This is a genomic window from Sinorhizobium sp. NFACC03 (assembly GCF_900103435.1).
Taxonomy (GTDB): Bacteria; Pseudomonadota; Alphaproteobacteria; order Rhizobiales; family Rhizobiaceae; genus Ensifer.
Map to the genome: position 1 here is coordinate 1 of NZ_FMXF01000045.1, position 42,308 is coordinate 42,308.

The window sequence follows — 42,308 nt, forward strand, 5'->3', positions numbered from 1 at the left end:
TCGCCGATCTCGACCTTGGAGGCAAAGGTGCCCTGGGCCCAGCCGAGCAGAGCCGACAGCATCTGGCCGGTCTGGTTCGAATCGTCGTCGATCGCCTGCTTGCCGACGATGATCAGGCCCGGCTGTTCGGCTTCGGCGACGCCCTTGACGATCTTGGCCACAGTGAGCGGCTCGACCTGGTCTTCGGTCTCAACCAGGATGGCGCGGTCAGCGCCCATGGCAAGGGCCGTGCGCAGCGTCTCTTCGGCCTTGGCCGGACCAACGGAAACGACGACGACTTCCTCCGCCTTGCCGGCTTCCTTCAGCCGCAGCGCTTCTTCGACCGAGATTTCGTCGAAGGGGTTCATCGACATCTTCACGTTGGCGAGCTCGACGCCCGAACCGTCTGCCTTCACGCGGATCTTGACGTTGTAGTCAACGACCCGCTTCACCGTCACAAGTATTTTCATGGATTCTTCCCTCCAAGAGCTTTCGCAGGAAAATGCGCCTTAACGGAGCCGCCTGATTGTCGGTTGGCGACATCGATACGCGTTTTTTCTCCAATTACAATCGCTGTGCATGGCGCTAAATCGATATAATCCCGAGAATTGGAATGACGTTTACGTACACGTAAGATAAGCAGATGGCAAGCGGGTTCCGAGGCCAGTCTTCTACAGGTCGTCAATGCGGGGCCGGGGGCAGGCAAGTCCTTGAAAAACCGCCAGATCCGCGTTCATTGGGCGGAAAAGGCCAGGCTCCGCTCAGGTCTGGCGCCCCCAGGGCATCGGCGGTTTTGTCGCATCCGGAGCCGGCTGCTGCCCGGCCGTGACCGGTTCCGCCTTGTGGCGGACGGCGCGCGGCGTGACGATGGTGCGGTCGAAAAGCGGTACGTCGCGGCGTCGCAAAATGACCACCAGGATGAGGCCGGCGACGATGCCGCCGACATGGGCGCTCCAGGAAACGCCGCTGCCAGGATCGACGACCAGCATGAAGAATTGCTGGCCAATCCAGAGGGCCAGCGGAATGGCCGCGGGAAGCGGCAGCGGGATGCGGAAGAACACCAGAACCCAGACGCGCACCTTCGGATGCAGCAGGAAGTAGGCGGCAACGACGCCGGAGATCGCGCCGGATGCGCCGATCAGCGGTGCCTCTGAGGCCGGATCGAGAAGCCCATGTGCAAGCGCCCCCGCGGCGGCGCAGAGCAGATAGAAGGCGAGGTAGCGGAAGTGCCCGAGCGCGTCTTCGACATTGTCGCCGAACACCCAGAGGAACAGCATGTTCATCGCCAGATGCATGAAGTCGCCATGCAGGAAGGAATAGGTGATGAAGGTGAAGCCGTCGGGAACGATGATCAGTGACGGATCGAGTTGGGCATAGTCGAAGATGAGCGCCGGGATATAGCCGAAGCCGAGGATTGCGGCATTGGCGAACTCTTCCGAGGCGATCGGCCCGGTGATCAGCCAGACGACGATGTTGACGACGATCAGGCTGATCGTGACGTACTGGACCTTGATGTGCTTCAGGGTGTTCGTATCGTGAAGCGGTATGAACATGCTCTCTCCCGAAGCGTCGTTCCATGCCACGGTTCCTCAATCCGAATCCGGCTTGGGAACGATGCGGAAGCGGACGTTATCTGTTTTTTCCGGGAATCCAAAGGACGTCGGCTTGACCTTTGTCATTTGCCGAACGCGCCGCGACAAACAGGAAATCGGAGAGCCGGTTGATATAGGCGATCGCCTCTTTGCTGACGATCTCTCCTTCGACATTGGCGAGCGCTACCATCTGCCGCTCGGCCCGCCGCGCGACGGTGCGGGCGACATGCAACATCGCTGAGGCAGGACTGCCGGCTGGAAGCACGAAGGAGCGCAAGGGTTCGAGCTCGGCATTCAGCCGGTCGATTTCGGTCTCCAGCCAGGTTACCTGCGCTGTGACGATCCGGAGCGGTTCGTATTGCGGCGGTTCGCCGGTGTCGGGCGTCGCGAGATCGGCGCCAAGATCGAAGAGATCGTTCTGGATCCGCATCAGCGCGTCATCGAGCGCCGGGATGTCGGCCGTGTGCTGCCGCGCCATGCCGACGAAGGCGTTGGTTTCATCCACCGCGCCATAGGCATCGACCCGAAGGTCGCTCTTGAGGCGGCGCGGACCTGCAACAAGCCCGGTGGTGCCGTTGTCACCCGTCCGGGTGTAGATCTTGTTGAGCTTCACCATCTGTCGTCACGGTCCTCCAGAGCAATTCCAGGAAAGGTGTGGAACGGCTTTCCGTCCGGAATTGCGTCATCTAGGTCGGGCGGCCGCCGCCGGTGACCCACAGCGTTACCATGATCAGGACGATCGCGATCGCTTGCAGCAGCACGCGGGCCTGCATCAGCTTGTTGGATTTGCTGGCGCTGCCGCCCCTCATCATGTTCAAGAGGCCGCGGAGCAAAACTATGGCGACCAAGCCCATGACGAACAGGGTCAGGCCGGTGAAGAAACTAGACATCGTATTCTTCCTTGCATTTTTACTCAGCCAAGTCGGCCGATGATGCGATAAAACAACGCTGCCGGCAGGAGCTTTTTCAGAAGCGCGCCCTGCCTGGCGGGCCTTGTTACAATATAGTGCGGTTTTGGTTTCTTTGCTGTCAGCGCGTGCTTCAAAACCGCATAAACCGCATCCGGGCCGAGCTTGCCGGGCGCGGGTTTGCCTTCGCCTCTCAAACGTCGCATCTGCCGTTCATATTCGACACGGTGCACCGAATTCTTGAGATCGATGAAACGCTCGATATAGGCAACGGCATTGGTCGTGAACTTGGACGTGATCGGTCCGGGCTCAATGAGGCTCACCTCGATGCCGCTGCCGGCAAGCTCCATCTTGAGCGTGAGCGACAGGCCCTCGATCGCAAACTTGGAGGCGTTGTAGGCGCCGCGCCAGCGATAGGGAACGATGCCGAGGATGGAGGAGCACTGCACGATGCGGCCGCTGCCACGCGCCCGCATCGACGGAATCACCCGCCGCGTCAGGTCATGCCAGCCGATGACGTTGGTCTCGAGCTGAAGCCTAAGCGCTTCGGTCGGAAGGTCCTCGACGGCACCTGCCTGGCCATAGGCGCCGTTGTTGAAAAGCGCGTCGATGCGTCCGCCGGAAAGCGCCAGCACCGTGTCTGCCAAAGCGGCGATGGTCTCCGGCTTGGTATAGTCCATCAGGAAGGTCTCGATGCCCTCAGCTTCAAGGGACTGGCGGTCTTCTTCCCGGCGCACGGTGGCAAAGACGCGCCAGCCGTCGGCATGGAGCGCGCGCGCACAATAGGCGCCGATCCCGGACGAACATCCGGTGACAATGATTGTGGGGCGATCAGTCATCCGATCGATTCCTGTAGAAATCCTGCCTCCGTTTCCCATATTCATCGGCGGGATACAATTGAATTGCGCAAGCCGGAACCCGCCAGCGTTGTCGCCGTTGGGATCGTGTGAAGCCAAGGAAACGGCACCGGGACGACAGCGCGGGAGTACGCGGTCGTGGAGCCCTGTAGGATTGGAATGGAATGCCAGCATTCATACGCATCACCTGGAAAGTCGTATTCGATGCGCTCTGGCATTTCAGCCTCGATGACGGTTGGGCGATGGCGAGCCATGTGGCTCTGTCGTCGCTGCTTGCCGTCTTTCCCTTTCTGATCTTCGGTACGGCACTCGGCAGCTTTCTCGGCGCTGATCAATTTGCCGAAACGGCCGTACACCTGATCTTCGACGCCTGGCCCGAATCGATCGCCAAGCCTGTCGCCGACGAGATCGTGCGTGTGCTGACGATCCCGCGCGGCGGGCTTTTGACCATTTCCGTTCTTGCCGCGGCCTATTTTGCCTCCAACGGCGTAGAGGCGCTGCGCGTCTCGCTGAACCGCGCCTATCGCGTCAGCGAGAGCCGTTACTGGTACATGACCCGGTTAGCGAGCCTCGGCTTCGTGCTCGCCGGCGTGCTGATCCTTGCGGCGCTCAGCATCCTGCTGGTCGCGGTGCCGCTGGCGGTGCGTTACACCGGCGAATGGTGGCCGTGGCTCGGCGGGGTGCTGGCGACAGTCGACAACTGGAGTCTGCCGCTCGCCCTGATCATGTTGACCGGTGGGCTGCTCGTGTCGCATCTCTGGCTGCCGGACGGTCACCGCAAGGTGGTCGACGTGCTCCCCGGCATCGTGCTGACGCTCGTCTGCTGGACGATCGGCGCCTATGCCTTCGCCTCCTATCTCGCGACCTTCGCCACCTATGTCTCGACCTATGCGGGCCTGGCTTCGATCATGATCGTGCTCGTGTTCCTCTACATGATCGCGGCGATCTTCATCATCGGCGCAGAGATCAACGCGGCGATCCTGAAATATCGAGTCAAACGCATGGTGCGGCGCAGCTTTCAGTTCCGCAACGGCACCGATGCGGGCCGCGAAGACGAGGACCTAAACGACTAGGGCCCGGACCTCTTCCGGGGTGCGGCCGGCGGCGCGGAATGCCGCAATGCCGGTATCCTGATTGCTCTTGGAGAGCTTGCGGCCATCCGGCCCAAGGATCAGCCGGTGGTGATGATAGAGCGGCTCCGGCAGGTCGAGAAGCCACTGCAGCAGCCGGTGCACGGAGGTTGCGTGATAGAGATCGCGGCCGCGCACCACATGGGTGATGGCCTGCAGCGCATCATCAATGACGACGGACAGATGGTAGCTCGACGGTGCATCGGAGCGCGACAGGATGACGTCGCCCCAAGCACCTGGGTTGGCAGCAATGATGCCGGCTTCGCCCGCCGGCCCGGCACCGCTCTCGCTCCAGGTGAGGCGGGCGTTGCCGAAGAGGCTGATCGCTTTCTGCATGTCGAGCCGCAAGGCATAGGCTCTGCCACTCTCAAGCATGGCCGTTCGCTCACCGGTCGAATAGGTGCGCTCGCGTCCGGGATAGAGCGGACTGCCATCCGGATCGCGCGGCCAGGTCCGGCCGCCGGCTTCGGCTTCTGCGACGGCGGCCTTGATCTCGCCGCGGGTCATGATCGAGGGGTAGACCACGCCGAGTTCATTCAACCGTTCAAGCGCCGACGCATAGGCGCCGAAATGGTCCGACTGGCGGCGCACGGGGCGCTCCCAGTCCAAGCCGAGCCAGGCGAGATCCCTGGAGATCGCTGCCTCGAATTCCGGGCGGCAACGGGTCTGGTCGATATCCTCGATGCGCAGCAGGAAACGGCCGTTCGCGGCCTTCGCCATGTCGTGGTTCAGCACCGCGGAAAGCGCATGGCCGAGGTGAAGCAGGCCGTTCGGGCTGGGGGCAAAGCGGAAAACGGGTGGCGTGTCTGGCATCCTTTCCCTTTGCCATGGAAGGCGTATAAAAATCATCCGCTTTGTGGAGGCGTCATGCGGATCATCCGGACACATGAGGATATCGAAGCCGGGCTTTCCGGTCTGGTGATGCTCGATGCGCGTCTGGAGTACGTGGTCGCCAGGGCCGGGCCCGTGCCGCTCCGCCGAACCAATCCCGGTTACCGAGGCCTCGCCAGCATCATCGTCTCGCAGATGGTCTCGAAGGCAAGCGCTGCGGCGATCTGGCGGCGGATGGAAGAGAGGCTCGGCGAGGTGACGGCATCAGGGGTGATTTCGCTCAGCGATGAGGACTGCCGCGTCATCGGCCTCTCCCGCGCCAAGGCGGATGCGTTGCGTCGCGTCGCCGATGTGGTGGTGGGCGGCGAGATCGATCTCGATGCGATCTGCGACGCCGAAGCGACCGAGGCGATCCGGGACCTGACGGCGGTCAAGGGCGTGGGACGCTGGACGGCGGAGGTCTATCTGCTGTTTTGCGCCGGCCACCCGGATGTCTTCCCCTCTGGCGACGTCGCCTTGCAGAACGCGATCGGCCACGGGCTGGGCCTCGAATTGCGCCCGACCGCACGCGAAATTGATTCGCTTGCCGCCTCCTGGTCGCCCTGGCGCAGTGTCGCTGCGCGGCTCTTCTGGGCCTATTATGCACAGGAAATGCGCCGAGATGCTGTTCCTGTGACACCTTGAAGGAAAAAGCGAATCCAGCGCATGCATTTTTGTTTCCGGCTTCACAATCCTGTTGCAACGGGCCTAATATAGAAGGTGCAGATGCCGAATCGATCAGGAGAATACGCTTGACGATTGCAGTCTCACCTCAGGCCTTACCAGCGCTCGTCTTGAACGCTGACTATCGGCCGCTTAGTTACTACCCCTTGTCGCTTTGGTCCTGGCAGGACGCGATCAAGGCCGTCTTCCTTGACCGTGTAAACATCCTTGCCGAGTACGAACATTCGGTGTCGTCTCCGAGTTTCTCGATGCGACTGCCGAGCGTCGTTTGCCTCAAGAGCTACGTGCAGCCCTCGCGCCACCCGGCCTTCACCCGGTTCAACGTGTTCCTGCGCGATAAATTCGAATGCCAGTATTGCGGTTCGCCCGACGATCTCACCTTCGATCACGTGGTGCCCCGCGCTCACGGCGGCCAGACGACCTGGGACAACGTCGTCGCAGCCTGCTCCCCCTGCAATCTGCGCAAGGGCAGCAAGCTGCCGAAGCAGGCCGGCATGTTCCCGCACCAGAGGCCCTTCCAGCCGACGGTACAGGACCTGCACAACAACGGCCGGCTCTTTCCGCCGAACCATCTGCATGAAAGCTGGATGGACTATCTCTACTGGGACGTCGAACTGCAGCCCTGACGCTGTTCGTGCCTTCTTGCCGGATCAAGCCCCAGAGCGGGATCAGGACAGGTGCGTGCCTTCGCCAACCCGTGTCGGGTGGTTACGGCGCGAAAGTGTCCGCATTCCTGAGTCCGCCCAGGGAGATCAGCGCGCCTTTGCAGCGCCGCGCAGGGCGATCGCTGCGAGGATGAGGCTGGCGATCACGTTCCACCCGGCGAAGGAAAGGCCGAGCACCCGCAATGCGGCCTCCGTGCAGGACGGAGCGTGCTTCGAATCGAGATCGCCGAGCAGATCGCCGACATTCGACGACACGCCCTGTGCCGTCGTCGCGCAGGTGGAGGGGCCTTCCCAGAAGTGCCATTCGGCGCCCGAGTGATAGACGCCCATGCCGGCGCCGACGAGCATCAGAATTCCGACGATGGCGAGCAGCGTGCGGGTCAGCCACACCGGCAGCTTCAGCGCACTGGTGATGATGGCGAGAATGCCGACCGGAATGCCCCAGTAGTAGGGATCGCGCTGCAAAAGGCAGAGCGCGCAGGGGATGTAGCCACCGATATGCTCGAAGCCGAGCGCCCCGCCGACAGTTGCCGCCATGCCAAGTGTCACGACAATGGCGATCAGCAGGTGCTGGCGGGATTGGGTGGCGGCGTCGATCATCTATACCTCGCGGGCGGCAGCTCGGAACCGACACATGCCGCAGTGCAAACTGGATGGCGCCTTCTTAGGCAGGATCGCGCGCCCTGTAAATCGCGGTAGCCGCGACAGGTCCGCACGCTTTCGTGATTGTCATCGGGGCATGCTGAAAATGATGGTTGACCGCAGTGAAAACCTTCGTGTAAATCCGAGCCGCTGATATCGCACTTCCCTGAGCCCCATTGGCGGAATTGGTAGACGCGCTCGACTCAAAATCGAGTTCCGAAAGGAGTGCTGGTTCGACCCCGGCATGGGGCACCACCACACCACCCGAATTCACAGACATCATCCCCGACCGATGTTTCCGGCTTGGACGCGCCTTGGCCAGTGCTTGCCGCGCCGGTCATTGAACTGTCGCTTGCGAAGGTGTTAGGTGCGCTGCAGCAGAAATCTGTCATGGCAGTGTCATGTTACCGAGAATCGAGACTTACGACGAACTCTACCGCGCCTTCCAATGGCAGATCCCGGAGAGGTTCAATATTGGCGTTGCCGTCAGCGACGCCTGGGCGGCGCGTGAGCCGGAGCGCGTCTGTCTCCAGCACTTCGATTCCGATGGCGCGCATCGGGCGCTGACCTATGGCGAATTTGCCCGACAATCCTCTGCCTTCGCGCAAGGGCTCGTGGGCGAGGGCATTGCGCCGGGCGAACGTGTCGCAATTCTCCTGCCGCAGGGCTTCGAAACGGCGATTGCCCATGCGGCGATCTACAAGCACGGCGCGATCGCCTTGCCGCTTGCATTGCTCTTCGGCGTCGAAGCGCTCGAGTACCGGCTGCGTGACGCCGGCGTCGCGGCGGTTGTTACCAACGGTTTCGGCTTCGAGCGCATCGCCGCGATTCGGGACCGGCTGCCGGAACTGCGCCTCGTCGTGCTGGCGGAAGATCAGCCGCAGCCGGGGACGATCGCCTTTTCATCACTCGCATCCGGCGACCCCGAAGGCTTTGTGCCGGTGGATACGGGCCCGGACGATCCGGCGCTGATGATCTACACCTCGGGCACCACGGGGCCGCCGAAGGGGGCGCTGCACGGGCACCGGGTGCTGCTCGGCCATCTGCCGGGCTTCGAGTTTCATCATCATTTCCTGCCGCAATCCGGCGACCGCATGTGGACGCCGGCGGACTGGGCCTGGGCGGGAGGGCTGCTCAACGCGCTCTTGCCGTCGCTGCTTAACGGTGTGCCTGTCGTATCATCGCCGGCGCAGAAGTTCGATCCGCATACCGCCTTTCGCATCCTGGAGGAGATGGACGTTCGCAACGCCTTCATTCCGCCAACGGCGCTCCGGCTGATGAAGGCGGTTGAGAAGCCGCGCGAGCGCTATCGCCTCAACCTCCGGACCATCGGTTCTGCCGGGGAATCTCTCGGTCGCGAGACCTATGAATGGGCAAAGGCGGCGCTCGGCCTCGAAGTGAGTGAGTTCTACGGCCAGACCGAGTGCAACATCGTCATCTCCTCGGCCGCCGATCTCGGCGTCGTCAAGCCTGGATCGATGGGCAAGGCGGCACCGGGCCACCGGGTGGCGATCATCGACGCCGAAGGTCATGAACTGCCGGCCGGAAGCGTCGGCCAGGTGGCGGTCAAGCGCCCGGATCCGGTGATGTTCCTCGGCTATTGGGGCAACGAGGCGGCGACGGAGAAGAAGTTCATCGGTGACTGGATGACGACGGGCGACCAGGGCGTGATGGACGAGGAGGGCTATTTCACCTTCTTCGGCCGGGACGATGACGTCATCACCTCGTCGGGTTACCGCATCGGCCCCGGCGAGATCGAGGATTGCCTTGCCGGTCATCCGGATGTGCAACTCGCCGCTGCCGTCGGCAAGCCGGATCCCGTCCGCACCGAGATCGTCAAGGCCTATGTCGTCCTGCGGCCCGGCGTGGTTGGTGACGAGCGTGTCGCCACGTCCGTTCGCGAGTGGGTGAAGACGCGGCTGTCGATGCACGAATATCCGCGCGAGATCGCCTTCGTCGATAGCCTGCCGCTGACGACTTCGGGCAAGGTTATCAGACGGTTCCTGCGCGAACAGGCAATAGCGGAGGCGCGCGGCAAGTGATGTCGCGAACGTCCCGCGGTGCCCAAGCGGACCTCTCTAGCGCCCGGCCAGCGCCTTGATCTTGTCACGCAGGATCCGCGCCATGTTGCGGGTGTTGCGGTAGAGGTGGAGCTGGGCTGCGACCTGGCGCACTTCGCGGTCGCGGGTTTGCTGCAGGCCGATCACCAGCGTGCCCATTTCCTCGCGCTCCTGCCAGAACCGGCTCATGACCGGGTGATCCGGCACGGCGCAGGAATCGGAGCGGGCGATGTTGGCATCGTCGAGGTGCCATTCCGTCAGTTCCGCCAGCAGCAGCTTGCCCGGGGAGAACTTGGCATAGCGCTCGTCGTACGCGGTCTTCCAGGTGTAGGCCTCGCCCGACATCAGGAACACCACCATGGATGCGATCGCCCTTCCGTCGAGGTCGAGCGTGTGGATGCGCACACTGTCGCCGTCGGCAAGATTGGTGATCGCCTCGCGGGCAAAGGCCGCACGGAAGCGATCGAGCACCATGGCGCTGCGGCCCTTTCCCTTCCATCCCGATGCTTCGAGCGCCAGGAATTCCTCCATGCGCAAGCGGACTTCGGCGGGTTGGCGGGCGACCGAATAGGTGAGCGCGCCTTCTTTTGCGAGGTTGTTCCACTGCCGCCGCAGCTCGCGGAAATGCGCTGGGCTGATGGCGTTGCGCAGATAGGTCGGACCGTCGAGCAGGCTTTCGAGCATGGGGCGGCTGAAGGTGTCGGTCACCGTCAGTGGCAGGTTGCGGCCGATGGCGACGGCGCGGGTGAGGCGGGCCACCTTGCCGTTGAGGCGCATGTCGGGAAGGACGAGCACTGAGGGCAGGCCGGTCGAGGGCGCGGTAAAGGCTTCGAACAGGTTGTCGATGGTTTCTGCCGCGTCTTCAGCGTCAAGCAGCGGGACGCCGAGCGGACCGAAGGGGTTCGACCAGGCGCGGATGATCGGCGCACCGATTGAGAAGCCGGGCTTTTCGATCGAGAACGGCATCAGGAACCGCAAGCGGCTGCGACGCTCGTCGTTGTCGCGCATGATGGCGAGCCGGATCACCCGTTCTTCGAGGCGGGGCATCGCCGGTGCAAGGAAGCGGCCGGTGAAGAAGACGTTCGGCTCCAGTGCCCTGTTCGACAGGTAGTCGAGCTCACGCTGCAACTCGTAGCCGGCCTTCGCCGGGTAGATGGCGAGATGGCGTCCAGGGCGGCCGACCTCGATCAAATGCTCCGCGGTCGGGCCCGCATCGCCAGGCTGTGCCAGCCCGCCAAGGACCCGGGCGGCCCGACTGTTTGCATCGCTCGGAAGATTGGTATTGCCGATCATGGATGGACAGCCCCGTTGTTATCATTGCCGGCCCGCACGCTCGCGAAGGCGAAGAGCGCGAAGCCGAAGGTACGCCGGACGGCGATATGCAGCAACATCGCCTCGACGAACATTGCACCTGCGGTTGCAAGAGCAGCGCCGGTCAGTCCGAGGAGGGGGATGAGGCTCAGGTTGAGTGCGATGTTGGCCACCAGCGCGCCGGCGTAGAGGATCACGCAGAGCGTCTGCTGGCCCGCCATCGTCAGAAGCGTTTCCGCCGGACCGACGAAGGCCTTGGCGAGAATGCCGCCAAAGAGGATCATCATCAAGGGCATACCGGTGACGAAGGCCGGCCCGAAGAGCGAAAGCAGGAAGGGGCCCGCCAGCAGCACCAGCGCGCCAACCAAGAGCGACGGCCAGAAGGCCCAACGCGCGCTTTCGATCGCGATGCCCGCGAGCTGCCTGCGGTCACGGGCCATGGCGTTCGAAACGCGTGGGCCCGCTGCCGCCTTGACGGCGAACATTACGAAGTGCACCAGCGCGATGGTCTTGGCGGCTGCGAAATAGATTGCGACGTCCTCGGGATCGAGATAGAGGCCGACGATCACGACGTCGGAATTGGTCAGCAGGAAGCCGAAGCCATCGACCAGGAAGATGGGGATCGAGACCCGGAGCCAGCGGCCAAGCTCGATCCGCCGCGGCCCTTCCACGTAGCGCGAGCGGAGACGATAGGTCAGCACGAGGAACTGCGAGACGGTTGTGACATAGGCGGCCGCCATGGCCGCGACCATGGCGGTTTGCGCCGTATGGGGCGCGCCTGCCGTGACCGCCAGCACCATGAAAGCGAGCACCAGCAAGGGGCGGATGATGAAAGTGGGGCTCAGGGCGGAGAGCGCCCAGCCATGGGCTCGCGAGGTTCCGTCCATGACGTCGCCAAGCGCGATCATCGGCAGGGTGAAGAGGCCGAGATAGAGCGGCACGAGGTAATAGGCCTCGATGTGCGCGGAAAAGAGCCAGAGGCCGAGCAGGCCGACGACGGCGACCGCGGTGGCGGAGGCAAGCGCGAAAACGCGCACCGTCGTCGTTACGCCACGGATCTCGTCGAGCGCCGCAGTCGCCTGATACTCCGGCAGGAAACGGATCACGACGGAATGGAAGCCGACGCAGGAGAGACTGCCGAAGAGGATCACCAGCACCCAGACGAAGACGAAGATGCCGTATTCGAACTCGCCCATCATCCGGGCCAGGATGATCTGCGACAGAAAGGCGATGGCGGCGCTGAAAATGCGAACCGTGAAGGCGACGAGCGCCATCCGGCGGGCCGTGTTCTTCATGTCGGTGCCGGTCAGAATAGCGGCAACTGCGCCGATCAGCGCGGACAGGCGGTGTCTCAGCGCCGACGGCAGCATTCGTCCGGCCGTTTGACATACCGCCATGAACACGAGAACACCCTGAGGTTACGCAATACAGGGCTTCAGTACTGCCAGAACAGCGTTAACAAACGGTTCAGCGCGGTTGTATTGGCGGGACGAGGCAATGCCGAAAAGCGACAGTGAGCGAGAACGGATGATGCGGGCGAAATCCATCGGCTGGCGCATGGTCGGCTGTCTCGAGGAGACCGGCATTGAACGGCTCGCTGATCTGAAGGCGGCGAATGCGGAAGACATCGCCTTCCGCATCGACACCACGCTCGGCCGCCGCCACATCAACAACACGGGCATTCGCGCGCTCGAAAACCTGATCACCTACGCCAAGTCGTTCGATCGCTAGAGCATCCCGCGCGCTCCAGGAAGCGCGCTACCGGAAACGAAAATGCCGCCCGAAGGCGGCATTTCCTGTAAGGAACCCGGGAGCGGAGAAACCCGCACTTTTATCCTGCGTCTCTTATGCCTCGTAGATGCCGTGGCAGTGCTTGTACTTCTTGCCGGAGCCGCAGGGGCAGAGTTCGTTGCGCGAGACCTTGCCCCAGCTCGACGGATCGCTCGCATCGCGCTGCACGGGGGCCGTGGCCAGAAGCGTTCCACCGTCGCCACCAAAGTCGTCTTCGCCCGTCAACGGGTCGATATGGTGGCCGTGCATGACCGGCGGTGCCGGCTGCGGCGCTTCGGCTGCTTCGCGCACCAGTTCGACGCGCATGAGTTGTGCGGTTACCGCCTGGCGCAGGTTGCCGAGCAGGGCCTGGAACAGTTCGAAAGCCTCGGACTTGTATTCCTGCAGCGGGTCACGCTGTGCGTAGCCGCGGAAGCCGATGACCGAGCGCAGGTGATCGAGGTTGACGATATGCTCGCGCCAGAGATGGTCGAGCGTCTGCAGCACGACGGAGCGCTCGACATACTGCATGATCTCCGGACCGAAACGTTCCGCGCGATCTGCGGCTTCCTTCTCGGCGGCGGTGGTGACGCGTTCGAGGATATCGGCCTCGTCGATGCCTTCTTCGGCCGCCCATTCGACGACCGGCAGATCGAGATTGAGGTATTGCTGCACGTCGGCCCTGAGGCCCTCGACGTCCCACTGCTCGGCATAGGCCTTCGCTGGAATGCGCTTGCCGACCATGTCCTCGATGACCTCGGTGCGCATGTCGGTCACGGTTTCGGTGACGCTTTCGGCATCCATCAGCTCGATACGCTGCTCGAAGATCACCTTGCGCTGGTCGTTGAGCACGTCGTCGTATTTCAGGAGGTTCTTACGGATGTCAAAGTTGCGCGCTTCGACCTTCTTCTGTGCGCGCTCGAGCGCCTTGTTGATCCAGGGATGGACGATCGCTTCGCCTTCCTTGAGACCCAGCTTCTGCAGCATGCTGTCCATGCGGTCAGAGCCGAAGATGCGCATCAGGTCGTCCTGAAGCGACAGGTAGAACTTGGAGCGGCCCGGGTCGCCCTGACGGCCGGAACGGCCGCGCAGCTGGTTGTCGATGCGGCGGCTTTCGTGACGTTCGGTCGCGAGAACGTAGAGGCCGCCGGCAGCGAGTGCCTGCTCTTTCAGCTTCTGCACTTCGGCGCGGATCGCCTCGATGCGCTGGTCGCGCTCCGGGCCGGGCTCGATTTCCGAGAGCTCCTGCTGGATGCGCATGTCGATGTTGCCGCCGAGCTGGATGTCGGTACCGCGGCCGGCCATGTTGGTGGCGATCGTGACCGCGCCCGGCACGCCGGCCTGGGCGACGATGAAGGCTTCCTGCTCGTGATAACGGGCGTTCAGCACCTGGAAGTTCGCAAAGCCGGACTTTTTCAGGAGGTCGGCAAGCTGTTCGGACTTTTCGATCGAGGTCGTTCCGACCAGCATCGGCTGGCCGCGCTCGTGCGCCGACTTGATCTCGTCGATGATCGCCTTCAGCTTTTCGCCTTGCGTACGATAGACCTCGTCGTCCTCGTCGATACGCTTGATCGGCAGGTTGGTCGGCACTTCGATCACTTCGAGGCCGTAGATGTTGCCGAACTCTTCCGCTTCGGTGGAGGCCGTACCGGTCATACCGCCGAGCTTGGAATACATGCGGAAGTAGTTCTGGAAGGTGATCGAGGCGAGCGTCTGGTTCTCAGGCTGGATCTGCACCTTTTCCTTGGCTTCGAGCGCCTGGTGCTGGCCTTCGGAATAGCGCCGTCCCGGCATCATGCGGCCGGTGAACTCGTCGATGATGACGATCTCGCCGTTGCGAACGATATAGTCCTTGTCGCGCTGGAACAGCTTGTGGGCCTTGAGCGCGTTGTTGACGTGGTGGACGATCGCGACGTTTTCGATGTCGTAGAGCGATTCACCCTTGAGAAGACCCGCCTCGCGCAGAAGGTTTTCGAGCTTCTCCGTGCCGTCTTCCGAAAAGTTGGCCGAGCGCTGCTTCTCGTCGATTTCGTAATCCTCGGCCGAAAGCAGCGGAATGAACTCGTTGATCGTGTTGTAGAGATCCGAGCGGTCGTCGAGCGGGCCGGAGATGATCAGCGGCGTGCGCGCTTCGTCGACGAGGATCGAGTCCACTTCGTCGACGATCGCGAAGAAGTGGCCGCGCTGGACCATCTGGCCGCGCTCGTACTTCATGTTGTCGCGCAGGTAGTCGAAGCCGAGTTCGTTGTTGGTCGCGTAGGTGATGTCGCAGGCGTAGGCGTCGCGGCGCTGCTCGTCGGTGAGACCGTGGACGATGACGCCCGTCGTCATGCCGAGGAAGCTGTAGACGCGGCCCATGGTGCCGGCGTCGCGCTGGGCGAGGTAGTCGTTGACGGTAACGACATGTACGCCTTTGCTGGCGAGTGCATTCAGATAGACCGGAAGCGTCGCGACGAGGGTTTTGCCTTCACCGGTTTTCATTTCGGCGATCGCGCGCTCGTGCAGGATCATGCCGCCGATGAGCTGAACGTCGAAGGGACGCAGGCCGAGCACGCGGCGGGCGGCTTCGCGAGCAACAGCAAAAGCCGGTACCAGCAGGTCATCGAGCGTCTTGCCGTCGGCGAATTGCTGGCGGAATTCCACGGTCTTGGCGGCGAGTGCCTCATCCGACAAAGCCTTCGTTTCGGCTTCAAGTGCGTTGATGGCGTCCACCCGAGCCTTGTAGCCGCGCACGCGACGTTCATTGGCGGAACCAAACAACTTGCGGGCTAGGCCGCCGAGACTGACCATACGAATGGTCCTTTCTTTTTTGTTGCCTTAGGTCTCATGGCCGCGCCGCGAAAACCGCGCAATGCCGTGAAACGCCCGGAAACTGTTCTGGACGCGAGGTTGCGTGACAGATAAGAGGGGGGTCGAATTATGTCAACGCACTTGCACTGCCGGACGGCTACAGAACCGCCACATTCTGGTGGTGTGCAGCCGCTACAAGTCGCAGGTAATTGCGCCGAAGGCTAATGTGAAAGGTTAGTGAGCATGTCCAAGTTGAAAACCCTGGCCGCCGCGGCACTGGTTGCGGCGATGGCCGTTCATGGTGGCGCGCGCGCGGAAGACGCCGATCCGGTGATCGCCAAGGTTGGCGGCGAGGAAGTGCGCCAGTCCGAGCTCACGCTGGCGCTGGGCGGTCTCGACCCGCAGCTGCAGCAGATGCCGGAGGAGCAGAAGCGCGCCGCCGCCCTCTCGGCGATCATCGACGTCAAGCTCCTTTCGAACACTGCCGAAAAGGAAGGCCTGCAGGATGATGCGGCCTTCAAGCAGCGCGTCGCCTACCTGACCGAGCGCGAACTGCACAATGCCTACTTCAAGAAGCATGTCGTCGACGCCATCACCAAGGAAGAGGTGAAGGCGCGCTACGACAAGGAGATCGCCGCGATCCCGGTGCAGGAAGAGGTGAAGGCACGCCACATCCTGGTCAAGACCGAGGATGAGGCCAAGGAAATCATCAAGGAACTCGACGCCGGCAAGAGCTTCGTCGATCTCGCCAAGGCGAAGTCGACCGATCCGAACAAGGACGACGGCGGCGACCTCGGCTACTTCACCAAGGGCCGCATGGTGCCGGAATTCGATACAGCTGTCTTCGCACTCGACAAGGGTGCCTACACCAAGACTCCGGTCAAGACCCAGTTCGGCTTCCACGTGATCCTGGTCGAAGACAAGCGCCCGCAGGCCCCGCCGCCGCTGGAGCAGGTCGAGCCGCAGGTTCGTCAGCTTGTCATGCGTGACAAATACGTTGAGCTGCTTGCTGCCGCCAAAAAGGACGCAGGCGTCGAGATTTCCGATCCCGCTTTGAAGAAGGCCTATGACGAGGCCAACAAGGCGCAGGAAGCCAAGTAATTTCGATTGGCAGGCCCTGCCGCTCGCGGGACCTGCCATCACCGCTTTTTGTCGATGCCCGGCGGTGAAAACCGTTCGGGCATTTGTCGCAAGATAGATCTGGAGCAGCTTCGGTTGTAAACCGCTCCAGGTCTTTGTTCTTACGCATTTCCTGACGGAAAACCGCTACGCACTTTTCCTGGAAATGCTTTGGCCCCAACACGTCACAGCAGGTTTCCCATGTCCGGCTCCGTTTCTCCGCTTGCTCCGAAAACCTTCGCCGAAATGCCTTCCGTCCGCGGTGTCCGCATGGCGACCGCTGCCGCCGGCATCAAGTACAAGAACCGTACCGACGTGCTGATGATGGTGTTCGACAAGCCGGCCGCTGCAGCCGGTGTTTTCACCCGCTCCAAGTGCCCGTCTGCTCCTGTTGATTTCTGCCGCCAGAACCTTGCCGGCGGCATCGCGCGCGCTGTCGTCGTCAACTCCGGCAACGCCAATGCCTTCACCGGCAAGAAGGGACGCGAAGCCACGGAATTGACTGCAAAGTCTGCGGCGAAGGCAGTCGGTTGTGCGGAGAGCGAAGTGTTCCTCGCTTCGACCGGCGTCATCGGCGAACCGCTGGATGCGACCAAGTTTGCGGGCGTGCTCGACGATCTGGCCGTTGCCGGCAAGGAAGATTTCTGGTTCGAAGCCGCCAAGGCGATCATGACGACGGATACCTATCCGAAGGTTGCGACCCGCATGGCCGAAATCGGTGGCGTCAAGGTCACGATCAACGGTATTGCCAAGGGCGCCGGCATGATCGCGCCCGACATGGCAACGATGCTCTCCTTCGTGGTCACCGATGCAGACATCGCGCCGGCCGCACTGCAGGCTCTGCTTTCCGCGGGCGTCGGCCCGACCTTCAATTCGGTCACGGTCGACAGCGACACGTCGACCTCCGACACGCTGATGCTTTTTGCAACGGGTGCGGCGGCAGCCGACGGGCAGCCGGCAATCTCCGACGCGGCCGATGCGCGCCTCGACGCCTTCCGCGTCGCGCTCAACGACCTGCTGCGCGATCTGGCGCTCCAGGTGGTGCGCGATGGTGAAGGCGCGCGCAAGATGGTCGAAGTCACCGTCGAAGGTGCTGAAAACGACGCAGCCGCCAAGCGCATAGCGCTCTCGATCGCCAATTCGCCGCTGGTGAAGACGGCGGTTGCCGGCGAAGACGCCAATTGGGGCCGCGTGGTCATGGCCGTCGGCAAATCAGGCGAGATGGCGGAACGCGATCGGTTGGCGATCTGGTTCGGCGATGTGCGGGTGGCCGTCGAAGGCGAGCGCGATCCGACCTATTCGGAAGCGGCTGCCACTGCCGTCATGAAGGCCGAGGACATCACCATCCGCGTCGATATCGGCCTCGGCTCCGGTCGCGCCACGGTCTATACCTGCGACCTGACGAAGGAATATGTCGAGATCAACGGCGATTACCGCAGCTGAGGCTCCGGTCGAGCGATCGTAAGCAGTCTGGTATCCCGGATTGGCGAGAGGTAGCAAAATGACATCGAGTGATGCTCGGCCGGCGGGCAACGTCGCGGCCGAAGGTGGGGAAGTGGTAATGGTGGATCTTCCGAGCGTGCGCCGTCTCGAGGCCGTGGGCTTCCGGGCCTGGCCGGCAGCATCGGTGCACTATGACGGCAGCTGGCTGATCCGGCTCAACGCGGGCCATGATTCCAAGCGTCTCAACTCCGTCAACCCGCTCGATCCATCCGACTATCGCGATATTCCAGTGCGCCTTGAAAAGGCGGCCAGGCGCTTTGCGGACTATGGCCGGCCCCTGACCGTGCGCCAGACGCCGCTGACGCCGCCGCAACTCGTTGCCCATATGGATGCCGAAGGCTGGACGGCATTCAGCCGCAGCCTGGTGATGACGGCCGATCTTGCCGAGCGTGAATTCGGCGACGGCATCGATCACCTGCCGATCAAGGACGTCGGTCGCTTCGTCGATGCCTGTATCGGCATCGCCAAGGGCGATCCGAAGAGGAAGGCGGCGCTTACCGAGATCATCAATGCGATCAAGCCGGAAAGCGGCCTCTTCCTGTTTGAAGATGCCGAGACCGGGCCGACCGCCGTGGCACTCGTCGTGCAGGACAACGACCTCGCCGGCATCATGCAGTTTGCCGTGGACGAGCGGGTTCGCGGGAAGGGTGTCGGCAAGGCGATGCTCGATGTCTGCCTGCGCTGGGCGCGGCTGCGGGGAGCAAAAAAGGCCTGGCTGCAGGTCGAGGCGGAAAACAGCGCGGCGCTGGCGCTCTATCGCGGTGCCGGTTTCTCCGAGGTCTACAGCTACATCTACAGAACGCCGGGGGCTTGAGGCCATGAACGTCAGCGGAAAGAAGATCGTCCTCGTCGCCGCCTGCGCCCTGGTCGACAGCGACGGCCGCATTCTGCTGGCGCAACGGCCGGAAGGAAAGTCGCTTGCGGGTCTTTGGGAGTTTCCGGGCGGCAAGGTCGAAGCCGGCGAGACGCCCGAGGAAACCCTGATCCGTGAGTTGGACGAGGAACTCGGCATCCGCACCAAGGTCGCGTGCCTCGCGCCACTGACCTTCGCCAGCCACACCTATGAGGACTTCCATCTGCTGATGCCGCTCTATGTCTGCCGGCGCTACGAAGGGGTGGCGACCGGACGCGAGGGCCAAGCGATCAAATGGGTCAGGCCAAAGGCCCTGCGCGACTACCCGATGCCGCCGGCTGACGAGCCGTTGATACCATTTCTTATGGATTTGCTCTGAACCTACCCGAAATCTGATTGATTATTAATCGATCGTTTATCTCCCTCGCGCAAAGATAGCTCAATTCATTTTCGGTACGCATTGTTGGTGAACGGCGTACTGATTTCAGGCAGTGCGGTGGAACCAAGCTTGGGAAGGGCGCTTGCGTTCGCCGTGCTTTGTGCGTTTGTGAGGCTGGGATGGTGGACGACGATTTCTGGAGCACGGTTCAGGAAAAGGATCTGGTGACTAATCAGTCCCGCCGGACGGGTGTGCTCAATCTGTCCCTGCTGTTTGGAACGGCAGTGATCGCGCTGACGCTGATCCTGACGCCGATGCTGTCTTCGAAGAACGACAGGCGCATCATGGCCAATACGCCCGTCGACTACGACAATATTTCCACCGGCTCCATCCCCTCGAGCGGGACCACCAAGCGCTATACGGTACGGCGTAGCGTGCTGCAGGAGATGCCCGGTGCGGTCTGCATCATCGATGCGGACGGTCGCAAGAGCGGGTGCTGACCCGAACGCCTCCGGTTTTCGGCTGCTGCCGCACGTTTCGGACTGAACACGAACCGGACTGTGGAGCATGGAAAAGCTGAAACGCCTGTTTCGCGATAGAAGCGCTGGTATCGCAATCGAGTACGCGCTCATCGCCGCCATCGTCTCCCTGAGCGTGATCCTCGGGGCCGAACAGATCGGCAACGTCCTCTCAGCCGTCTACAACTCCGTCGCGACGGCTTTTCAGGGGGCCTGAGTTCGGGGCAAACACGACCGCCCTTGTTAAAGCGGTTGTTCCTTGGTGCCGAGCGCTGTCGACAGCCGCTGCTTCGCGGAGCCCGGTTTCAACGGCTTCTGCTGGCTTTCATGCGGCGCCCATCCGGACAGATAGATCACCGAGAATGTCGCGCGGACGCGGCCGTCCGGATCGGAGAAGCGTTCGGCATAGATTTCCGCGGCCCGCAGGAAGAAGCGACGCGAAACGGGCAGGCGGCTTCGGGCAGTGAGCGGGCTGGCCATGCCCATGGCGCGCAAGTCGCGCATCAGCGCAAACAGTGAATCGTAACGCACCGTATAGGTTTCGGTGTCCGTGACCGGCAGCGCGAAGCCGGCGCGTTGCAGCAGCGCGCCCACATCGCGGACATCGGCGAAGGGGATGACCCGCGGACTGGCTCCGCCCGTCAATTCCGCCTCGGCGGCTAGGAGCGCTTCGCGCAGTTCCTGCAGCGTACCGCTGCCCGGGATGGCGGCGAGAAAAAGCCCGTCGGGCTTCAGCGCCCGACGAACCTGGATGAAGGCGCCCGGCGTGTCGTTGGTCAGGTGTAGGGAGAGTGGCGAAACCACCAGGTTAAAGCTTTCCGGTTCGCCCGGAACCTCTTCAAGCGAGGCGATCGTTACCGGTGCTTGCGCAGAACCAAATCGCGCATCCGTTTCCACGCGCTCGACGGCACCGACCTTGCCCGTTGCCATGAGATGGTGGGCCGTTTGCCCGGTGTAGCCGTGCAACTCCAGCGCGCGATCGAAGTGACGTTCGACCACGCTGACGCGTTCGGCGAGTTCCTGGGCGACGATATCGAGAAGGAAACCGGCCTTCGGATCGGCGTTTCTGAGCGCCCTTGCCCGATGTGCCTCGACGAGGCTCTGGTCAAAGATTTTTTCCACGATACTGTCTCCGCAAGCTGGCCAGCAAAAAGACCTTCGGAGGTTCAAAGTCAACAGCATGGCATGGGAGAGACCGCTGTTTCCGGAGGAAGGGTGGGGGTGGGTGCTGCGGGGGCTCGTCTCCGGGGCGGTCGATCTCGTCTATCCGCCGGTCTGCTGCGGTTGCGGCCGGATGGTAGGCAGCCATCGCGCGGTTTGCGCTCCTTGCTGGTCGACGTTGCCGCTGATCGAGCGCCCTTTTTGCGATATTCTCGGGACGCCCTTTTCGGTCGACCATGGGCCGGGCTCGGTTTCGCCCGAAGCCATTGCCAATCCGCCGGCCTTCGACCGTCTGCGGTCGGTGGCAATCCATGAGGGCATTGCCCGTGATCTGGTGCACGGGCTGAAATATCGCGATCGCACCGATCTTGCGCCGATGATGGCGGAATGGATGATCCGGGCGAGTGACGGTGCGGTTGCCTCGGCCGATGCGATCATCCCGGTGCCATTGCACGCCTTTCGGCTCTGGAGGCGTCGGTTCAACCAATCGGCGGAACTGGCACGGGCCATCGCGCGGCTCTCCGGCAGGCCTTATCAACCCGATGTGCTCAAGCGTATCCGACGCACAAGCCGGCAGGTGGGCCTTGCCCGGCAGGCACGTGAGGACAATGTGCGCGGTGCCTTCGCGGTCTCGGAAGACGGCAAGGCGGGTCTCCGTGGGAACAGCGTGGTTCTCGTCGACGATGTATATACGACCGGTGCAACCGTCTCTGCAGCGACCCGTGCGCTGAAGCGGGCGGGAGCCGGGCCGGTCACGGTTTTGACCTTTGCAAGAGCCATATCCGGTCTTATATGACAATCAGTTATCCGGCACGGTGGCCGGTGAAGGAGCGATTGAGGATCATGGCTTCAGTGGTCATTTATACGCGTCAGTTCTGCGGTTATTGTTCGGCGGCCAAGAAACTATTGGAAACCAAGGGCGTGCCCTTTCTCGAACATGACGCAACCTATGATCCGAAGGTGCGGCAGGTGATGATCGAAAAGGCGCATGGCGGCTCGACCTTCCCGCAGATCTTCATCAATGACATTCATGTCGGCGGCTGTGACGATCTGCACGCGCTGGAACGCGCCGGCAAACTCGATGCGCTGCTGGCGGCCTGAGGCGGATCTGACGTTTCGCACATCGCCAACGCGAGGCTGTGTTGGCCGCGTGCACCAGGAGTAGAACGACGATGACCTTCAAGGCTGCAGCCATTCAGATGTGCTCCGGCGTCGATCCGCTAGACAACGCGGAGACGATGGTCCGGCTGGTGCGCGAGGCGGCGGCTCAAGGGGCGATCTATGTCCAGACGCCGGAAATGACCGGCGCGCTCCAGCGGGACCGGGCGGCTCTGCGCGCGATCCTGAAAGATGAGGCGAACGACATCATTGCCGGTGCAGCGGCGAAGCTCGCCGGTGAACTCGGGATCTACCTCCATGTCGGCTCGACGCCGATCGCGCTTGCCGACGGCAAGATCGCCAATCGCGGCCTCTTGTTCGGACCAGATGGTCACAAGATCTGCGACTATGACAAGATCCACATGTTCGATGTTGACCTCGACAACGGCGAAAGCTGGCGGGAAAGTGCTGCCTATCAGCCCGGCGGCACGGCACGCATTGCCGATCTCGACGTCGGCAAGCTTGGTTTCACCATCTGCTACGACGTGCGCTTCCCGGAGCTCTTCCGGCAACAGGCGGTCGCCGGCGCCGAGATCATGTCGGTTCCCGCCGCCTTCACGCGCCAGACCGGCGAGGCGCATTGGGAAATCCTCCTTCGCGCCCGTGCGATCGAGAACGGTCTCTTCGTCATCGCCGCGGCGCAAGGCGGCACGCATGAGGACGGGCGCGAGACCTTCGGCCATTCGATGATCGTCGATCCCTGGGGCAGGGTGCTTGCTTCGGCCGGACCGAGCGGCGAGGCGATCGTGCTTGCCGAAATTGATGTCGCCGCCGTGCATGCGGCACGCGCAAAGATACCGAACTTGAAGAACGCCCGCAGTTTCGTGCTCGATGAAGTGGTGCCAACCGGGAAGGGAGGCGTTGCCGCTTGATCCGCTATACAATTTCCTGCGACAACGGCCACGCCTTCGAAGGCTGGTTTTCGTCGAGTGACGATTTTGACCGCCAGGTCGACCGCAAGCTGGTTTCCTGTCCCACCTGCAATTCAACGTCCGTTGCCAAGCAACTGATGGCGCCTTCGGTCGCGACCGCGCGCAAGAAGGAAGCGACGCGGGCGGTGATCATGGATCAGGCGCAGAAAGAAACGATCGCCAAGATCCGCGAACTGGTGAAGACCGTGCGCGAGAACGCCGAGGACGTTGGCGAGCGCTTTCCCGAGGAAGCGCGCAAGATCCATTACGGCGAAGCGGAAGAACGCGGCTTGATTGGTAAGGCGACGGCGAAAGAGGCTGTGGCGCTGCTTGAGGAAGGAATTGCGGTCGCGCCGCTGCCGATCTTGCCTGACGAGGTCAACTGACGCGCGGTCTATTGGCGCCTCGGGTTCGCGTTATTTGCTACCTGCTCTTTAAAAACAACGTCTTGCTTCCCACCTCGCGGCTTCGCAACGGGAGATTTTTCAGCCAATGACTTTGTCCGAGCTTCGCATTTCCACCGATCGCCTCGTCATCCGGCCATTTGTGCCCGACGATTTTGCAGCCTTCTTCGCCTATCACCGGCTGCCGGACGTCTATCGCTATCTCTATCAAGAACCGCTGGACGAGACGGCTGCGCGAGCGAAGTTCGCCAAGGCTTCAGCGCCGGAACTTGCTGACGACGGGGATGTCGCGGTGTTCGCGGTCGAACGCCAGGAGGATGGCGCTCTGATTGGCGAGGTGCTGCTGAAGCTCGCAAGCCGGGCGGCCGAGCAGGCGGAGACCGGCTACATCTTCAATCCGGCATTCGCCGGCAAGGGCTATGCCACCGAGGCGATGCGCGCCATTCTCGATCTCGGCTTTTCGACGCTGCACTTCCACCGGATTTTTGCCCGGCTCGATGCGCTGAACAAGGGATCGGTTGGTGTCGTCGAACGTCTCGGCATGCGCCGCGAAGCGCATCTGATCGAGAATGACCGGTTCAACGGCACCTGGGGCGACGAACTCGTCTATGCGCTGCTGAAACGAGAATGGCAGGCCAAGTCTGAGATCGGCTGAGTCCGCAGACGAGCCGGCCAGCGGCGTTACAGCGGACGCTTGGCGACGAGCATGTAGTTGACGTCCATATCCTTGGACAGGTTCCACTGATTGGCGAGCGGATTGAAGAAGACGCCGGTGCGTTCAGTGACTTCGAGACCGCTCGCTGAGAGCGGCTTTTCCAGTTCTTCCGGGCGTACCAGCTTTTCATACTGGTGGGTGCCGCGCGGCAGCCAACGCAGCACGTTTTCGGCGGCGAAGATGGCAAGGGCTGCTGCCTTCATGGTGCGGTTGATCGTGGCGACGAACATCAGACCGCCAGGTCGAACCATATGGGCACAGGTGGTCATGAAGAAATCGACGTCGGCGACGTGCTCGACCACTTCCATATTGAGCACGATGTCAAAACTCTCGCCGGCTTCGGCGAGCGCTTCCGCGGTCACAGCGCGATAGTCGACCGCCACGCCGCTCCCGGCCGCATGCGTCTTGGCGATGCCGATGTTTTTCTCTGAGGCGTCGGCGCCGAGGACGTCTGCACCCATGCGCGCCATCGGCTCGGACAGGAGGCCGCCGCCGCAGCCGATATCGAGCAGCCGCAGACCTTTCAGCGGTTGCGGGCCCTTGGGATCGCGACCGAAATGTTCGGCCACCTTGTCGCGAATGTAGGCAAGGCGAACGGGATTGAACTTGTGCAGCGGCCGGAACTTGCCGGTCGGGTCCCACCACTCCGCAGCCATGGCGGAGAACCGGTCTACCTCGCTCTGGTCGATCGTCGTGCGTGCGGTCTCGCTCATGTCGCCGTCTCCTTGCATCGTCTCTGGTGAAGTCGGACGATCGGGCAGGGAAGTCAAGAGCCGACGCTGGGCCAGATGGGCGCAGGTCAGGCGGGCGCGTTGTTCTACCTGCTCTATTGCGCATCCGCCTGCGGCTGGTAGTGCAGGATGACCACGCCCGATTTCAGTGGGCGAGAGTGGGTCAATTTGAGTTCCGTTCGCTTCAACCCCGGCTTGAACAGGGGCACGCCGTTGCCCAGAAGCACCGGATTGATGCCGAGACGATACTCATCGACGAGGCCCTTCGCGATCAGCCCTGCAGCGAAGTCCGCACTGCCGAAAACGAAGATCGTGCCGCCATCGCGTTGCTTCAGCCGTTCGACTTCCTTGGCGGCGTCGCCGGTCAAGAGTGTCGTCCTGTGCCAATCGGCGGATGTCAGCGTGCGCGAGAAGACGAACTTCTCGACGCCGTTCATGAAGGTGGCGATGTTACCTTCGGCGGACGGCCAATAGGCCGCCATCATTTCATAGGTCACGCGGCCGAAGAGCAAAGTGTCCGCTTCGAGTTGCGTTTCGCCGATATAGGCGGCGAGTTCGTCCTCGAAGACGAACCAACCGATGTCATGCCCCGGTGCTTCGAAGAAGCCGTCGACGCTGACCATGTCCCACATGATGACCCTGCGCATTGTCTCTCTCCGTTGCTGCATGTCCTGGCATGGGGAAGATTGGCAAAACTGATATAGTTTTGCAAGTGGTTTATCTTTCGAACCAGATTGATTCGCGGCATGGCTCTTCGCCGTGCTAGCATTCTTAGGATCTGCGGCGGATGGGGGAATTCATGGCGCTTGGCAGGATCGACTGGGCAGTCGCTGTCGTTGCGCCGAAGCCTTCTGATCAGCTGCTCGAAATCGGCTGCGGTCACGGCGTTGCAGTGACCAAGGTTTGCGAGCGGCTTGTCGACGGGGGGATTGTAGCCATCGATCGATCGGCCACCATGGTCGCGGCGGCAATGCGCCGAAATGCTGCACACCTTGCTGCCGGGCGGGCCATCGTGCAGGTCGCGGACCTTCGCTCACTCGATCTGGATCATCGCCGCTTCGACAAGGTGTTTGCGATCCGCGTCGGCGTCTTTACGCGGGGCGATCCCACGCGTGAGTTTGCTGCGCTGGTACGGCTGTTGAAGCCGGAAGGGCGCCTCTTTCTCTTTCACGACGAGCCGTCCACGGGTGCGGATGAGGTTGGCGCGCGGATCGAAGCGGCAGTTCTTCGCCATCGGTGGAACGTCGAGGCTCGGTCGACGCACGTCTTCGACGGCGGCGAGGTCGCCTGCGTGATCGCCCGGCCGCCTTCCTAGCTACGATGCAGAAGGTGACGCCCGCTCATCGCGGGCGTCACGGGTGCCATCGGGTTCGCTTGCGCGATCGCTAGCCGAGTTCGCTCGCCGCAGCTGAGGCGAAGAAGTCTTCCGGGTCCTCGACTTCGACGAGCCGGCGCTTTTCGATCAGCCAGAAGCGGTTGCCGACATTGCGCACGAAGCTGCGGTCGTGGGAGACCAGAAGGCAGCTCGTCTCGTGTTTCAGCAACTCCGCCTCGAGTGCCTCCTGGCCCTCGATGTCCAGATGGTTGGTCGGCTCGTCGAGCAGGTAGAAGTTAGGCTCCTTCAGGCGCAATACCAGCATGGCGAGGCGCGCCTTCTGGCCGCCGGAGAGTCGGCCGATTGCCTTCTCCTGCATGTCGATGCCGACACCGGTACCGACAAGGAAGGTGCGCGCCCGCTGATCGCCGAGCGAAAAGCGGCGGGAGAGGGCGGCAAGCGGCGTCTCGTCGTCCGAAAGCCCGGCAAGCGCCTGGTCGCTGTAGCCGAGCACCAGCGAAGGCGTCGCCTTCAGTGTATCTGGCGCGCGGCCGGGCTCCTCGATCGCGGCACGGATCAGGTTGACGAGCCGCGTCTTGCCGGCGCCGTTTTCGCCCAAGAGCACGATGCGATCGCCCTGGCAGATCCAGCGCTTGCCGGTGCGGAAGAGCGCCGTGCCGTCCGGCGTTTCGACCGGGACGTCGTCCAGTGTCACCAGGATCTTGGCGTGGGTGCCGCGGTTGGCGAGCCGGATCGCGCCGGCGGAGCGCTCCTGATGCGCCGGTTTCGCCGCGTCCTCCAGCCGTTCGGCTCGCTGCTTCAACTGTTTCGTCTTCACGGTCAGCAAATCGCTGCCGGAATTGATGCCGATGTTGTTGAGCTTGGCGGCCTGGCGGCGAAGCTGTTGCGCCACCTTCATGTCACGCTGATAGCGCCGCTCCTCGGAGGCGTCCACTTCATCGAGGGTAGCGCGCGCCCGCGAATAGGGGAGCGCGAAGATTGGCGATTGCTCGGGTCTGAGGAACAGCGTCCGGTTGGTGGTGGCGTCCAGGAAGGCGCGGTCGTGGCTGGCGACGAGCACCGGCACGTCGCGCGGCAGGGCGTTCAGCCAGGCTTCGAGCCGGGCGATCTTGGCGAGATCGAGGTGGTTGGTCGGCTCGTCCAGGAGCAGGGCGTCCGGATCGCTGACCCAGACGCGGGCGAGAAGCATGAGCCGCTGCCAGCCGCCGCTCAGTTCCGAGACCGCACGCTGGCGCAGCACTTCCGGCACGTCGAGCGAATCGAGCACGATGTCGACGCGCCAGCTCTCATTTTCCGCCTGGTCGGCCGGAAGGGCCGAAAGAACGGCGTCGTGGAAGGAGAGGGGCAGCAAGGCGGCCGCAACGTTCTGCTCGACATGGCCGATGGTCAGGCTGCGTGAGCGCGTGATTTCCCCGGCCGTCGGATCGAAGCTGCCTGCGATCGATTTCAGCAGGGTCGTCTTTCCGCGGCCATTCGCGGCGACGATGCCGATACGGTCACCGGCGGCGACGGAGAGGTTGAGGTTGGAAAAAAGCGGTGCGCTCAGGTTGACGCCGAGGTTGCGGATATTGATCAAGGCCATGGTCGATCTCTGGACTGCGCGAGCGACGATGAGACATCCGTGGCGGCACTTCAGGCCGGGTTTTCGGATGATTGGACCCGGAACAGCACGCATGCTGTCAACGGGCAGTCAGCTCGGTATTGGAAGACGATGCAGGCGCTTAAACCGAAACGGTTCCGCACTGCATCACTCTGGGCAGACCAGGGATAGGATCGCGATTTTCGCGAAAGGATGTCTGGTCAGCCCTGCAAACGCATCTGCAGGGCTTGGACGGGGCCACGCTGGCGGTGGTGCCGGAAAAATGTCATCACGTGCAGCCCCCCTTTCTCGAATTCAAGTTGCGAGCCACCTTTAGCATCGAAGCCGGTAATTTTCAACGTGGCATTGCGGGGTCTATCGGTACGGATATTTCCGTGAATTCCTGTCCTGGGCAATATTGTTGCGAAATGCGGGGTCGTGGTGCGCGGCGAGCCCCGAATCTGTGTCCGCGTGCCATTGCGTGCCGCCCCCTGATCCGCTAAGAGACGCCGCGACTTTCCGCTCCCCGAAGCGGTGACTGCCGATGTCCGAGAAGTCTCCCAAGCTTTTTGACCGTCGGGCGCCGGCGGGGGCTTTCCTGTCACGCGCGCCTGCGCGCGCTAAATTGGGTACCGGTAGAGGCACATGGCACGCATCGTGATGAAATTCGGCGGAACCTCCGTCGCTGATTTGGACCGCATCCACAATGTCGCCCGCCATGTGAAACGCGAGGTCGATGCCGGCCACGAAGTCGCCGTCGTCGTTTCCGCCATGTCCGGCAAGACCAATGAGCTGGTCGGCTGGGTGCAGAACATGCCGAAGGCAACCGGCGCCAACTCGCCGTTCTACGACGCGCGCGAATACGATGCGATCGTTGCTTCCGGCGAACAGGTGACGTCCGGTCTGCTTTCGATCGCGCTGCAGTCGATGGGCATCAATGCCCGCTCCTGGCAGGGTTGGCAGATCCCGATCCGCACCGACAACGCCCATGGCGCTGCCCGCATCCTCGATATCGACGGGGCCGAGATCATCCGCCGCATGGGCGAGGGCCAGGTGGCCGTCGTCGCCGGCTTCCAGGGCCTTGGCCCCGACAATCGCCTCGCCACACTCGGCCGCGGCGGTTCCGACACCTCGGCCGTTGCTATCGCCGCTGCCGTCAAGGCCGACCGTTGCGACATCTATACCGACGTCGATGGCGTCTACACGACCGACCCGCGCATCGAGCCGAAGGCGCGGCGGCTTAAGAAAATCGCGTTCGAGGAAATGCTGGAAATGGCATCGCTCGGCGCCAAGGTGCTGCAGGTGCGCTCGGTCGAGCTCGCCATGGTGCACAAGGTTCGCACCTTCGTGCGTTCGTCTTTCGAAGATCCCGATGCGCCGGGCATGGGTGACCTTCTCAATCCGCCCGGTACGCTGATTTGTGATGAGGATGAGATCGTGGAACAGGAAGTCGTAACCGGCATTGCCTATGCCAAGGATGAAGCCCAGATTTCGCTGCGCCGTCTCGCCGACCGGCCGGGCGTCTCCGCCGCGATCTTCGGCCCGCTTGCTGAAGCCCATATCAACGTCGACATGATCGTTCAGAACATCTCCGAGGACGGTTCGAAGACCGACATGACCTTCACGGTTCCGTCGGGCGATGTCGACAAGGCACTGAAGGTGCTCGGCGACAACAAGGAAAAGATCGGCTACGACGTCGTCCAGTCCGAGGCCGGCCTCGTCAAGGTATCGGTCATCGGCATCGGCATGCGCAGCCATGCCGGCGTCGCCGCGTCCGCATTCCGCGCGCTTGCCGACAAGGGCATCAACATCAAGGCGATCACCACTTCCGAGATCAAGATTTCGATCCTGATCGACGGTCCCTATGCGGAATTGGCAGTTCGCACTTTGCATTCCGCTTACGGTCTCGATAAGAGTTAATCGACAGACGACCGATTTGGGATTCGCGGCGGTTTTGCCCGCGTATCCCCTTGCCGCCGTCACCTCTATTTCGGGAGACCCCACGCGATGAGAGACCTTTCCGCAGGTCCGCGCGTTCTCCTCAAGCGGTTGCGCGAGTTGATGGCGGAACCGCTGGAGCCGCAGGAGCGCCTTGACCGTATCGTGCGCCAGATCGCGCAGAACATGGTTGCGGAAGTGTGTTCGGTCTATGTGCTGCGTTCCGACGGCGTGCTCGAACTCTACGCGACGGAAGGTCTGAACAAGGCGGCCGTCCACCTGGCGCAATTGAAGATGGGGCAGGGCCTCGTCGGCACGATCGCCGCCTCGGCGCGGCCGCTCAATCTTTCCGACGCCCAGTCGCATCCGGCCTTTACCTACCTGCCGGAAACCGGTGAAGAGATCTACCACTCCTTCCTCGGCGTGCCGATCCTGCGCACGGGCCGCGCGCTTGGCGTTCTCGTCGTCCAGAACAAGGCGATGCGCAACTATCGCGAGGACGAGGTCGAGGCGCTCGAGACGACGGCCATGGTTCTCGCCGAGATGGTGGCGACCGGTGAGCTCAAGAAGATCACCAAGCCGGGCCTCGAGCTCGACCTCTCGCGTCCCGTCTCGATCGAGGGCAACAGCTATGGTGAAGGCATCGGCCTTGGCTATGTCGTCCTGCACGAACCGAGGATCGTCGTCACCAACCTCCTCAACGAGGACACCGACCAGGAATTGCAGCGACTTGCCGAAGCGCTGGGGTCGCTGCGCATCTCGATCGACGACATGCTGTCGCGCCGCGAGGTGTCGATGGAGGGCGAGCACCGGGCGGTGCTCGAAACCTACCGCATGTTCGCCCATGATCGCGGCTGGGTGCGCAAGCTCGAAGAGGCGATCCGCAACGGCCTGACGGCGGAGGCGGCAGTCGAGCGCGTCCAGAGCGAAACCAAGGCGCGGATGATCCGGCTGACGGACCCGTACTTGCGCGAGCGCATGCATGATTTCGACGATCTGGCCAACCGCCTGCTGCGCCAGCTTTCCGGCTATGGCGCCAAGCTTTCGGCCAGCGACTTCCCGACCGATGCGGTGATCGTCGCGCGTGCCATGGGCGCTGCCGAACTGCTCGACTATCCGCGCGAAAACGTGCGCGGTCTGGTGCTCGAAGAGGGCGCCGTCACCAGCCACGTGGTGATCGTCGCCCGTGCCATGGGCATTCCGGTCATTGGCCAGGCGACGGGCGCGGTGGCGCTTGCGGAAAACCGCGATGCGATCATCATCGACGGCGACGATGCCAAGGTGCACTTGCGGCCGCTCGCCGACCTGCAGCGCGCCTACGAGGAAAAGGTTCGCTTCCGGGCACGGCGCCAGGCGCAGTTCCGGGCGCTGAAGGACGTCGAGCCGCTGACCAGAGACGGCAAGCGCATCACGCTGCAAATGAATGCAGGCCTGCTCGTGGACCTGCCGCATCTGAACGAGGCGGGGGCAGAAGGCATCGGCCTGTTCCGCACCGAACTTCAGTTCATGATCGCCTCGACCATGCCGAAGGCGGAAGAACAGGAAGCGTTTTACCGCAGTGTGCTGAAGCAGACGGGCGGCAAGCCCGTGACCTTCCGCACCCTCGACATCGGCGGCGACAAGGTCGTCCCCTATTTCCGCGCAGCGGAAGAGGAAAATCCGGCACTTGGCTGGCGCGCGATCCGGCTTTCGCTCGATCGCCCCGGTCTGCTGCGGACCCAGCTTCGCGCGATGCTGCGCGCGGCGGCCGGTGCCGAGCTCAAGCTGATGCTGCCGATGGTCACCGAAGTTTCCGAACTCAGGATTGCACGCGACCTGCTGCAGAAGGAAATCGAGCGGCAGTCGAAACTTGGCGAACAGTTGCCGCGCAAGCTGCAGTTCGGCGCCATGCTGGAAGTGCCGGCGCTCTTGTGGCAGCTCGACGAACTGATGATGGAAGTGGACTTCGTCTCGGTCGGCTCGAATGATCTCTTCCAGTTCGCGATGGCGGTCGATCGGGGCAATGCCCGCGTATCCGATCGTTTCGACGTGCTCGGGCGGCCGTTCCTCAGGATCCTGCGCGACATCGTGCGCGCCGGCGACCGGCACGAAACCCCGGTGACGCTCTGCGGCGAGATGGCGAGTAAGCCGCTCTCGGCCATGGCGTTGCTGGGCTTAGGTTTCCGTTCGGTTTCGATGTCGCCGACGGCCGTAGGGCCGATCAAGGCGATGCTGCTGGCGCTCGACGCGGGCAAGCTTGGTGCCGCGCTCAATGCGGCGCTGGACGACACACGCGACCAGACGTCCGTTCGCCAGATGCTGGTGGATTTCGCCGCGGAAAACGGCATTCCGGTTTAGATTGAATTGACGCGTCGCGACCCTCGTCCGGACTATGATCCGGGCGAGGGGAGATGCATTTGGAGTGAGACTTGGCAAAGCTTCCCGTTGAAAAGATGCGCGAACTGGAACGTCGGTTCGGTGAGATCGAGGCCCGCATGTCGGCCGGCCCGGCCGCGGACGTTTATGTCAAGCTCGCCTCGGAATATTCCGAACTGCAGCCGGTCGTGACGAAGATCCGCGCCTACGAGAAGGCGATGACCGAGCTTGCCGACATCACTGCCATGCTCGCCGACAAATCGACCGACCGGGAGATGCGCGATCTCGCCGAAATGGAAAAGCCCGAGGTCGAAGCGACGATCGAGGCACTGGAGCAGGAAATCCAGATCCTGCTTCTGCCGAAGGATGCGGCCGACGAGAAGAGTGCGATCCTCGAAATTCGCGCCGGTACCGGCGGATCGGAAGCGGCGCTTTTTGCCGGCGATCTCTTCCGCATGTACGAGCGGTACGCGGCCGGCAAGGGCTGGCGCGTCGAGGTGCTTTCGGCGAGCGACGGTGAAGCCGGCGGGTTCAAGGAAATCATCGCGACAGTTTCGGGGCGCGGCGTGTTCTCGCGGCTGAAATTCGAATCCGGCGTGCACCGCGTGCAGCGCGTACCGGAGACCGAGGCGAGCGGCCGCATCCATACCTCAGCCGCAACCGTCGCCGTATTGCCTGAGGCCGAAGACATCGACATCGAGGTCCGGCCCGAGGATATCCGCATCGACACCATGCGTTCGTCGGGTGCCGGCGGTCAGCACGTCAACACGACGGACTCGGCCGTGCGCATCACCCACCTTCCGACCGGTCTCGTCGTCACCAGTTCGGAAAAGTCGCAGCACCAGAACCGGGCAAAGGCGATGCAGGTCCTGCGCTCGCGCCTCTACGATATGGAGCGTCAGCGCGCCGACAGCGAACGCTCGGCCGACCGCAAGAGCCAAGTGGGCTCGGGCGACCGCTCCGAGCGCATTCGCACCTATAATTTCCCGCAGGGCCGCCTCACCGATCACCGCATCAACCTGACGCTCTACAAGCTCGATCGGATGATGATGGGCGAGATCGACGAGGTCGTCGATGCGCTGCTTGCCGACTACCAGGCGAGCCAGCTGGCGCTGCTCGGCGAACAGCGGGGCTGAGCCATGGCGGAAACGCTCGCGAGCCTCGTTGCCGAAAGCCGCGACCGCCTGCAAGCGGGCGGCATAGAGAATGCGGCGCTCGACGTGCGGCATCTGATCTCCGGCCTGCTCGACATGTCGCTGAGCGCGGTCGTGTCTCGGGGCAGGGACCCGGTTTCGGATGAGGACGCTGCCCGGATCCGGGTGGCGGTGGCGCGGCGACTGGCACGCGAACCGGTCTACCGTATTCTTGGTGAACGCGAATTTTTCGGCCTGCCGCTGAAACTTTCGAAGGAAACGCTGGAGCCTCGCCCGGACACCGAGACGCTCGTCGATCGGATGATCCCTTATCTGCGTGCGGTGGTAGCGCGAAAGGGCGGTTGCGCGCTTATCGATCTCGGCACCGGTACTGGGGCGATTTGTATCGCGCTGCTGTCGCAAGTTCTTGAAGCAAGGGGCACGGCTACCGATATATCCAAGGACGCACTGGCAACGGCGACGGCGAATGCAGCTGCGCTCGGTCTTGCGGAACGGTTCCGGCCGCTTCTCAGCAACTGGTACGAAAAGGTGGATGGTCGCTACGATGTGATCGTCTCAAATCCGCCGTATATCCGGTCCAGTGTCGTCCATGAGCTTGAGCCGGAGGTGAGACTTCACGACCCGGCCGCAGCGCTTGATGGCGGAGAAGACGGGCTTGATGCCTATCGCGCCATCGCTTCTCAGGCTGGTCATCATCTTGAGACAAACGGCGTGATAGGCTTGGAAATCGGTTTCGACCAGAAAGAGGCGGTGACGGCGTTGTTTAGCGCCGAAAATTTCCGTCTGCGTGAAGAGGCGAAGGATCTCGGCGGTAATGACCGCGTCCTGATCTTCGAACGCGACACAAACCGTTGAAAAAATGCTGCACTGACGCATCTTCTTTCTTGCACAGGCAAAGAAAGGGCTTGGAATCCCAGAGGAAGCGGGCTAGTTTGCCCGCGCACTGGGCAGAAGGTCATGGACCTAAGATTCGTTCCGGTATGACCTGGCCACGGGGATTGCTCTCAAGAAAGAGTTGCTAGGGTTCAACAAGTGCCTTGTGCGGGTACCTGTTAATTTGACGCCAGTCGGCGCCGAAGCCGCCATTGTGCGAGCGCAACGGCGCGTGTTCTGTCGGGCGTGAACGGATCCGGCCGGAAGACGAAACCACATGATCATCATTATCAAGAGAATTCGGGTGAATGTACTATGAGGCCAGGACAGCAAAACAAGCGCGGCCGCGGGCGGAATAACAATAGCAACAACAATAACAATGGAAATAACAACAACCACAACCGCAAGGGCTCGAACCCGCTGACGCGGACCTATGACAGCTCCGGCCCGGATGTGAAGATTCGCGGTACTGCTCAGCACATCGCCGAGAAGTACTCAGCGCTTGCGCGCGATGCACAGAGCTCCGGCGACCGCGTCATCGCAGAAAACTACCTTCAGCACGCCGAACACTACAACCGCATCATTGCTGCCGCACAGGCGCAGATGCAGGACCGGTTCCAGCGTGATGACCGTCAGGATTTCCGCGGCCACGACGGGTCCGATCAGGACCAGGACGATCTGGATCAGGGCTACAGCGACGACATGCCGACCCCGGTTGCCGCAGCTCAGGCACCTGCTCCCGAGCCGCAGCCTGTCGTCATCGACGGCACGGGCCCGCAGCCGGTGATCGAAGGCACACCGGCGGAAGTCGCGATGGAAGAGGAAGCCCCGGCTGCCTCCGGCCGCGCCGCATCCCGCCGCCGCAACGCGCCGCGTCCACGCCGTCCGCGCCGCAGCGCACAGGAAGGTGCCGCTGACGAAGCCCAGGCTTCGGGCGATGCCGCTCCGGAAGCACCGGCGCTCGCCGCTTCCGAATAAGCGGCGGTCTATCAGCGTTGCCCATTCTCAGGGCACGACAAAAACCCGGCCTGTCACGGCCGGGTTTTTCTTTGTCTGGTCATCGGCGATCAAACGTCGACGCTGTCGACGATCAGTGCGGCAAGATTGGCGCTGGCGGCCGTCTCGTTCGTCCGGCCGCGGATCAGCTCGCGGCCGATCGCCTCGGCTGCTCCTGCGATACCGGTGCAGCGCAGGCGCAAATCGTCGGAGGGAATTTTCGCGAAGGGTCCGAGTGCCGCCTGGATCGCGGCGACATAGTCGTCGACCTGTTGCTGCTGCGTCGCGATCATGTCCGCGTTGCCGCGTAGCGCTCCTGAGATGGCCTGCCATTCCTCACCACTGTCGACGGCACAGTCGATGTAAACCGAGCTGATGATGTCGGCGACCGCATCGAGCTCTTTCGGTGCCCCCGTAAGCGCGGCCTGCAGTTTGGTTGCGTGGCGGTCTTCGATTTCCTGGGAAAGCGCGATCAAAAGCCCCTCGCGCGTGCCGAAATGCTCGTAGGCGATCGGCTTGCTGACGCCGGCGCGTTCGGCGAGGTGGCCGAGCGTCAGGGCGTCGGCGCCGCACTCGCGCAGGATCTCCTTGGCGGTCTCGATCAACTGGGCACGCCGTTCGGGCTTGGCGAGCTTTCGGCTTTTGGTCGGGGCCATCGATCGCAATCCTTTTCGCGTCGGCTCGTGGCTCTTGAAAGCGGCGTTCGGCAACCTATCTACCAATAGTAAGTTACTAATGGTAGGTTCGGCAATCAGCCAGACACTTTTCGTTTAGGAGATAGGAAGATGTCGAGCAAGTTTCAGCCTGTTTTGATCATCGGCGGTTCCGGGGTTGTCGGATCGCAGGCGGCGAAAATCATCCGCCGGCTCCACCCGACATTGCCGATCGCTATCGGCGGCCGTGATTTCGGCAAGGCCGAGGCCGTCGCGCGCGAGGTCGGAAACGCCATCGGCGTCAGCGTCGATCTGGCGCGGCCGGATATCGGCCTTGGCGACGAGAAGCGTTTCAGTGCCGTCGTCATTTTCCTGAAGGATGAGAAGCTGAGCTCGATGCGCTACGCCCAGCGCCACGGCGTCCCCTATATCAGCCTTTCCAGCGGCACCTTCGAAGTGGGGCCGGAAATGGCGCAATATATCCACGCGCCGGACAAGGCGCCGATCCTGCTCGCCAGCCACTGGCTTGCCGGGGCCGCCATCTTCCCGATCCTCGAATTCGCCAAGGCCTATGAGGCGATCGACACGATCCGCATCGGGGTCCTGCTTGACGAACAGGACATGGGCGGGCCGGCAGCACTTGCCGACTACAATCGCATCACCGGCCTCGCGCCGGCGGCATTGACGGTCAAGGAGGGCAGGCTCCACTGGGCTGGCTGCGAGGATTCGGAGGCGCGCTATCGAAGCGTCGACGGTGTCGAACTCGATGCGGTCGCCTATTCGCCCTTCGATGTCATGGCGCTTGCGGCCCGGACCGATGCCGGCGATATCCGGCTGGATCTCGCCTATAGCGAATCCGCGAGCCGGCGCCGCGGCGAGCCGTTCTCGACTGAGATCGTCATCGAGATGACGGGACGGGGGAAGGATGGCCAGCCTCTCGACCATCGCCATGAGATCGTGCACCCCGAAGGCCAGGCGCCGCTAACCGCCCTTGGTGTTGCGCTCGCCGTGGAACGCATGCTCGGCCTCGAAGGTGGCGAAGCGTCGGCTCCCGGCCTCTATCTCCCGGAGGTTTTGATCGACCCGGCCTACTACGTGCGACGCATGAAGGAGTTCGGAGCTTCATTCGCCGAACGGTCGCTGATGGCGGCTTAGCGAACCAACCGGCTTCTCGCCTCCCTGAGTACAAAAGTGGCCGCGCGGCAAACCGTCGAGCGGCCGCATTTTTCGGTTGCAGATTTCCGTCCAGAGACCAGCGACGGCTCTTTAATTTCCAAAATCGGTGCCCCATATTCGCTTCGGATGCGTTGATCCGGCGCAAGGCGGGGATCGCTCCACACTGACAGGCTTGCCGAATGCGGGAGCCTGATCCTGAACCACCGACAGGTGCCACACGATGGGCCTGCCGGGTTATGGAGGTAGAGTATGAACATTGAAAAATATTCCGAGCGCGTGCGCGGTTTTCTGCAATCGGCACAGACCTATGCGCTGGCGCAAGGACATCAGCAGTTCACGCCCGAGCATGTGCTGAAAGTGCTGCTCGACGACGATCAAGGCATGGCCGCTTCGCTGATCGAGCGCGCCGGGGGCGACGCCCGCGAGGCGCGCGCCGGCAATGATGCAGCACTTGCCAAGCTTCCCAAAGTTTCCGGTGGCAATGGCTCCGTTTACCTGTCGCAGCCGCTCGCCCGGGTCTTTTCGAGTGCCGAAGAGGCCGCGAAGAAAGCTGGCGACAGCTTTGTCACCGTCGAACGGCTGCTGCTGGCGCTTGCGATCGAGAGCTCGGCCGCGACATCAGGCATTCTCGCCAAGGCCGGCGTGACCCCGACCAAGCTCAACCAGGTGATCAACGACATCCGCAAGGGCCGCACCGCCGATAGCGCAAATGCAGAGCAAGGGTTCGACAGCCTCAAGAAATATGCGCGCGACCTGACGGCCGATGCCCGTGAAGGCAAACTTGACCCGGTGATCGGCCGTGACGATGAGATCCGGCGCACCATCCAGGTGCTGTCGCGCCGCACCAAGAACAACCCGGTGCTGATCGGTGAGCCCGGCGTCGGCAAGACCGCGATCGCCGAGGGCCTTGCCCTACGCATCGTCAATGGCGACGTGCCGGAAAGCCTCAAGGACAAGCGGCTGATGGCGCTCGACATGGGCGCGCTGATTGCCGGTGCGAAGTATCGCGGCGAGTTCGAGGAGCGGCTGAAGGCCGTTCTCAACGAGGTGCAGGCCGAAAACGGCGAGATCATCCTGTTCATCGACGAGATGCACACGCTGGTCGGTGCCGGCAAGGCGGAAGGAGCAATGGATGCCTCCAACCTCTTGAAGCCGGCGCTTGCGCGCGGCGAGCTGCATTGCGTTGGCGCCACTACGCTTGATGAATATCGCAAGCACGTGGAGAAGGACGCGGCGCTCGCCCGCCGGTTCCAGCCTGTCATGGTCGAGGAGCCGACGGTCGAGGACACGATCTCGATCCTGCGCGGCCTGAAGGAGAAGTACGAGCAGCACCACAAGGTCCGGATCTCGGATTCGGCGCTGGTTGCCGCCGCGACGCTCTCCAACCGCTACATTACGGACCGGTTCCTGCCGGACAAGGCGATCGACCTCATGGACGAAGCGGCGTCGCGTCTGCGGATGCAGGTGGACTCCAAGCCTGAAGAGCTCGATGAGCTCGACCGACGCATCATCCAGCTGAAGATCGAGCGCGAGGCCCTGAAGAAGGAAACCGATGCATCGTCGAAGGATCGGCTGGAGAAGCTCGAGTTTGACCTCGCTTCGCTCGAAGAGCAGGCATCGGCCCTGACGGCCCGCTGGCAGGCCGAGAAGCAGAAGCTCGGCCGGGCTGCCGATCTCAAGAAGCAGCTTGACGAAGCCCGCAACGAACTGGCGATCGTCCAGCGCAAGGGCGAGTTCCAGCGCGCCGGCGAATTGACCTACGGTGTCATTCCGAAGCTCGAGAAGGAGCTTTCCGATGCCGAAAGCCAGGAAAACGCCAATGCCAACCCGATGGTGCAGGAGGTCGTGACCCCCGACAACATCGCGCATGTCGTCTCGCGCTGGACCGGCATCCCTGTTGACAAGATGCTGGAAGGCGAACGCGACAAGTTGCTCAGGATGGAGGACGAACTGGCGAAGTGGGTCGTTGGCCAGGGCGACGCCGTGCAGGCGGTCTCCCGTGCGGTCAGGCGCTCGCGTGCCGGGCTTCAGGATCCGAACCGGCCGATCGGCTCGTTCATCTTCCTTGGGCCCACTGGCGTCGGCAAGACGGAGCTCACCAAGGCGCTTGCCCGTTTCCTCTTCGACGACGAGACCGCGCTGATGCGTATCGACATGTCGGAATACATGGAGAAGCACTCCGTGGCCCGGCTGATCGGTGCACCTCCCGGCTATGTCGGCTACGAGGAAGGCGGAGCCCTGACCGAGTCCGTCCGTCGCCGGCCCTACCAGGTCGTACTGTTCGATGAGATCGAGAAGGCGCATCCGGATGTCTTCAACGTGCTCCTGCAGGTGCTCGATGACGGTCGCCTGACCGATGGTCAGGGCCGCACCGTCGACTTCCGCAACACGATGATCATCATGACCTCGAACCTCGGGGCTGAGTATCTGGTCGGACTTGGCGAAAACGAAGACAGCGATGTCGTTCGCGACCAGGTGATGGATGTCGTCAAGTCGGCCTTCCGGCCGGAGTTCCTCAACCGCGTCGACGAGATCATCCTGTTCCACAGGCTGCGTCGCTCGGAGATGGGTGCGATCGTCGATATCCAGCTCGAAAGGCTGCGCAAGCTGCTTACCGAGCGCAAGATCACGCTGGAGCTTGAGGATGACGCTCGAGCCTTCCTTGCCGACAAGGGATACGACCCGGCCTATGGTGCACGTCCGCTGAAGCGGGCGATCCAGAAATACCTGCAGGATCCGCTCGCCGAGAAGATCCTGCAGGGCGAGTTCCCGGATGGTTCGTCCGTCAAGGTGCTTGCCGGCTCCGACCGCCTCAACTTCAAGCGCGGAGCGACGGCGGACAAGGAAGCCGCCTGACAAGGCATCAAACACAGAGGCCGCCCTTCGGGGCGGCCTTTTTTGCTTGTGCAGACTTTGGAAGAGGGGAGGGGTGCCTAGTTGCTTGCGACTTCGGCGCCATCCTTGTTCAGCAACTCGTCGATGCGATCGCGCTCCTTCTCGAACTTCGCCAGCGCGTCGCCGGAAAGCGACTTGCCGCCGGGAAGGCGGATGCGCAGTGGATCGACCTTGTTGCCGTTGACGATCAACTCGTAATGCAGGTGCGGACCGGTCGAAAGGCCCGTTGTGCCAACCCAGCCGATCACCTGGCCCTGGACGACCTTGTTGCCGACTTTGACGTTCTTGGCGATGGCGCTCTGGTGGTTGTACGACGACACGTAGCCGTTGGCGTGGCGGATCAGAGTCTGGTTGCCATAGCCGCCGGAATCCCAGCCGGCCTTTTCCACGACGCCGCTGCCGGCAGCAATGATCGGTGTTCCGCGGGGTGCTGCCCAGTCGACGCCGGTATGCATGCGCGAGAAGCCGAGGATCGGGTGGCGGCGCATGCCGAAGCCGGAGCGGAAATGGCCGTTCGGCACGGGGTTGCGCAGCAGGAACTGGCGGATGCTTTTGCCTTCGGTATCGAAGTAGTCGATCGAATTGTCTTCCGGATCCTGGAACCGGTAGAAGGCGGTGACCGCATCGCCGAATTTGGCGCGGACATAGAGAAGCTCGGATTCTTCCGTCGCCATGCCGCGTTCGTCGGTCACGGAGAAGAAGGCTTCAAGCGAGTCCGTCGGCTTCAGCTGCGCCTGGAAATCGACGTTGCTGGCGAGCAGCTTGACGACGAGGCTGACCATGTCGGCGCTCATGCCATAGGAAAGAGCGGCGCGGTAGATGCCATCATAGACGCGCGGCAGATCGTGGCTGCTGGTCATGACCGGCGCGCCGTTGTCATCGAAGGCGGTGGCGACCGCGTCGAGCTTCGGCGGTTCCGCACCCGGAACGAAGCGGCCCTTGTCGTCGACCGCCATCGTCAGCACATGGCGGTTGCGCGAATAGATGGTGGCGCGCACGATGCGGGCCTCGTCGCCCTTCTGCGCTTCGCCGTTCTGAATGATGCCGATGCGCAGGACATCGCCCTCGCTCAGTTCATTCGCACCGAGCGCGTCGCCGATATAGCCGGCGGCGTCTTCGGCCTGCGCCTTGGCATAACCGGCATTGACCATGACGGTCGCGATATCGGTCTGGCGCCGCACCGGAATGATGTCGTCGGCGTATTCGGTGCTTTCTTCGTCGATGGTCTCGTAGGCGGCATCGCTCTTGTTCTGCTCGACGATGCGGGCGGTCAGGCCCTGGAGCAGATCAAGCCCGTCGCTCTCCGACGCGAAGCGCTGCGGATCGACGTAATAGAGTGACGCGACCTGGGTGCTGCCCTCGGTCAGGACCGAACCGTTGGTGCGGACATTTTCCTCGACCTCTTCGAGCGACATCGAGCTGTCGAAGGCAATGCCGCCTTTCAGCGGGAAGTCGACGGTCTTCAGCGCCACTTCGGAATCGACGTTCGAGCCATAGAGCGTACCGGTGCGGGCGACCGGGGATTCCTCGTCCGCCTCGTCGGTGGAGAAGATCGCCAGCGGATCGAAGTCCGGATAGTTTTCCGAGGGCTGATGGTTGGCGGCAAGCGCCATCTTGACGTGAACAAAGGGTTGCTTGCGCACCACTTCTTTCTCGCCGTCATGGGTCATGGTGGAAACTTCCATGACGGTCTTGTCGGCCGGCTTGGCGACGAGTTTGGGCGAAAGGATGCGACCGCCGCGCACCGCGCGTGCCTGCTCGTCTCCGTTCGGCGCGCTGTCGAGCGCCGCATAGGCTTCGGCGGGGATGGCCAACTGTTGGCGCCCGTCGAGTGCTGCAAAAAGAGCAACGCCCATAAGAAGGCTTGAGGTGATGCCGGTCAGAAAGGTGCCGGAAAGCCAGCGGAGGGAGATCTCACGCCTGTCGGGCGCGCGGCGGCCATGCGCAAGGATCGGCGGCTGATCGCCGAGCGACCTGACCATGTTCTTGTCGGTGTTCATGCCGAACTGAGTGTCCCCGATTTCTCTAAACCGTATTCTTGCCTGCGATACGTTGCGCGAAGATGTGCATCTTTCGCGTAACGGAGTCAAATCGCGGGGGAGGGGAGAGGGCGGATATCCAAGAGATCCCACGCCTACCCGCGCGAAAGCATCCGCGAAGCATCGTCGTTCTCGCTTAGATCGGCGGATTGTGAAAAAGTGAGGGCCAAAATGTGTCTCCACAGGCCCGGGAGAGAGGGTAAAACTTTTTTGGGGGCTCAAAGCCCTGCGTTTCCGGCCTTTGTCAGAAATCTGTCATTTTTTTCCAAAAAGCCTGTTGACGTCTTGGAGGTGTGGGGTCTATAAGCCCGATCACTGACGAGGGCGGCGGCGCTGCTGGCGACGACGACCTTCGCTCTAGAGTTTCCCTGGTTGGCTGAGGCTGATTTTGGGGTCTGAGGCGAGAGTTTCGGGCTTGTTGGAAACGGTTTGACGGACGGTGAGTTCGTCGGTTTTTTGACAATTGAATATAGAGAAAGAGAAACGTGGGCGGCGGAGCTCGTGAGGAACTCGAAAGGGTTCTTTCGGAAAGAGACTTTGGCGGTCACGTTTTAACAAGAGACTACACCTATTTTCTCAACGATGGTTTTCGGATTGTTGTTGA

Annotated in this window: 40 protein-coding genes and 1 tRNA gene; 25 read left to right on the forward strand and 16 right to left on the reverse strand. The window is 62.5% G+C overall.

The window, feature by feature from the left end:
* From BLU35_RS31885 to BLU35_RS31905, 5 genes are all read right to left on the reverse strand, one after another.
* On the reverse strand, nt 1-449 hold a 449-nt coding region (locus BLU35_RS31885), incomplete at its 3' end, for an electron transfer flavoprotein subunit beta/FixA family protein (protein ID WP_143033033.1).
* A 291-nt stretch (nt 450-740) separates the two neighbouring features.
* Nucleotides 741-1,532 carry a rhomboid family intramembrane serine protease gene (locus tag BLU35_RS31890; protein WP_057254774.1) on the reverse strand — a complete coding sequence of 264 codons (792 nt, stop codon included), beginning with the start codon at nt 1,530-1,532 and terminating at the stop codon, nt 741-743.
* A 76-nt stretch (nt 1,533-1,608) separates the two neighbouring features.
* Nucleotides 1,609-2,187: a cob(I)yrinic acid a,c-diamide adenosyltransferase gene (locus BLU35_RS31895; protein WP_093236117.1), complete on the reverse strand. Its 579-nt coding sequence runs from the start codon at nt 2,185-2,187 to the stop codon at nt 1,609-1,611.
* Between the two features lie 70 nt (nt 2,188-2,257).
* Nucleotides 2,258-2,461, reverse strand: a complete 204-nt coding sequence (locus tag BLU35_RS31900; RefSeq protein WP_057254776.1) for a twin transmembrane helix small protein — start codon at nt 2,459-2,461, stop codon at nt 2,258-2,260.
* Between the two features lie 23 nt (nt 2,462-2,484).
* Nucleotides 2,485-3,318, reverse strand: coding sequence for an SDR family oxidoreductase (locus tag BLU35_RS31905; protein ID WP_093236118.1), 834 nt, complete (start codon nt 3,316-3,318; stop codon nt 2,485-2,487).
* Between the two features lie 182 nt (nt 3,319-3,500).
* On the opposite strand from BLU35_RS31905, the gene BLU35_RS31910 reads away from it, so the two are divergent.
* Entirely contained in the window at nt 3,501-4,409 is a 909-nt protein-coding gene (locus BLU35_RS31910; RefSeq protein WP_093236119.1) for a YihY/virulence factor BrkB family protein, read from the forward strand.
* On the opposite strand, the gene gluQRS is transcribed toward BLU35_RS31910, so the two are convergent.
* Complete coding sequence (gene gluQRS / locus BLU35_RS31915; RefSeq protein ID WP_286161697.1) at nt 4,398-5,279, reverse strand: tRNA glutamyl-Q(34) synthetase GluQRS; 882 nt, start codon at nt 5,277-5,279, stop codon at nt 4,398-4,400. The genes BLU35_RS31910 and gluQRS overlap by 12 nt on opposite strands.
* Before the next feature lie 54 nt (nt 5,280-5,333).
* On the opposite strand from gluQRS, the gene BLU35_RS31920 reads away from it, so the two are divergent.
* Nucleotides 5,334-5,981, forward strand: coding sequence for a DNA-3-methyladenine glycosylase family protein (locus BLU35_RS31920; RefSeq protein WP_057254780.1), 648 nt, complete (start codon nt 5,334-5,336; stop codon nt 5,979-5,981).
* Between the two features lie 107 nt (nt 5,982-6,088).
* Nucleotides 6,089-6,646 carry an HNH endonuclease gene (locus BLU35_RS31925; protein ID WP_034797858.1) on the forward strand — a complete coding sequence of 186 codons (558 nt, stop codon included), beginning with the start codon at nt 6,089-6,091 and terminating at the stop codon, nt 6,644-6,646.
* Between the two features lie 126 nt (nt 6,647-6,772).
* Here the strand turns inward: BLU35_RS31925 and BLU35_RS31930 are convergent, their stop codons facing one another.
* The gene (locus BLU35_RS31930; RefSeq protein WP_058325825.1) at nt 6,773-7,285 is read right to left on the reverse strand and encodes a disulfide bond formation protein B; all 513 of its coding nucleotides are present in this window, start codon (nt 7,283-7,285) and stop codon (nt 6,773-6,775) included.
* Between the two features lie 212 nt (nt 7,286-7,497).
* Here BLU35_RS31930 and BLU35_RS31935 point away from each other — a divergent pair.
* Nucleotides 7,498-7,582 (forward strand) — tRNA-Leu (locus BLU35_RS31935).
* 146 nt (nt 7,583-7,728) lie between these two features.
* A complete protein-coding gene (locus BLU35_RS31940) occupies nt 7,729-9,369 on the forward strand; it encodes an AMP-binding protein (protein WP_093236121.1) in 1,641 nt (546 codons plus the stop codon).
* Nucleotides 9,370-9,405: 36 nt separating this feature from the next.
* Here BLU35_RS31940 and BLU35_RS31945 read toward each other — a convergent pair whose 3' ends face one another.
* Both BLU35_RS31945 and BLU35_RS31950 read right to left on the reverse strand, forming a co-directional pair.
* On the reverse strand, nt 9,406-10,680 hold the full coding sequence (locus BLU35_RS31945) for a GNAT family N-acetyltransferase (RefSeq protein ID WP_093236122.1): 1,275 nt from the start codon (nt 10,678-10,680) through the stop codon (nt 9,406-9,408).
* Nucleotides 10,677-12,068 carry an oligosaccharide flippase family protein gene (locus BLU35_RS31950; RefSeq protein ID WP_176907525.1) on the reverse strand — a complete coding sequence of 464 codons (1,392 nt, stop codon included), beginning with the start codon at nt 12,066-12,068 and terminating at the stop codon, nt 10,677-10,679. The genes BLU35_RS31945 and BLU35_RS31950 overlap by 4 nt, the downstream gene beginning before the upstream one ends.
* Before the next feature lie 127 nt (nt 12,069-12,195).
* On the opposite strand from BLU35_RS31950, the gene BLU35_RS31955 reads away from it, so the two are divergent.
* Nucleotides 12,196-12,429 (forward strand): hypothetical protein, encoded by a 234-nt coding sequence (locus tag BLU35_RS31955; RefSeq protein WP_057254785.1) that lies wholly within the window; start codon nt 12,196-12,198, stop codon nt 12,427-12,429.
* Between the two features lie 114 nt (nt 12,430-12,543).
* On the opposite strand, the gene secA is transcribed toward BLU35_RS31955, so the two are convergent.
* Nucleotides 12,544-15,258 (reverse strand): preprotein translocase subunit SecA, encoded by a 2,715-nt coding sequence (gene secA / locus BLU35_RS31960; protein WP_058323917.1) that lies wholly within the window; start codon nt 15,256-15,258, stop codon nt 12,544-12,546.
* Nucleotides 15,259-15,501: 243 nt separating this feature from the next.
* Here secA and BLU35_RS31965 point away from each other — a divergent pair, with 243 nt between their 5' ends.
* From BLU35_RS31965 to BLU35_RS31990, 6 genes are all read left to right on the forward strand, one after another.
* Entirely contained in the window at nt 15,502-16,359 is an 858-nt protein-coding gene (locus tag BLU35_RS31965; RefSeq protein WP_058325823.1) for a peptidylprolyl isomerase, read from the forward strand.
* A 219-nt stretch (nt 16,360-16,578) separates the two neighbouring features.
* Nucleotides 16,579-17,820 carry a bifunctional glutamate N-acetyltransferase/amino-acid acetyltransferase ArgJ gene (gene argJ / locus BLU35_RS31970; protein ID WP_058323919.1) on the forward strand — a complete coding sequence of 414 codons (1,242 nt, stop codon included), beginning with the start codon at nt 16,579-16,581 and terminating at the stop codon, nt 17,818-17,820.
* Nucleotides 17,821-17,878: 58 nt separating this feature from the next.
* Complete coding sequence (locus BLU35_RS31975) at nt 17,879-18,694, forward strand: GNAT family N-acetyltransferase (protein WP_057254789.1); 816 nt, start codon at nt 17,879-17,881, stop codon at nt 18,692-18,694.
* Between the two features lie 4 nt (nt 18,695-18,698).
* The gene (gene mutT, locus BLU35_RS31980) at nt 18,699-19,112 is read left to right on the forward strand and encodes an 8-oxo-dGTP diphosphatase MutT (protein WP_057254790.1); all 414 of its coding nucleotides are present in this window, start codon (nt 18,699-18,701) and stop codon (nt 19,110-19,112) included.
* 179 nt (nt 19,113-19,291) lie between these two features.
* Entirely contained in the window at nt 19,292-19,612 is a 321-nt protein-coding gene (locus tag BLU35_RS31985; RefSeq protein ID WP_057254791.1) for a hypothetical protein, read from the forward strand.
* A 67-nt stretch (nt 19,613-19,679) separates the two neighbouring features.
* Nucleotides 19,680-19,847, forward strand: coding sequence for a Flp family type IVb pilin (locus tag BLU35_RS31990; protein WP_082616149.1), 168 nt, complete (start codon nt 19,680-19,682; stop codon nt 19,845-19,847).
* Nucleotides 19,848-19,873: 26 nt separating this feature from the next.
* Here BLU35_RS31990 and BLU35_RS31995 read toward each other — a convergent pair whose 3' ends face one another.
* A complete protein-coding gene (locus tag BLU35_RS31995; protein WP_057254792.1) occupies nt 19,874-20,752 on the reverse strand; it encodes a methyltransferase domain-containing protein in 879 nt (292 codons plus the stop codon).
* A gap of 58 nt (nt 20,753-20,810) precedes the next feature.
* On the opposite strand from BLU35_RS31995, the gene BLU35_RS32000 reads away from it, so the two are divergent.
* From BLU35_RS32000 to BLU35_RS32020, 5 genes are all read left to right on the forward strand, one after another.
* Nucleotides 20,811-21,587: a ComF family protein gene (locus BLU35_RS32000; RefSeq protein ID WP_058325822.1), complete on the forward strand. Its 777-nt coding sequence runs from the start codon at nt 20,811-20,813 to the stop codon at nt 21,585-21,587.
* Nucleotides 21,588-21,634: 47 nt separating this feature from the next.
* Nucleotides 21,635-21,892: a glutaredoxin 3 gene (gene grxC, locus BLU35_RS32005; RefSeq protein ID WP_057254794.1), complete on the forward strand. Its 258-nt coding sequence runs from the start codon at nt 21,635-21,637 to the stop codon at nt 21,890-21,892.
* 71 nt (nt 21,893-21,963) lie between these two features.
* On the forward strand, nt 21,964-22,821 hold the full coding sequence (locus BLU35_RS32010; RefSeq protein WP_058325821.1) for a carbon-nitrogen hydrolase family protein: 858 nt from the start codon (nt 21,964-21,966) through the stop codon (nt 22,819-22,821).
* On the forward strand, nt 22,818-23,246 hold the full coding sequence (locus BLU35_RS32015; RefSeq protein WP_058325820.1) for a DUF1178 family protein: 429 nt from the start codon (nt 22,818-22,820) through the stop codon (nt 23,244-23,246). Before BLU35_RS32010 ends, BLU35_RS32015 begins: the two co-directional genes overlap by 4 nt.
* Nucleotides 23,247-23,352: 106 nt before the next feature.
* Nucleotides 23,353-23,919, forward strand: coding sequence for a GNAT family N-acetyltransferase (locus tag BLU35_RS32020; protein ID WP_058325819.1), 567 nt, complete (start codon nt 23,353-23,355; stop codon nt 23,917-23,919).
* 26 nt (nt 23,920-23,945) lie between these two features.
* On the opposite strand, the gene ubiG is transcribed toward BLU35_RS32020, so the two are convergent.
* Both ubiG and BLU35_RS32030 read right to left on the reverse strand, forming a co-directional pair.
* Nucleotides 23,946-24,692, reverse strand: coding sequence for a bifunctional 2-polyprenyl-6-hydroxyphenol methylase/3-demethylubiquinol 3-O-methyltransferase UbiG (gene ubiG, locus BLU35_RS32025; protein ID WP_093236124.1), 747 nt, complete (start codon nt 24,690-24,692; stop codon nt 23,946-23,948).
* Between the two features lie 113 nt (nt 24,693-24,805).
* Nucleotides 24,806-25,357 (reverse strand): dihydrofolate reductase family protein, encoded by a 552-nt coding sequence (locus BLU35_RS32030; RefSeq protein WP_058325817.1) that lies wholly within the window; start codon nt 25,355-25,357, stop codon nt 24,806-24,808.
* 140 nt (nt 25,358-25,497) lie between these two features.
* Here BLU35_RS32030 and BLU35_RS32035 point away from each other — a divergent pair, with 140 nt between their 5' ends.
* Nucleotides 25,498-26,025 (forward strand): SAM-dependent methyltransferase, encoded by a 528-nt coding sequence (locus BLU35_RS32035; protein WP_093236125.1) that lies wholly within the window; start codon nt 25,498-25,500, stop codon nt 26,023-26,025.
* Between the two features lie 70 nt (nt 26,026-26,095).
* On the opposite strand, the gene BLU35_RS32040 is transcribed toward BLU35_RS32035, so the two are convergent.
* Entirely contained in the window at nt 26,096-27,628 is a 1,533-nt protein-coding gene (locus BLU35_RS32040) for an ABC-F family ATP-binding cassette domain-containing protein (RefSeq protein WP_093236126.1), read from the reverse strand.
* A gap of 642 nt (nt 27,629-28,270) precedes the next feature.
* On the opposite strand from BLU35_RS32040, the gene BLU35_RS32045 reads away from it, so the two are divergent.
* The 5 genes from BLU35_RS32045 to BLU35_RS32070 all read left to right on the forward strand — a co-directional run bounded on the left by BLU35_RS32045 (nt 28,271) and on the right by BLU35_RS32070 (nt 34,923).
* Nucleotides 28,271-29,545, forward strand: coding sequence for an aspartate kinase (locus tag BLU35_RS32045; RefSeq protein WP_057254802.1), 1,275 nt, complete (start codon nt 28,271-28,273; stop codon nt 29,543-29,545).
* 87 nt (nt 29,546-29,632) lie between these two features.
* A complete protein-coding gene (ptsP, locus tag BLU35_RS32050; RefSeq protein ID WP_057254803.1) occupies nt 29,633-31,900 on the forward strand; it encodes a phosphoenolpyruvate--protein phosphotransferase in 2,268 nt (755 codons plus the stop codon).
* Nucleotides 31,901-31,971: 71 nt separating this feature from the next.
* Nucleotides 31,972-33,054 (forward strand): peptide chain release factor 1, encoded by a 1,083-nt coding sequence (gene prfA, locus BLU35_RS32055; RefSeq protein WP_093236127.1) that lies wholly within the window; start codon nt 31,972-31,974, stop codon nt 33,052-33,054.
* Nucleotides 33,055-33,057: 3 nt separating this feature from the next.
* The gene (gene prmC / locus BLU35_RS32060; RefSeq protein ID WP_093236128.1) at nt 33,058-33,927 is read left to right on the forward strand and encodes a peptide chain release factor N(5)-glutamine methyltransferase; all 870 of its coding nucleotides are present in this window, start codon (nt 33,058-33,060) and stop codon (nt 33,925-33,927) included.
* A 333-nt stretch (nt 33,928-34,260) separates the two neighbouring features.
* A complete protein-coding gene (locus tag BLU35_RS32070; RefSeq protein WP_057254806.1) occupies nt 34,261-34,923 on the forward strand; it encodes a DUF4167 domain-containing protein in 663 nt (220 codons plus the stop codon).
* 89 nt (nt 34,924-35,012) lie between these two features.
* Here BLU35_RS32070 and BLU35_RS32075 read toward each other — a convergent pair whose 3' ends face one another.
* Entirely contained in the window at nt 35,013-35,597 is a 585-nt protein-coding gene (locus tag BLU35_RS32075) for a TetR/AcrR family transcriptional regulator (RefSeq protein ID WP_057254807.1), read from the reverse strand.
* A gap of 129 nt (nt 35,598-35,726) precedes the next feature.
* On the opposite strand from BLU35_RS32075, the gene BLU35_RS32080 reads away from it, so the two are divergent.
* Both BLU35_RS32080 and clpB read left to right on the forward strand, forming a co-directional pair.
* Nucleotides 35,727-36,749, forward strand: a complete 1,023-nt coding sequence (locus tag BLU35_RS32080; protein ID WP_058325812.1) for an SDR family oxidoreductase — start codon at nt 35,727-35,729, stop codon at nt 36,747-36,749.
* A 270-nt stretch (nt 36,750-37,019) separates the two neighbouring features.
* Nucleotides 37,020-39,626 (forward strand): ATP-dependent chaperone ClpB, encoded by a 2,607-nt coding sequence (gene clpB, locus BLU35_RS32085; RefSeq protein ID WP_057254809.1) that lies wholly within the window; start codon nt 37,020-37,022, stop codon nt 39,624-39,626.
* 77 nt (nt 39,627-39,703) lie between these two features.
* Here clpB and BLU35_RS32090 read toward each other — a convergent pair whose 3' ends face one another.
* Complete coding sequence (locus tag BLU35_RS32090) at nt 39,704-41,665, reverse strand: M23 family metallopeptidase (protein WP_093236129.1); 1,962 nt, start codon at nt 41,663-41,665, stop codon at nt 39,704-39,706.
* Between the last annotated feature and the right edge of the window lie 643 nt (nt 41,666-42,308).

Excerpts from the sequence above, each read along its gene's own strand:
- BLU35_RS31895 (WP_093236117.1), bottom strand. The coding sequence starts at position 2,187 with ATGGTGAAGCTCAACAAGATCTACACCCGGACGGGTGACAACGGCACC.
- BLU35_RS31985 (WP_057254791.1), top strand. The coding sequence starts at position 19,292 with ATGGTGGACGACGATTTCTGGAGCACGGTTCAGGAAAAGGATCTGGTG.
- BLU35_RS32045 (WP_057254802.1), top strand. The coding sequence starts at position 28,271 with ATGGCACGCATCGTGATGAAATTCGGCGGAACCTCCGTCGCTGATTTG.
- ptsP (WP_057254803.1), top strand. The coding sequence starts at position 29,633 with ATGAGAGACCTTTCCGCAGGTCCGCGCGTTCTCCTCAAGCGGTTGCGC.
- BLU35_RS32000 (WP_058325822.1), top strand. The coding sequence starts at position 20,811 with ATGGCATGGGAGAGACCGCTGTTTCCGGAGGAAGGGTGGGGGTGGGTG.
- BLU35_RS31900 (WP_057254776.1), bottom strand. The coding sequence starts at position 2,461 with ATGTCTAGTTTCTTCACCGGCCTGACCCTGTTCGTCATGGGCTTGGTC.
- BLU35_RS31990 (WP_082616149.1), top strand. The coding sequence starts at position 19,680 with ATGGAAAAGCTGAAACGCCTGTTTCGCGATAGAAGCGCTGGTATCGCA.
- BLU35_RS31955 (WP_057254785.1), top strand. The coding sequence starts at position 12,196 with ATGCCGAAAAGCGACAGTGAGCGAGAACGGATGATGCGGGCGAAATCC.
- BLU35_RS32010 (WP_058325821.1), top strand. The coding sequence starts at position 21,964 with ATGACCTTCAAGGCTGCAGCCATTCAGATGTGCTCCGGCGTCGATCCG.
- argJ (WP_058323919.1), top strand. The coding sequence starts at position 16,579 with ATGTCCGGCTCCGTTTCTCCGCTTGCTCCGAAAACCTTCGCCGAAATG.
- clpB (WP_057254809.1), top strand. The coding sequence starts at position 37,020 with ATGAACATTGAAAAATATTCCGAGCGCGTGCGCGGTTTTCTGCAATCG.
- prmC (WP_093236128.1), top strand. The coding sequence starts at position 33,058 with ATGGCGGAAACGCTCGCGAGCCTCGTTGCCGAAAGCCGCGACCGCCTG.
- BLU35_RS31910 (WP_093236119.1), top strand. The coding sequence starts at position 3,501 with ATGCCAGCATTCATACGCATCACCTGGAAAGTCGTATTCGATGCGCTC.
- secA (WP_058323917.1), bottom strand. The coding sequence starts at position 15,258 with ATGGTCAGTCTCGGCGGCCTAGCCCGCAAGTTGTTTGGTTCCGCCAAT.
- mutT (WP_057254790.1), top strand. The coding sequence starts at position 18,699 with ATGAACGTCAGCGGAAAGAAGATCGTCCTCGTCGCCGCCTGCGCCCTG.
- grxC (WP_057254794.1), top strand. The coding sequence starts at position 21,635 with ATGGCTTCAGTGGTCATTTATACGCGTCAGTTCTGCGGTTATTGTTCG.
- BLU35_RS31920 (WP_057254780.1), top strand. The coding sequence starts at position 5,334 with ATGCGGATCATCCGGACACATGAGGATATCGAAGCCGGGCTTTCCGGT.
- BLU35_RS31890 (WP_057254774.1), bottom strand. The coding sequence starts at position 1,532 with ATGTTCATACCGCTTCACGATACGAACACCCTGAAGCACATCAAGGTC.
- BLU35_RS31950 (WP_176907525.1), bottom strand. The coding sequence starts at position 12,068 with ATGCTGCCGTCGGCGCTGAGACACCGCCTGTCCGCGCTGATCGGCGCA.
- BLU35_RS32070 (WP_057254806.1), top strand. The coding sequence starts at position 34,261 with ATGAGGCCAGGACAGCAAAACAAGCGCGGCCGCGGGCGGAATAACAAT.
- BLU35_RS32080 (WP_058325812.1), top strand. The coding sequence starts at position 35,727 with ATGTCGAGCAAGTTTCAGCCTGTTTTGATCATCGGCGGTTCCGGGGTT.
- BLU35_RS32020 (WP_058325819.1), top strand. The coding sequence starts at position 23,353 with ATGACTTTGTCCGAGCTTCGCATTTCCACCGATCGCCTCGTCATCCGG.
- BLU35_RS31965 (WP_058325823.1), top strand. The coding sequence starts at position 15,502 with ATGTCCAAGTTGAAAACCCTGGCCGCCGCGGCACTGGTTGCGGCGATG.
- BLU35_RS31940 (WP_093236121.1), top strand. The coding sequence starts at position 7,729 with ATGTTACCGAGAATCGAGACTTACGACGAACTCTACCGCGCCTTCCAA.
- gluQRS (WP_286161697.1), bottom strand. The coding sequence starts at position 5,279 with ATGCCAGACACGCCACCCGTTTTCCGCTTTGCCCCCAGCCCGAACGGC.
- ubiG (WP_093236124.1), bottom strand. The coding sequence starts at position 24,692 with ATGAGCGAGACCGCACGCACGACGATCGACCAGAGCGAGGTAGACCGG.
- BLU35_RS31905 (WP_093236118.1), bottom strand. The coding sequence starts at position 3,318 with ATGACTGATCGCCCCACAATCATTGTCACCGGATGTTCGTCCGGGATC.
- BLU35_RS31945 (WP_093236122.1), bottom strand. The coding sequence starts at position 10,680 with ATGATCGGCAATACCAATCTTCCGAGCGATGCAAACAGTCGGGCCGCC.
- BLU35_RS32090 (WP_093236129.1), bottom strand. The coding sequence starts at position 41,665 with ATGAACACCGACAAGAACATGGTCAGGTCGCTCGGCGATCAGCCGCCG.
- BLU35_RS32075 (WP_057254807.1), bottom strand. The coding sequence starts at position 35,597 with ATGGCCCCGACCAAAAGCCGAAAGCTCGCCAAGCCCGAACGGCGTGCC.
- BLU35_RS32035 (WP_093236125.1), top strand. The coding sequence starts at position 25,498 with ATGGGGGAATTCATGGCGCTTGGCAGGATCGACTGGGCAGTCGCTGTC.
- BLU35_RS32030 (WP_058325817.1), bottom strand. The coding sequence starts at position 25,357 with ATGCGCAGGGTCATCATGTGGGACATGGTCAGCGTCGACGGCTTCTTC.
- BLU35_RS32040 (WP_093236126.1), bottom strand. The coding sequence starts at position 27,628 with ATGGCCTTGATCAATATCCGCAACCTCGGCGTCAACCTGAGCGCACCG.
- BLU35_RS31975 (WP_057254789.1), top strand. The coding sequence starts at position 17,879 with ATGACATCGAGTGATGCTCGGCCGGCGGGCAACGTCGCGGCCGAAGGT.
- BLU35_RS31930 (WP_058325825.1), bottom strand. The coding sequence starts at position 7,285 with ATGATCGACGCCGCCACCCAATCCCGCCAGCACCTGCTGATCGCCATT.